Genomic DNA, 45,041 nt, shown 5'->3' on the forward strand with positions numbered 1-45,041 from the left:
CCCAATCAATCGGAATGCGGAGTATCAGGCACTCCTCAGCGGCTGGTTCTGGGGCCGCTTCGCAGCCCAACGCGGGGCAAGCCCGCTCGCCACAGGGGGGATTTGTCTGGGGCTGAAAAGTGGGGCAGATACCCATGGTCATCGGGGCACGCGCCCTCCCACATTTGATCTCTGGCGCCTGATAGACTCTCCACACTTTCCCCGCCCACGAGCCGCTCCCATGCTCCACGTGCTATTCAGCGTTTACCTGAAGATGCTGGTGCTCTACAGCCCGTTCTTCGTACTGTCCTGCTTTATCAGCCTGACCCGTGGCTACTCCAGCAAGGAGCGGCGGCGCCTGGCCTGGAAAGTGGCGCTGGCGACCCTGATCTCAAGCGTGCTGCTCTACCTGTTCGGCCGGGTGATTTTCAGTGTGTTCGGCATCACCGTGGATGCGTTCCGCATCGGCGCCGGCAGTGTGCTGTTTATCTCCGCCCTGGGGATGGCCCAGGGCAAGTCGGCGGTACAGACCGACAACGTGCAACAGGACGTCACCATTGTGCCGCTGACGATCCCGCTCACGGTCGGCCCCGGCACTATCGGTGCGCTGCTGGTGATGGGCGTCAGTCAGCCCCATTGGGATGACAAGATCTCCGCCATCCTCAGCATCGCCCTGGCCAGCCTCACAGTGGGCGTGGTGCTGTACCTGTCCAACCGTATCGAACGCATTCTCGGCGACCAGGGCTTACAGATTGTCAGCCGGTTGATGGGGTTGTTCGTGTGCGCCCTCGCTGCGCAAATCATCTTTACCGGCGTGCGCGGTTACCTGGTGCCCTAGATCCGGTACTTGGCGATTGCCAGCTGGACCTTGTCGCCCGCACTCTCACGCATCAATTGGATGGTTTTTTCGTTGACCACCGAGGTATTCAGCACCAGGCAGGTTTGCCCGCTGAAAGCCTCGAACGACGAGCTGTCCCACTCCAGAAACGGCAAGCCCACCTGCTTGCTCACGCCCTGGCTGCTGTAGGTCACCAGTACCATCATCACTTCGCCGTCGCGCTCGGCGCAGGATGCCAGGCCAAAATCACCGCCCTGGCGTACGGTGCTGTTGCGCTTGAACAGCTCGAAAGAAGCCGGCTGTTGCTTCAAGGCTTCCAACGCATCGGCCGCCAACTTCGGCAGCGCCTCCAGCCAGGGTCCGCTCAGGGATGTCGACGCCAGCATGGCAGCAATGATATTCAACGCCGCCAGTTGCACCGTCAGGCCCTTGCCAGAGCTTGAGACCCGCTCGAAGCGACTGCGCACCGGCAGCCAGCCCAGGCTGACCATGACCTTGATGAATTCGTCGTACCACTGCTCGGTACCCCGGTGGACCTTCAACACATCGCTCACGTAGCTGCTGGCCAGCAGATAGCTTTTGCGAATGTACTCGCGGTTCAGGCCGCTCAGGCCATCGGCAAATGAAATCACGCCGTTGTTCACCACCGCCGCATTGCAGTCATCCTCGACGTCGATCTTGACCGGCTGCGCCCCAGGCGCCCCAGGCAGTTTGTACGCGGCGATCAACTTGCGCCGTTTGGTGTGATTGATCCTTCTGTGATGTCGCTCCATTTTCCAGTTCTCCACAAGCACCCCACATAGGGCGTGTGACCACACTAGTCCAGGGGCTGGCGGGTTTTCCAGACGACAAACATCGCTTGCGAACACACCGCGAAAAACGCCTCCCAGCGATCGTTGGGCGTATCCCCCGGCCTTCCGGCTTTCATCGACAAAAAAAGAAAAAGCCCCGCATAACGGCAGGTGTTCACCCATCGTCACTCGGAGCTTTCGGGCCACTGCGGGGCCGTTTTCAGGCGACGGGCTTGGCCCCGTACCAGCGCGGCGTGTACACCCACTCACCGCCACCGGCACGTGGGAACGTGCAGGTGGTGGATGAGCCGACCAGCACCATGGTGCGCATGTCCACCTGGTCGGGCGTGAGTTGCCCCAGCGTGGTGACCCGCAGGGTCTGGCCGGGGCGCCCGATATCGCGGCCCAGTACCACCGGCGTGTCGGCCGTGCGGTGCTGCGCGACGATTTCCAGGGCACGCCCCAATTGCCATGGCCGCGCCCGCGAGATCGGGTTGTAGAACGCCAGGGCCAGGTCGGCCTGGGAAGCGAGGTCCAGGCGCTTTTCGATAATCGCCCAAGGCTTGAGGTTATCCGACAGCGACATCACACAGAAATCATGTCCCAACGGTGCGCCTGCCTGGGCAGCCGTGGCCAGGCTGGCGGACACCCCCGGCAGGATTTCCAGGTCGACCTGATGCCACGCCGGGTCACTGGACTCGTGCAACGCCTCGATCACCGCCGCAGCCATGGCGAATACACCAGGGTCGCCGGACGACACCACCACCACCGAACGGCCTTGGGCTGCCAGCTCGAACGCGTGGCGTGCACGCTGCATTTCTTCACGGTTATCAGTGCAGTGCTGCACCTGGTCGTCACGGAAAGGCCCGGCCATGCGCACATAGGTTTCATAGCCCAGCACATCGGTGCAACGCGCCAGCTCGGCCTTCACCGCCGGAACCATCAGTTCGGCCGCGCCAGGGCCCAGGCCGATCACGGCGAGGCGCCCACGCGCGCGGCCAATTTGCGACACATCCAGGGGCTGCTCGGCGACAGTGAGCGTGATCTCTGCGTCTTGCTCCACCTTGGCGAAGCGCAGCGGCACACCCAACTCCAGCGCGGCATCCTGCAACGATGCTTGCGCCATCTGCGTCTCACTGGCCAACAGGCAGGCCAGGGATTGCACGGCGATCCCCGCGTCATGCAACGCCGTGCGCACACGCGCCGCCAACTGCGCACCGGGCTTGCACGTAGCGCAGACGTTCTTCGGATAGATCAGCAATTCATTGGCCGCAGGCGCACGCTCGGTATTGCCCACATGAATCGCCAGGCGCGCCTGCTGATCCTGCGGCAGGTTGGCCTGGTCCAGCCACGGCGCGGCACCTTCGATGCGCACGCTTTCGCCGGCCAGCAGGTCCGAGACAAAGCGCTTGCCCAGCTCCAGGTCACCCAGTTGATAGCCCGCCGGCGGGTTGAGCAGGCAGGTGCCGAAACGCAACTCGCCGCTGGTGGTGATCGCAGCGTGCGCGCCCAGGGCCGCGGCGATATCCCGCGCCATGACGTTTACGCCTCCCAGGCCGCCCAGCAGCGGCACAACGGCACTGCCGTCTTCAGCCACGGCCAACACGGCGGGTTCTTCGCCTTTTTCCAGCAGCAGCGGCGCCAGGGTGCGGATCACGATACCGGCCGCGCACAACGCAATCAGCGGCGTGCCTTGCTGGTACAGCTGGCGCAGGGTCGCACCGAACTCACTGTAGGCTTGGTCCGCGCCGTCGACCCGCCCGGCCAGGCCATGGATCAGCGCGCCAGGGTAAACCTGTTGAATCTTGCGCGCAGTGGCCAGGCTGCCCTGGCCCAGGATGACAATCGCCGGCTTCATCAACCTTGCCACCGTTCACCGGGCACGATGATCAATGAGAAATACGGTGACGACATCGGCTCCACCTGATCCAGCGGCACGATCTTCTGGTTGGCCATGGTGGCGCGCTCCACATACAGCGCACGCTCGGCCAGGCCGAGTTCTTCCAGCACCTGGCGCACCTTGGGGAAATTGCGCCCCAGTTTCATGATCACCGCCGCATCGGCATCCGCCAGGCGGCGCTTGAGGTCGTCATGGGGCAACACACCCGAGAGCACTGACAGGCTCTGGTTGCGATACACCAATGGCGCGCCAAGTACCGAGGCACCACCGAGCATCGAGCACACGCCCGGGATGACCTGGGCTTCGTAGCGCTCGGCGAGGCGGTCGTGCAAGTACATGTAGGAGCCGTAGAAGAACGGGTCGCCTTCGCAGATCACCGCCACGTCGCGGCCGGCGTCCAGATGCGCGGCGATGTCGAGGCTGGCGCCGTCGTAGAAGTCGCTGATCACTTGCTCATAGGACAGCGGCGCCGGCAGCGCTTCGGTGGTCACGGGGTACACCAACGGCATCAGGGTCTGTTGCGGCACCAGATGGTCTTCGATGATGCCGAAGGCGTTACCCTTCTTACCCTTGGCCACGAAGTACGCCACCACGGGCGACTCGCGCAGCAGGCGCAGGGCCTTGAGGGTGATCAGCTCCGGGTCACCGGGACCGACGCCCAGGCCGATCAAACGTCCGCGTGCCGGCATTATTCGACCTCCGTGGCGAGGGCATTGACTGCGGCGGCGGCCATGGCACTGCCGCCCAGGCGGCCTTGCATGATCACGAAGGGCACGCCACGGCTATCGGCGGCCAGCATGGCCTTGGACTCGGCGGCGCCGACAAAACCGACCGGGAACCCCAGGATCAGCGCCGGCTTCGGCGCACCGGCGTCGAGCATCTCCAGCAGGTAGAACAAAGCCGTCGGCGCGTTGCCGATCACCACCACGCTGCCTGCCAGGTGCGGGCGCCACAGCTCCAGTGCGGCGGCGGAACGGGTGTTGCCCAGCTCCCGCGCCAACGCCGGCACGCTGTCGTCGCGCAGGGTGCAGATCACTTCGTTGTTGGCCGGCAGGCGCGCGCGGGTCACGCCTTCGGAGACCATCCGCGCATCACACAGAATCGGCGCGCCAGCAGCCAGCGCATCACGCCCGGCCTTGCCTGCGCCTTCGGAAAACTGCAGGCCGTCGATGGCCTCGACCATGCCGCAGGCATGAATCACCCGCACCGCGAGTTTCTCCAAATCAGCCGGGATACGCTCCAACTTGGCTTCCGCGCGAATAATGGCGAAGGAGTTGCGATAGATCTCCTGACCGTCGCGGATGTAATCAATCATCGGTGTTGCTCCGTGGGCGAGCGCGCAGCAGGGCGCCCGCCGCTTCAATGGAAAGAGTGCGCGCGTGCAGCCGGCCGAAGCCTGGGTGGGCGGCATCGCGAAAATAGAGGTCGTAGTGGCCGGGACTCACCGCCAGCAGGGTGACCGGCGCGGTATGTGCCGCAGCGCAGGAGCGTGGGCAGCCGGACAGGTGAACCTCGTGCTCGGTCTGTAATGAGGCCAGTCGCATGGCGTCGACCTTGGTATCGGCCAGCGCCTTTACGCAGCCACTGGAACCGGTGCAGGCGGTCATGCGCGCCAGGGGTTGGTCGGGCGTGCAGAGGAAGCCCAGCTGCCCCAGGCGTTGGGTCACGGCGTGAGGTTTTTCGACGTTGGGCAGCAGCACACCTTGCCAAGGGGTGAAGCGCAATGTGCCGTCGCCATGTTCGTTGGCGAGTTGCGCGACGCCCCTGAGCATCGTCGAATCCAGGCGCCCCAAGGGTACGATGGCAGCGACGTAGAATTGATTTTTTTGAGACTGTGGATAACTCCCGAGGTGCAGCAAAGCACCGCTGGGGGGGCGCTGGAAGCCGTCGGCTGGCAGCAGCGGCAGGCTGAGGCGGCTCAGCAACTTATCCACAGCCAGATGGCGCATGCGCGTTTGCTCTGGGGTGGCGAGGTCAAGAAACGCCTCCAACACCGCCACCACCAATGCATGACCCTGCTCCAACGGCACGGCAGCCAACGGCGCATCCAGCCCCGGACAACCTGCCAGGCCGAACGCGAGGAGCGTCTGGCCATTGCGTACGAACGCCGACAGCCACAGATCGTGATGATGCTCGAGCATCGCCAGGGCCTCGCCGCCGTCCAGTTGCACGGCGAACTTGGCCGACAACTCATGGAAACGCGGATGATTTTGCAGGGTGGCGAGGATCTGCTCGGCCAGCGAGCGGGTGTCGAACAGCATCTGTGGATCAATACCGGCACTGGGGCTGAGCATCAGGTTGCGTACGTCATCCCCGGCGGCGTTGCTCGGGCCCAGGTCGGCGGCCAGCAGCCTGGCGATCAAGGCGTCTTGCTCGACGCCAATCCCGCGAATCTGCAGGTTCGCGCGGTTGGTCGCCTCGATCACGCCCCCCGCGTACGCCTGGGCCGCATCCGCCACGGCATGGGCCTGGGCGGCGCTGATCGAGCCACCGGCCAATTTGATCCGGCAAATGCCGCCATCCAGCGCCTGGACGATACGCAGCAACCCCGGACAAGCCGAGGGGCGCAAGGTGTTCAGAGCGGGCGTTGGGTTCACAGGGCTACCGGTTCACGGGTAAAGGCGCGGTATTATGCCTGCTTTGTCCGGCGGCATGAAAAGCCTGCCCGTCGGATGTCGTTCAAGGAATTGATATGTCGCCCTGGCTGACGGTTGTAGGCATCGGTGAAGACGGCTTCAAGGGGCTGGGCAGGAATGCCCGGCATGCCCTGTTGCGCGCCTCGCGGATTATAGGTGGTCAGCGCCAGTTGGACCTGTTGCCGGTGTGTATTCGTGGTGAGCGCCAGGTGTGGCCGAGCCCGTTTTCCCTGGAACCGGTACTGGCGCGGCGCGGCGAGCCTGTGTGCGTGCTGGCCAGCGGCGACCCGATGTTCTATGGCGTGGGCGCCAGTTTGGCGCGCCAGGTGGCGGCTGAAGAACTGCTGATCTTGCCGGCGCCGTCGTCGGTGTCGTTGGCGGCGGCGCGGTTGGGCTGGCCGTTGCAGGAGGTGGTGACGCTGTCCGTGGTGGCCCGGCCGGTGGCGGCGCTCAACGCGCATCTGGCCACGGGTGTGCGGTTATTGGTGCTGAGTAATGACGGCGGCAGTCCCGCGTTGATTGCTTCGTTGTTGGCCGAATCCGGGTTTGGGCCCAGCCGATTGACAGTGTTTGAACACCTGGACGGCGCGGATGAGCGGCGCATCGACGGCTTGGCCGAGGATTGGCAACACGCCTCGGTCGCCGACTTGAACCTGGTCGCCATCGACTGCCTGGCCTCCAGCGACACACCCCGTCTATCGCGCCTCGCTGGCTTGCCCGATTCCGCCTTCCGGCACGACGGCCAACTGACCAAGCGCGACGTCCGCGCCATGACCCTCGCCCGCCTCGCCCCGATGCCCGGCGAGCTGCTGTGGGACGTGGGTGCGGGCAGCGGCTCCATCGGCATCGAATGGATGCGTGCGCACCCCAACTGCCGCGCACTGGCGATTGAAGCGGACGAAGGCCGCCAGGGCCTTATTGAACACAACCGCGACGCCCTCGGCGTGCCCGGTTTGCAGTTGATTCGTGGCAAAGCCCCGGAAGCCTTGCACGGCCTTACAGCACCCGACGCCATCTTCATCGGCGGCGGTGTCACCCGCGAGGGCGTGCTCGACACCTGCTGGCAACACCTGCGCCCCGGCGGCCGGCTCGTCGCCAACGCCGTGACCCTGCAAAGTGAGATGACCTTGATGAACTGGCGCGCTCAACATGGCGGTGAACTGACGCGCATCCACGTCGCTCAGGCCCAGCCGCTGGGTGAATTCGATACGTGGCGGCAGGCGCTTCCGATCACCCTGCTGGAAGTGGTCAAGCCGCGATGAAACGCATCCTGCTGCTGGGCGGTGTGACCGAAGCGCTGGCTATCGCTCGTACGTTGGGGCCGGAGCATATCTACAGCCTGGCCGGTGTGGGCCGTGTGCCGACCGATCTCGCCTGCCAAGTGCGTGTCGGCGGTTATGGCGGCGCCGAAGGGCTGGCGCAGTTTGTGCGCGACGAACACATCAGCCTGATCCTCGACGCCACCCACCCGTACGCGGCGCAGATCAGCCGCAATGCTGCCGAAGCTGCAAGGGTTTGCGGTGTGCCGTGTTGGGCGTTGCGGCGTCCGGCGTGGCAGCCGCAGGCGGGGGATGATTGGCGGGAAGTCAGCGATTGGGCCGAGTTGATTGACGCGTTGAAACCGTTCAAGCGCCCGCTGTTCACGTTGGGACGCGAGCCGTTGCAGCACCTTGATGAGATCCCGCCGGAGCAGTTCTGGACGTTGCGCGCGCTGGATGTGTATCCCGGCAATGAGCGCTGTGAAGTGATTGGCGCACGCGGTCCGTTCCTGATCGAAGATGAACGCGCGTTGTTTGAACGGCGTGGGATTGATGTGCTGATCAGCAAGAACAGTGGCAGTACCGCCACCGAACCGAAGCTGGAAGTGGCGCGGGAACGGGGGGTGCCGGTGTTGGTGTTGAAGCGGCCGGTGTTGGCTGTGGTGGATCGGGAGTTCGCCACAGTGGCGGCGGTCTTACAGGCAATCCAATCTCCCTGAACAACTCAGTTCAAATCTGGGAGGGGGCTTGCTCCCTCCCACATTTGAACTGAGTTGTTAGCTGCTCGCGGCGGACACCTGCCCAACGCCGCTGTGTACCCGATCAGCCAACAACTGCGCCAGTTCGATCAACTGAGCAACGCCCAGCAATTCCTCGCGTTTCGGACCTTCCAGGTCAAACGCCAGATCGCAGCTCAGCGCATTGGCCGAGGCAAGTGTTTCGCTGAGGTTGACCAGCAGGTCTTCGGTGCTGATGCCATCGGCCACGGTGAAGAGCCGAACGGGGGGATTTGGGGTGGGTTTGATCATTGTGAAGCTCCTTAGAAAGGTGGAGCTGCCACTGATTCGCCGCGACGCGATAGGGTGGCAGCTGTACGCAGGTTCGCGGACCGGTCTAAGGCATCCCGGCATACCCGAAGGTATCCCGCGCACAGCCACCATTTAGCCGCACAGTAGACGATAAAAAAGCATCAACTGAAAGCAGGCGATAGCGCTTTTGCTCTTAGAAAACCCGGGCCGCGACGCCCGTCCGCTGCGTTTACAGCGGTGTACGGAGACTAGAGACCGAGTGTCCTAGGGACAACCTCAAATCCCTGTCGGAAATTTCTGCTTGTACGAATAACCAGCCAAACGACTAGCTATTTGGCCTCCCTCCAAAAAGTCGGTTCTCCCTACAAACACTTCCGAACCAGCTGGCTGGCTCAGCCAAAAGCCCCCGCCCTAACCTCCTCCCTCGCGGTTTTACGTCAGCGCCCGCGAGGGGGATGCACTGCTTTTGCAGCGCGTCGCATCTTGCCACTTTGTATCCCAAGGAATACGATCCAAGATGATTCAGTTTAAGAAGTCAAAACACTTTCTAGAATGGCTTGATTCGTTACGCAGTAAACCCGCGCGAGCACGCGTACTGGCAAGGTTGGATCACGCGCAATGGGGCAACTTTGGAGACTGCGAAGCACTCGGAAATGGCGTTTTTGAAATGCGCATCCACTATGGCCCTGGCTACAGGGTTTATTTCACTCGCAGAGGCGAGGTGGTTTACCTGCTGTTGATCGGAGGCGACAAATCAACGCAGAAACGTGACATTCAGCGCGCTAAACAAATTGCAGAAGACTTTGAAAAAAAGGAGTAACTCATGAATGAATTCACTGACTTCGACGTGGCGGAGCACCTAAAAAACCCCGAGGATATGGCCCAATATCTTGAAGCGTGCTTCGAAGAAGATACGGGTGACGGTCTGCTGATCCGTTCAGCGCTAAACAACATCGCCCGCGCCCAAGGCATGACCCAAGTAGCCCGCGATGCCGGCCTCGGAAGAGAAAGTCTATACAAAGCCCTCTCCAGCAATGGCAATCCCGAGTTCGCGACTATCATGAAAGTCATGAAGGCTTTGGGCCTCAAGCTTCACGCTACAGCGATCTGATAGTACTGCGACACCAAACCACACCGCCCCTTTTTACTTATCCCCCTCGATCAGGCTAAATACCCACCTGATCGTTTAACCCTACGGATTGTCCGCCATGGCCCGTCAACGCTTTGCAATTGCCTGGATCGCCTGCCTTGCAGTGCTGTTCAATGCGTTTGCCATGCCGATGGCCAGTGCAATGCAGCAATCCAAGGACCCCGTGCAGCAATTGCTGTGGGGCGGTTTCTGTTCGTCCAATGGCGCCAGCCTGAAGACGATTGCCCTGGGCAAGCTGGAAATTCCGGCGCCGCAGCAGGACGAGCATTCCGCCATGCAGCATTGCTGGTGTTGCTCGGGCTCCCCGTCGCTGGTGGCGTTGCCGGGGCATGTGCCGCAGTTGTACGTCACGCGGTTCGAGGCGGTGCAGAGCCTGCCGCCGCCCTCGTTGCAAAATCCCACACCGCGCCAGCAATGGCCGAGCCTTAATCCCCGCGCCTCTCCAACGGTCTGATTGCCTTCGCAAGTGAACTGCGTTTAGAACCGTTCTGGAGAACTGCCATGCTTAAATCTTCCCTGCTTCTGGCTGCGTTGTTGCTGCCGGTGTTCAGTGCCGCCAATGCCGCCGACTACAAGGCCGGCGACCTGCTGGTCAGCGATCCCTGGTCCCAGGAATTGCCGCCCAATGCGCCGACCGTCGCGGCGTATTTCGTGATTCATAACACCGGCGAGAAACCAGACCGCCTGCTCAGCGTCGAGACGCCGGTGGCGGACAAGGCCGAGCTGCATGAGCATGTGATGCAGGGCGATTTGATGAAGATGCAACAAGTGCCCAGCGTTGCAGTGCCGGCCAAGGGTGACTTGACCTTCGCGCCCATGGCCTATCACGTGATGTTGCTGGGCCTCAAGGACCGCAGCCTGTTGGCCGACGGCAAACAGTTCCCGCTGACCCTGACCTTCGAAAAAGCCGGCAAGGTTGAAGTGGAAGTCTCGGTTCAGAAAGCGCCGCCGATGACGGGCCACGAGCATATGCACGCCCAGTAGGCCGTCACTCGATGGGCGCCCCTCGCGCCAGGTTATCTCCACATCGCCGCGTGATGCGCGGCAGTTGGATCAGCCTGTTCGCCATGCTGATGATCTTTATCGGTCCGCTGATTTCCCAAGCGATGCCGACGGATCAGCACGCCGGTATGTCCATGGCCATGTCGATGGACATGCCCAACTGCCATGGCGAGTCCAAGCCAACCAAGACGCCCGACGAGCATCACGTCCTCTGGGAAAAGTGCGGCTATTGCAGCCTGCTCTTCAGTTGCCCGGCCCTGCCTGGCAGCGTGTCATTCATGGCCCTCGGCGCCCCACCGCCGGCCAATGCCCTCACCCCCTCCCCGCGCCTGGGCCATGCCCGGCAGAGCATTTTCCCCGGCGCTCGCAGCCGCGCGCCCCCCATCGCCTCGTAAACCCTTAACACCGTTACTTCACCCCGGCCGACTTTAGACAGACAGCCGCAGGCTGCTGGCCGTGTTGTTTACGATTGATAGATGGAATGTGTATGTCCAGGTTTACTGCTGACTCCCGTTTGGGAAACGCCCCCGTGTTCGCCGTTCTGTGCGGCGCACTCTTGGCGCCACAGGTCCATGCCGACGAGCACGCCGAGCATGAGCTGACGCCCACCGTGATCACCGCGATCGCTCCCAGTTCGCCACTGACCGTGGTCACCAACCCCAAGGACCCGCGCCAACCGGTGCCCGCCAGCGACGGCGGCGACTACCTCAAGACCATCCCCGGCTTTGCCCTGGTGCGCAACGGCGGCACCAATGGCGACCCGGTGCTGCGCGGCATGTTCGGTTCGCGCCTGAACATCCTCACCAATGGCAGCATGATGCTCGGCGCCTGCCCAGGGCGGATGGATGCGCCTACCTCGTATATTTCCCCGGAAACCTACGACAAGCTCACCGTGATCAAAGGCCCGCAGACCGTGCTCTGGGGACCCGGCGCCTCGGCGGGCACGATTCTCTTCGAGCGCGAGCCGGAGCAGTTCGGCGAACTCGGCACGCGGCTCAATGCCAGTGTGCTGGCCGGCTCCAACGGCCGCTTCGACAAAGTCATCGATGCCGCCGCTGGGGGGCCATTGGGCTATGTGCGGGTGATCGGCAACCAGGCGCATGCCGACGACTACAAGGACGGCAACAACGACACCGTCGCCTCGCGCTATGACAAGTGGAACGGCGACGTCGCGGTCGGCTTCACCCCCGACGCCGATACCCTGCTCGAACTCACCGCCGGCCGTGGCGATGGCGAGGCGCGCTACGCCGGGCGCGGCATGGATGGCTCGCAGTTCCTGCGCGAAAGCCTGGGCCTGCGTTTCGAGAAATCCAATCTCGGCGAAGTGCTGGATAAGGTCGAAGCCCAGGTCTACTACAACTACGCCGACCACGTGATGGACAACTACAGCCTGCGCGTCCCGTCGGGCACCGGGATGATGGCCGGGCCCATGGCCTCCAACGTTGACCGCCGTACCCTCGGCGCGCGCATCAAGGCCACCTGGCGCTGGGCCGATGTGCAGCTCATCAGCGGCCTGGACGCGCAGACCAACGAACACCGCCAGCGCAGCAGCATGGGCATCGATACCTACAAGGACCTGCCACGCAACAAGGACGCCAACTTCCACAACTACGGCGTGTTTGGCGAACTGACCTGGTACGCCGCCGACCGCGATCGCCTGGTCACCGGCGCACGCCTGGACCGCGCCTCGGCCAAGGACTTCCGCCAGACTACCGGCTCGGGAATGATGGCCCGCCCCAACCCGACCGCCAACGACACCCGCGCCGACACCCTGCCTTCGGGCTTTGTGCGGTATGAGCATGACCTGGCCGACACCCCCACGACCCTCTATGCGGGCCTGGGCCACTCGGAGCGCTTCCCGGATTACTGGGAGCTGTTTTCCCCCAACACCGGGGCGGTCGGATCAGTCAACGCGTTCGATGGCGTGAAGCCGGAGAAAACCACCCAGCTCGACTTCGGTGCGCAATACAAGACTGCCGACCTTGAAGCCTGGGCCTCGGGCTACATCGGCCAGGTGCGCGATTTCATCCTGTTCGACTACCAGCCCGGGATGATGGGTACCACGTCCCAGGCACGTAATGTCGATGCGCGCATCATGGGCGGCGAACTGGGTGCGGCCTACAAGCTGACCCCAAACTGGAAGGCCGACGCCACCCTCGCCTACGCCTGGGGCAAGAACAGCAGCGACGGCAAGGCCCTGCCGCAAATGCCGCCCCTGGACGCACGCCTGGGCCTGACCTACAGCGAGGACGACTGGAGTGCCGGCGCCCTGTGGCGCGTGGTCGCCGCACAAAACCGCATCGACCAGAACGCGGGCAACGTGGTCGGCAAGGACTACGACAAGAGCGGTGGCTTTGGTGTGTTCTCGCTGAACGGCGCGTACCGCATCAATAAAAACTTCAAGGTCAGCACCGGCGTCGACAACCTGTTCGGCAAGGCCTACGCCGAGCACTTGAACCTGGCCGGCAACGCGGGGTTCGGCTACCCGGCCAGCGACCCGCAAGCCATCAAGGAACCGGGGCGCACGCTCTGGACCAAGGTGGACATGAGCTTCTAAAAGCATCGGGGGCAAGCCCCCTCCCACAGTTGGAATGCATTCCACATGTGGGAGGGGGCTTGCCCCCGATGGCGGCCTGACCAACGACAACAATTCAAGCTTTGCGGAGCATCCCCAATGACCACTCAAAAAGTCTCCTTCTACAACCTGGCCTGGCGCTGGCACTTCTACGCCGGGCTCTTCGTCGCCCCTTTCATGGTGCTGCTGGCCCTGACCGGCATCATCTACCTGTTCAAGCCCCAGCTCGACCCGCTGATGTATGGCGACCTGCTCAAGGTGCAAACCGCCGAGCACACGTTGAGTGCCGATGAGCAACTGCAACGGGCCCAGGCGGCCTTTCCCCACGGCAAGCTCAGCAAGTACTTGCCACCGGCCGACGCCACCAGCAGCGCACAGTTCGTCATGCACGCTGGCGGCCGCGAAGTGACGGTCTTTGTCGACCCCTATCGCGGTACGGTACTGGGTGAGCAAGATGCCAAGTACAACCTGCAGGCCATCGCCCGCGCCCTGCATGGCGAGCTGATGATCGGCACCGTCGGCGATCGCCTGGTGGAGCTTGCCGCCGGTTGGGGCGTGATGCTGGTGGTGTCCGGCCTGTACCTGTGGTGGCCGCGCGGCAAGTCCTCGGCCGGGGTGCTGTGGCCACGGTTCAGCAGTCGTGGCCGTGTGTTCTGGCGCGATCTGCACGCGGTCGCCGGTTTCTGGGGCGCGGCCTTCTTGCTGGTGATGCTGCTCAGCGGCATGACCTGGACGGGCTTCTGGGGCAAGCAATACGCTGACCTGTGGAACACCTTCCCGGCGGCGATGTGGAACAACGTGCCGCAGTCAGACCAGCAGGCGCGGGTGCTCAACACGGCGACTCAGCAGACCGTGCCCTGGGCCATGGAAAACACGCCGATGCCGATGTCCGGCGACCATGCCGAGCACATGCAGCACGGTGCCATGCACGCCGCTCCCGCCGCGCCCACGGTCAGCCTGCAACAGGTGGTCGAGCTGGCCAACGCACGCCAGGTCGAACCCGGCTACAGCATCACGTTCCCCACCACGGCCGACGGTGTGTTCACCATCGCGGTATTCGCCGACGACCCGCGCAACGACGCCACCCTGCATGTGGATCAATACACCGGCAAGGTGCTGGCCGACGTGCGCTGGGAACACTACGGCATCGTCGCACGCGCCACCGAGACCGGTGTGATGCTGCATGAGGGCAAGATGTTCGGCTGGGTCAACCAACTGATCGTGCTGCTGATCTGCCTGATGATCCTGCTCAGTGCGGTCAGTGGCGTGGTGATCTGGTGGAAACGCCGACCACAAGGTGGCCTGGGCGTTCCGCCGCTGCGCCATGACCTGCCGAAGTGGAAAACCGCCCTGGTGATCATGCTCGGGTTGGCGATCATTTTTCCCTTGGTGGGCGCGTCGTTGATAACCGTATGGGCCTTGGATCGCCTGGTGTTGACGCGTTTTTTCAACCCCGACAAATCTGCTTCCCGCTCCGCATGAAACAGGCGCCGCGCCCAGGCCACCGGCAACACGGCCTGGGCAGCGGCGGTTCGTTGATCCTGGCCCTTTCACCGCCCCTCGGGGGCGCCGTCATGGCCCTGTTCCAGCGTTGCCAAAGGATTTCTTTTCATCCTTCAGGCTCTTTGTCACCGGGGGTCAAAGTTCATCTCTGTCTCGACCGTACTGGACGTCTTCAGGCTCAGGTTGGGCGCCTACATCCTTGATTTGCCATTCATCCCCCAACTCCCCCAGACGCGTCCAGAAAGCATCGGTCTCCAGCACCGACAGCTTTCCGTTTGCCCTCAGCGTTCCGATCAATTGAGTCGCAGAACGTTGGGGCCCCGTGGCGGCCAGTGTGTGTTCTGTCGCCGGGTTGGTCGGCAAGTACTTGAGCAATGCGCCGCCTCGGCTGATGAAATAGCATCCCTCGGCTGACGGCTCGTTCATCCGCACAGTGTCCAGCACCGCCTTCAAATCCGCCTCGGCGATGAAGTTGGCCCTGAGAGTGCTTTCGAAAACCTCGGCACCCGCTGAAACCGCCATTGCCTTATAGAACGACTGCACGGCCACGACCTGGTAGTAACCGGCTCGATGGGCCGACGCCAGCGCCAGGCCGCCGCCACTTGCAAACAGCGCCGGCACCGTCAATGCCGTGCTTTGGTCTTCCTCTATCGGCGTCACCGCGCACACATCGTTGGTGCCGGCGACCTTGAGCACACCGCCCAGGAGCGTCTTGCCGGCAAATCCGGCAGACAACCCCTGAGCGTGCCGTGCGGCGTCATCAGGATGGGCACACACCGGTCCGCACACCAGTAGAGGCGCTGGAAAACCATAGACATACACAGCGGCGGCACCCGGTTGCCAGGTGGTGTCAATGCGACCTCGGCCGTTCCAGACCGGGCTCGTTTCCACAACATCCAGCGTGCCCTTGACCGCCAGGCTGTGCACATAGTCGACCAGTTGCAGCGCCCCGCTCCGCAAGTAACTGTGCAGCTTGGTCGTTTCACTGGAAAACATCACCGACCGGTCGAGGCCATCAAATTGAAACTTGAGCAAAGCATCGTCAGCGCAGCGCAAATACAACGGCCAATAACCTTCATCTGCGGTTTTCTTGACGAAACTCAGCCCATCGGCAATGTCGCGCGGCCAAAAAAAGCTGCGCCCCATGGGGTCACCAGCCTTGCCGATAGCTGCGCTGGAGGCACACAGATACAACCCCACAATGGCATAGCCCTGAGGCAACTGCGCGTAGGGGAACACCTGCTCGAGCCGGGAGAAGTCCTGCCGTTGCAACGGCAGCGTGACCCTGTAGTGCTCTTTCCGGGTTGACTTGAGCAGATAGCCAAACGTCAGCCATTCTCTCGCGTCAGACGGTGGCAGCACTGAACTCACGGCGTCGTCGGCCTGGGTGAACACCGGGCTGAACGCGGGGTCAGCCAAGGAGCCCCGAATCAAGAGCCCTGGCCATTGATAAACGAATGCGGAAAATTCGCCGAGCAAGCGCCTGGGCGGTCCCCAGTACCGGCTCCCTTCAACCACCCTCAACTCGCCCGCCTTCGCCACCCGCGACACAAACTGCGTGGGCAGCAGTTCGCCACTGCGAATCCGCCGCTCGATGAGGTTATCCCCAACGTCGCCCTTGACCAGGTCGAGCGCAGCCAGATCCGCTTTGAGCGTCTGTTCCTCGGGGGAGTCCGTCAGGTTGTAGCTCAACAAGACGCCATCGGAGCCGATCAGGTACTCACGCTTGACATGCACTTCACGCCGCAACAGGTTCGACAGCACGCTGGTGGGTACCATGCTGGTGTAGATGGCCTTCTCGGTCGCAGACAATAGGATCGGCACCTCACGCGCAAGCGTGGAGCGGTAACGCCCGACAACGGTCGCCCCCTCGGGGTACAAGCCTTTCGAAACCGCCTGGTCAGGGAAGATCCAATTGAGCACAAAACCTTGAGGCGGTATCGCCAAGGGCGCCGTGGCGACGAACAGCCCATTGCCGAGGCGCAGCACTACACCACCATAGGCGCGTTGACGATTGTCACCAATCAACGTGCGCACATGCCGCACGGCATCGTCCGGTTCGGCAAATGCGGGGCTCAGGCGTCGTCGCATGAGCGTTGCATACCCTTGCCAATGCTCATTGACCGCACCCCGCTCGTCCCAACACTGGCTGGTGCGTACCACGTGCAACTGACCGCGCTTGGCCCATTCCCGGACAAAGTCCAACGGGGTCTTGGCACCACTGGCCAGCGTCACTTGAGTGGCCTCCAGTTCTTTTTCAAGCGCGCCGCCGCTGCCGATCGCGAACGGCCCCGGCAGGCGATAGCGCAGCAACGCGCCCTCCTCGGTGGAGAAATAGACAGGCAAGTTGTCCCCGGCGTTGTACAGCTCGCCAAAGCGCTTCGCGTCGTAAAGGCACGAATACAGCACCGCTGGCAATACGAAAAAACGCGTCAACCAGGCCTTCGAAGTGGTCAGCCCGGTGGGTTGCCATTGTTGGGAGCGGAACAGCGCCTGGGGCATAAAACCTGGCGGGAATACATAGCCCTTATCCGTCGTCGCAAACAATGCACGGCGTGAAAACAGCTTGATAGACGTCGTCACATCCATCACCTGAGTCGCGATGTACTGCTCGTTTTGCGTGTGTTTGAGAATGAACGCGTAACAGGACTCGGCGGCCCGGTTGCGCCCATGAACCCGGGCATGCAGGTCCCGGGCGGCCTCCTCTGCCGTGGAGAAAATCGCGCCATAGGTGATGAAGTCGGGCGGACCTGCGCGGTCTGCGTAGGTGAAGTTCGGTGTCCAGTCTGAATACACGGGAGAACGCGGCCCCCACAGCGCATTCCCCTGGATAACCTGTAAACCTCCGGTCTCGGCCACCCGGCCAACCCATTGCGCAGGTTTGATCAGCCCTTTGTCCAGGCGCTGTTGAGCCCTGCTGCCACCAGGCTCCGGCACGACACCGTTCAACAGCACGGTTTCATTTGCCGAACCGCTTGGCGTATACGCCAAGAGACATGTCTCGCTTGCCGATAGATACGCCGGACGACCTTGTTGGATCACCCCATGGAGCTCTTCGGCGGAAAACACCTGCAGGTTGATCTCGGCCTCTTCCCGCGTCCAACGGCGCTGCTCGATCCAGTCGGGATGCACCATGGACAACGCCACGTGGGAACCATAGCGCCCATGAATCACATAGGGTTCAGGAGGAACCAGCGGGCCCTGGTCGCCCGCGGGGAAAAACAGCGCCGAGGCAAAAGGGTTGACCTGGCTTTCCATCGGCTCAGTGATAATGAAGCGGCCATCTTCGCCCTTGAGAATGTAGCCACCATAGGATCGGTCCCGCCGCCCACCCACTTTCTCGTGGGCATACACCGCAGCGTCCGTGGCCGAGAGAAACGTCGGGCTGAGTACCGCTTGATAAAACGGCGTGAGTAACGACGAGCGATTGTCCACCTCCCCTACGCGTCGCCAGAGTTCACCGGGCCGGACCACCGACAGGCTGCACGTATTGATCACCCGCCGGACAAAACCACGCGGGGTCAGCGTGCCGGCGATCATCTCGGCCTGGGCGCCCTTGTCGCTGAACACCCCGCCGGGGCCTTCGTCCACTAACTCTTCAGCCTCTACGGCACCGGGCAACTGGAGTTTCAGCACGGCCCCGTCGCTGGCCTCCATGTAAAGCGCCAGGCCACGGGTGTCGGCCTGGATATCGGCGGTGTTGCGGGCCTGGGTAATGCCCGCAACAAGTTGCGCCGGCGTAAAGAACGCCGAGTACATCCAGGGTTCTTTCGACGGAAAATCACTTGGCCGCGGCCAGGACCGGTAGTAGATGGCCTCCAGCCGGAACTGCGAGGGTAACCGGGGTTTACCGTCGGGACGCTTGGAGAACAGGCTCGCCGGCGAGAACAGCACCGGGCCCGGCGCCTGCGGCCGAGTGGCGACGTAGGTGTCCTTCTGGACATGCTTGAGCACAAACCCCACTGTGCGCCCCGTGACGGTCGCCGGGGTGCTCTCCAACGCGGCGAGCACGGCCAACTCGGGGCGCTTGAATATCCGGGTAAAAAACGGTTGTTCCTGTACCGTCTCCAGCGGCCCGACCGGCGACTTGATTCTCCAACCGCGCTTTACCCGGCCACGCACTTGCCCCCACAAGGCATCGGCCACCACCACCCGAAGATCGCCGCCCTCGGCGACCTGCCAGATAAAGCTCTCAAAATCCGCACTGGCTGGCAGCGGCACCTGACCTTTCAAGCCTTGCAGCAGCGTCTTTTCCAGGGCACTGCCACTGGTGGTGTATTTCAACAGCGTGCCGGTCGGCCCACACAAATAGTGGGCCGGTACCGACTGGCGATGCTCAATGATAAACACCATATCGGCCGGCGAAAAAAAGCTTGTAAAGACGGCGGCCTGATCGTCGGTAAAGGTGGGGTTATGCTGTTTGATCTTGTCGGCGTGCGCAGGGTGGGAGTGGTACAACGCCGCGCAGGTGTAGCCAGCCGGGGCGATGAAATGATCGCGCTCATCCACGGCCATTATCTCGCGATGGTCAAACGTGACCTCCCCACCCTCCACGGGACGCGTGGCGAAAAAGTGATTGTCCTTCTTGAAAATCGCACCCCCGAACTCTTTGTCGCCGACACTCCTGCCCACGTGTTGCTGAGCCCAGCGGGCGGCGTCGTCCGCCGTGATGAAAGGAGGGCTAAGCGGCGGTAATACGGCAACATGGGTGCCCTGCGCTGAACGCACATCTCTGAATAATGGGTTGTCCAACTCCTGTACTCCTGACGGCTGGTAGACGGATGTGGGCGCTTGACGGATGTCGCACCCCGTCCAGCGATTTTGAACACCCCCGCCAGGCGCCAGGCACTACATGTGTAGACCTGGCTTAGCCCCTCCTCACACACGACGCAGCGCAAAGCACCAGAACGGTGCCGATTCAGGCCCCACGCTGACATTTCAGCCCCACATTGGAACAACCGCCTTTGCAAATGCCCCGTAAAGAGGCCGCTTTCATACCGGGCGCTGACCGGGCACAGCCTTTGCAATCACCGAAACAGCCACGTTGGCGGGCGGTTCGTGCGCCCCAGAAAAATAATCACTCACTCTCGGAGATCGCACCATGCAGCGTCGCAGCTTGATCAAGGCGTTAACGTTGTCGGCATCCATTGCCGCCATGGGTCTGACCTGGACCGTACAGGCCGCAGAAACCATCAAGGTCGGCATCCTGCACTCGCTGTCAGGGACCATGGCGATCTCCGAAACCTCGCTGAAAGACATGGCCTTGATGACGATCGACGAGATCAACGCCAAAGGCGGTGTGAACGGCAAAATGCTCGAACCCGTGGTGGTGGACCCGGCGTCCAACTGGCCGTTGTTCGCTGAAAAGGGTCGGCAGTTGCTGACCCAGGACAAGGTCGCCGTGGTGTTCGGCTGCTGGACCTCGGTGTCGCGCAAATCGGTGCTGCCGGTGTTCGAAGAGCTCAACGGCTTGCTGTTCTACCCGGTGCAATACGAAGGTGAAGAGATGTCGCCTAACGTGTTCTATACCGGTGCGGCGCCGAACCAGCAGGCGATCCCGGCGGTGGAGTACCTGATGAGCGAAGAAGGCGGCAGCGCCAAGCGCTTCTTCCTGCTGGGCACCGACTACGTGTACCCACGTACCACCAACAAGATCCTGCGTTCGTTCCTGCATTCCAAGGGCGTGGCGGATAAAGATATCGAAGAGGTCTACACCCCGTTCGGCCACGCCGATTACCAGACCATTGTCGCCAACATCAAGAAGTTCTCCGCTGGCGGCAAGACGGCAGTGATCTCCACCGTGAATGGCGACTCCAACGTGCCGTTCTACAAAGAGCTGGCCAACCAGGGCCTGAAGGCCACCGACGTACCGGTGGTGGCGTTCTCGGTAGGTGAAGAGGAACTGCGCGGCATCGATACCAAACCGTTGGTGGGCAACCTCGCGGCCTGGAACTACTTCCAGTCGGTAGAGAACCCGGTCAACCAGAAATTCGTCGCCGACTGGAAAGCCTACGCCAAGAAACACAACCTGCCGGGCGCGGACAAAGCCGTGACCAACGACCCGATGGAAGCCACCTACGTGGGCATCCATATGTGGGCCCAGGCCGCCGAGAAAGCCAAGTCCACCGACGTCGACAAAGTGCGTGAAGCCCTGGCCGGCCAGACCTTCGCGGCACCGTCGGGCTTTACCCTGACCATGGACAAGACCAACCACCACCTGCACAAGCCGGTGATGATCGGCGAGATCCAGGCCGACGGTCAGTTCTCCGTGGTGTGGCAGACCCAGGAGCCGATCCGGGCGCAGCCGTGGAGCCCGTACATCCCTGGCAATGACAAGAAGCCGGACTATGCGGTGAAGAGCAACTAAGCCCCACCACAGGTCAACTGTGGGAGGGGGCTTGCCCCTGATAGCGGCGTTTCAGGCAATGCACTTGTCACTGACCCACTGCTATCGGGGGCAAGCCCCCTCCCGCACTGTCCGCGCATGACTAGGACATTTGTTTATGCCCGCTGCCCTCAATCGCTATTTCCTGGCATTGCTGCTGTTGCTGCCTTTGGCGGCACATGCAAGCGACGCCGAAGACTTCCTCGCCGCCAACCCCGCGCAACAAGCCAAGCTGCTCCAGGACTGGGCCGCCCAGCCCGACCCGGCGCGCATCGAGTTGGTGGACGCGCTGCAACAAGGCCAGCTCACGCTCAACGGTGAAACCAAGACCGTACGCCTGAACAACCGCCTGCGCGGCCTGATCGACAACGTACAGGCCAGCCAGCAACTGCTCGCCGCCGACCCCAAGGTACGTCTGGCCGCTGCGCGAACCCTGCAAAAAACCGCGCAACCGGCGCAACTGAAATTCCTCGACCAGCAGGTCGCCGCCGAAACCAATGAGGACGTGCACACCGCCCTCAGCCTGGCACTGGCCAACCTGCAACTGGTGGACACCGACCCAGTGGTACGCCTGGCCGCCGTGCGCTTGCTCGGCAGCACCGGCGACCCGCTGGCCCGCACCCGCCTCGAAGCCCTGCTCGCCCCCGGCGTGGAAGCCGACGCCAGCGTGCACACCGCCGCCGAGACCAGCCTGGCGCAGGTCAAACGCAAACTGATGCTGGGTGAAATCCTCGGCCAGGCCTTCAGCGGCATGTCCCTGGGGTCGATCCTGCTGCTGGCGGCCCTGGGCCTGGCGATCACCTTCGGCCTGCTGGGCGTGATCAACATGGCCCACGGCGAAATGCTGATGCTCGGTGCCTACTCCACCTACGTGGTGCAGTTGCTGATGCAGCGCTATGTGCCCCAGGCCATCGAGTTCTACCCGCTGATCGCGCTGCCGGTGGCGTTCTTCGTCACCGCCGCCATCGGCATGGCCCTGGAACGCACGGTGATTCGTCACCTGTATGGGCGCCCGCTGGAAACCCTGCTCGCCACCTGGGGCATCAGCCTGATGCTGATCCAACTGGTGCGCCTGGTGTTCGGTGCGCAGAACGTTGAAGTGGCCAACCCCGCCTGGCTGTCCGGTGGCATCCAGGTGCTGCCCAACCTGGTGTTGCCGTACAACCGCATCGTGATCATCGCCTTCGCACTGTTTGTTGTGGTGCTCACCTGGCTGCTGCTGAACAAGACGCGCCTGGGCCTGAATGTGCGTGCCGTGACCCAGAACCGCAACATGGCCGCCTGCTGCGGCGTGCCCACCGGGCGCGTGGACATGCTCGCCTTTGGCCTCGGCTCCGGCATCGCCGGGTTGGGCGGTGTGGCGCTGAGCCAGATCGGCAACGTCGGCCCGGACCTGGGCCAGAGCTACATCATCGACTCGTTCCTGGTGGTGGTGCTCGGCGGGGTCGGCCAGTTGGCCGGCAGCGTCATGGCGGCGTTCGGGCTGGGCATCGCCAACAAGATCCTGGAACCACAAATCGGCGCCGTACTCGGCAAGATCCTGATCCTCGCGCTGATCATTCTGTTTATCCAGAAACGCCCGCAAGGACTCTTCGCACTGAAAGGACGGGTGATCGACTGATGAACCAGCCATTGATGCTCACCGCCACGCAAAAGGCCGGCCCCAAAGTGACGATTGCCGTCGGCGCCGTGATCCTGGCCCTGCTGCTGGCCCTGCCGTTGTGTTCGCTGCTGGCGCCGGAAAACCCGCTGCATGTATCGGCCTACACGCTGACGCTGGTGGGGAAGATCCTCTGCTACGCCATCGTGGCCCTTGCGCTCGACCTGGTGTGGGGCTACGCCGGCATGCTGTCCCTCGGCCACGGGTTGTTCTTCGCCCTCGGTGGCTACGCCATGGGCATGTACTTGATGCGCCAGGCCTCCGGTGACGGGCTGCCGGCGTTCATGACGTTTTTATCCTGGACCGAATTGCCCTGGTATTGGGTCGGCACCGAGCACTTCCTCTGGGCGCTGTGCCTGGTGGTGCTCGCACCGGGCTTGCTGGCATTGGTGTTCGGCTTCTTCGCCTTCCGCTCGCGGATCAAGGGCGTGTACTTCTCGATCATGACCCAGGCCCTGACCTTCGCCGGGATGCTGTTGTTCTTTCGCAACGAGACCGGGTTCGGCGGCAATAACGGCTTCACCAACTTTCGCAGCATCCTCGGCTTTGGCATTACCGAACCGGGCACGCGCGCGGTGTTGTTCGTGGCCACGGTGCTGTTGCTGGTGGCCAGCCTGTACATCGGCTGGCGCCTGGCGCAAAGCAAGTTCGGCCGGGTGCTGACGGCATTGCGCGATGCGGAAAACCGCCTGATGTTCTGCGGCTACGACCCACGCGGCTTCAAGCTGTTCGTGTGGGTGCTGAGCGCGGTGCTGTGCGGCCTGGCGGGCGCGTTGTATGTGCCGCAGGTGGGCATTATCAACCCCAGCGAAATGTCGCCGACCAACTCCATCGAAGCTGCGGTATGGGTGGCCCTGGGCGGACGCGGCACCTTGATCGGGCCGCTGCTCGGCGCTGGCGTGGTCAACGGCATGAAGAGCTGGTTCACCGTGGCGTTCCCGGAATACTGGCTGTTCTTCCTCGGGGCGCTGTTCATCATCGTCACCTTGTATTTGCCCAAGGGCGTGATCGGCCTGCTGAAGAAACGGGGTGAACCATGAGAATCACTGCGACGGCGGAATTTATGCTCGAACCTATCCTTGATGCCGGCAGCGGTCGCGATGCGATCGGTATCGGCCAGGCGGCCGGGACGGGCCTCGACACGCGCCACGGCACGATCCTGACCCTGGAAGATATCAGCGTCAGCTTCGACGGTTTCAAGGCGCTCAACGACCTCAACCTGTACATCGGTGTCGGTGAATTGCGCTGCATCATCGGCCCCAACGGCGCAGGCAAGACCACGCTGATGGACGTGATCACCGGCAAGACCCGGCCCAGCCACGGCAAGGCCTGGTTTGGCGAAACCCTCGACCTGACCAGCATGAGCGAAGTGCAGATCGCCCAGGCCGGTATCGGCCGCAAGTTCCAGAAGCCCACGGTGTTCGAAGCCTTGAGCGTGTTCGAGAACCTGGAACTGGCACAGAAGACCGATAAATCCGTATGGGCCAGCCTCCGTGCGCGCCTGAGTGGAGAGCAGAAAGACCGCATCGACGAAGTGCTCGACACCATCCGCCTCACCGCCTCGGTGCAGCGCCCGGCGGGGTTGCTGTCCCACGGCCAGAAGCAGTTCCTGGAAATCGGCATGCTGCTGATGCAAGACCCGCAACTGCTACTGCTGGATGAACCGGTGGCCGGCATGACCGACGCGGAAACCGAATTCACCGCCGAACTGTTCAAGCGCCTGGCGGGCAAGCACTCGCTGATGGTGGTGGAGCACGACATGGGCTTTGTCGGTTCGATCGCCGACCATGTGACGGTGCTGCACCAGGGCAGCGTACTGGCCGAAGGCTCGTTGGAGCAGGTGCAGGAAAACGAGCGCGTGATCGAGGTGTACCTCGGGCGCTGAGTTCGCTTTTCTGTAGGAGCGAGCTTGCTCGCGAAAATCGTTAACGATAACGCGGGCAGCCTGAATGCACGCGGCGCCCTCAGGTTTTTCGCGAGCAAGCTCGCTCCTACAGGGAATTGAGGAGGTTTTGAGAATGTTGCAAGTCGACAAGCTGCACCAGTACTACGGCGGTAGCCACATCCTGCGAGGGCTGTCTTTCGACGTGAAGGTCGGCGAAGTCACCTGCCTGCTCGGGCGTAACGGCGTGGGCAAGACCACCCTGCTCAAGTGCCTGATGGGTTTGCTGCCGGCCAAAGAGGGCGCGGTGAATTGGGAAGGCCAGGCCATCACCGGCTTCAAGCCGCACCAGCGTGTACACGCCGGGATCGCCTATGTGCCCCAGGGCCGGGAGATTTTCGGGCGGCTGACCGTGGAAGAAAACCTGTTGATGGGGCTGTCGCGTTTTCCTGGCTCCGAGGCCAAGGAAGTGCCGGCGTTTATCTACGAACTGTTCCCGGTGTTGCTGCAAATGAAGCATCGGCGTGGCGGTGACTTGTCCGGCGGCCAGCAGCAACAGTTGGCCATTGGCCGCGCCCTGGCCAGTCGCCCGCGCCTGTTGATCCTCGATGAGCCCACCGAAGGCATACAGCCGTCAGTGATCAAGGAAATCGGCGCGGTGATCAAGAAGCTTGCCGCGCGGGGCGATATGGCGATCCTGCTGGTGGAGCAGTTCTACGACTTCGCCGCCGAGTTGGCCGACCAGTACCTGGTGATGTCCCGTGGCGAAATCGTGCAGCAAGGCCGCGGTGAAAATATGGAAAGTGAAGGTGTACGCGGTCTCGTAACCATCTAATCTGTAGCGTCCTGACAATAAGCCTGAGCCATGAACCTGCCCGTTTCCCCCGCCCTGTTCACCCCCAGCTGGCATGCCGCGCTGGAACTCGGCTACGCGCGTTTCGGCGATACCACGCGCCCGGTGATGCGTCGCCACCACGGCCCGCTGCGGGTGCAAAAGCACCTGTACGCCGAAGGCCCCGAAGTGTGCCAGCACATCATCGTGCACCCGCCCGGCGGGATTGCCGGCGGCGATCGCCTGGATATCAGCGCCCACGTCGGCGCGGGCGCCTGGGCGCAATTGACCAGCCCCGGCGCTGCCAAGTGGTATCGCGCGAGCGGCCCGGCGTTTCAGCAACTCGATCTCACCGTAGAAGCCGGCGCCACGTTGGAATGGCTGCCCCAGGAAACCATCGTATTCAGCGCCGCCCAGGCCGAGCTCACCACGCGTATCGAGCTGCAAGGCGATGCCCGCCTGTTCTACTGGGACGTGGTCGCCCTCGGCCGCCCGGCCAGTGGTGAGCGTTTCGACCTGGGCCACTTCCAATCGCACCTGGATATCCGCCGCGACGGCCAGTTGCTCTGGCATGAACGCCAGCGCATTGTGGGCGCCGATGGTTTGCTGGACTCGCCCATCGGGCTGGATGGGCAGCCGGTGTTTGCGACGTTGCTGGTGACTGGCGAAATCCCTGGCGAATTGCTTGAACAATGCCGTTCACTGCCCCACGCGGTGCGCGGCGACCTGACCCAACTGCCCGGCCTGCTGGTCGCCCGCTGCCTGGCCAGTGAAGCATTGCTGGCGCGGCAGTGGTTGATCGATTTATGGAAATTGTTACGCCCCGCCCTGTTTGGGCGAGAGGCGGTGGCACCCCGAATCTGGAGCACATGAAGATCAAATGTGGGAGGGAGCTTGCTCCCGATGCCGGCGGATCAGTCAGCACACGTATTGCCTGACCCACTGCTATCGGGAGCAAGCTCCCTCCCACACTTGATCTCTGTTGTATTTAAGAATGCATTCTTTGAAGGACCTTGAACCATGGACCTGACCCCACGGGAAAAAGACAAACTGCTGATTTTCACCGCAGGCTTAGTCGCCGAACGGCGCCTGGCGCGCGGGGTGAAACTCAACTACCCGGAAACCATCGCCTATATCTCCGCTGCCTTGATGGAAGGCGCCCGCGATGGCCGCACCGTGGCCGACCTGATGCACTTCGGCACCACCTTGCTCACCCGCGAACAGGTGATGGAAGGCATCCCGGAAATGATCCCGGATATCCAGGTAGAAGCCACCTTCCCCGACGGGACCAAGCTGGTCACCGTCCACCAGCCCATTGCCTGAGGCCCGGCCATGATTCGTGACGCAACCGAGCACGACCTGCCGGCAATCCGCGACATCTACAATGACGCGGTACTCAACACCACGGCGATCTGGAACGAGCAACAGGTGGACCTGGCGAACCGCCTGGCCTGGTTCAGCGCGCGCCAGGCCCAGCGCTACCCGATCCTGGTCGCGGTGGAACACGATGAAGTGGTTGGCTATGCCTCATTTGGCGACTGGCGCCCCTTCGAAGGCTATCGCTACACCGTCGAACACTCGGTGTACGTCCGTAGCGACCAGCGCGGCAAGGGCCTCGGCCCACGCCTGATGCAAGCCTTGATCGAACGCGCCGGCACCTGCGGCAAGCACGTGATGGTTGCCGCCATTGAAAGCGGCAACCAGGCTTCGATCCGCCTGCATGAGCGCCTGGGCTTCACGACCACCGGGCAGATGCCGCAAGTGGGCATCAAGTTCGGCCGCTGGCTCGACCTGACCTTTATGCAACTGACCTTGAACCCGGGCGCAGAACCGCCCAAGGAGTGAGATCGATGAGCGCCGCGCAATTACGTCGAGTCAATGCTGAAAGTTTTGCCCACTACCGCCTGGGCTTGATTGAGCTGTTGCTGGACGCGGTCAAGCACGGCGCTTCGGTCGGCTTCATGGCCGACTTCGACGAGGCCCAGGCCCGCAGCTATTTGAACGCTGTGCAGGCAAGTATCGAAGACGCCAGCCTGTTGCTATGGGTGGTGGTGCGCGATGAACAGGTGATCGCCAGCGTGCAACTGGCGCTGTGCCAGAAAGCCAACGGCCTGAACCGCGCCGAGGTGCAAAAGCTGCTGGTGCACAGCAGCGCACGCCGTCATGGCCTGGGCCAACAGTTGATGAACACCCTGGAACTCGCCGCGCGCCAGCACAAACGCGGCCTGCTGTACCTGGACACCGAGGCCGGCTCGCCGGCCGAAGCTTTCTACCAGTCGCTGCGCTACACCAAGCTGGGTGAACTGCCCGACTACTGCCAAAGCCCGGACGGGCGCTACAGCCCGACCGCCATCTACTTCAAGACCCTGGGGCAACCTGCATGATTCCTGGTGAATATCAGATCCAGCCTGGCGACATCGAACTCAACGTCGGCCGCCGCACCGTCACCCTCAACGTGGCCAACAGCGGCGACCGGCCGATCCAGGTGGGCTCGCACTACCATTTTTTCGAGACCAATGACGCGCTGACGTTTGACCGCCCATTGAGCCGCGGCATGCGCCTGAATATTCCGGCGGGCACGGCGGTGCGGTTCGAGCCGGGGCAGAGTCGCGAGGTCGAGCTGGTTGATTTGAGCGGCGGGCGGCGGGTGTTCGGGTTTGCCGGACGGATCATGGGCGACCTTTAGGGCCTCATCGGGGGCAAGCCCCCTCCCACATTTGAATGGGTTCACAAATCAAAGGTGGGAGGGGGCTTGCCCCCGATAGCGATTTCACATTCAACACACATCTTCAGGGCACACACATGAAAATCAGTCGCCAAGCCTACGCCGACATGTACGGCCCCACCGTCGGTGACAAGGTCCGCCTGGCCGACACCGAGCTGTTCGTCGAAGTGGAACAGGACTTCACCGTCTATGGCGAAGAAGTGAAATTCGGCGGCGGCAAGGTGATTCGCGACGGCCAGGGCCAGAGCCAGTTGCTCGCTCACGAGGTGGTCGACACCCTGATCACCAACGCGCTGATCATCGATCATTGGGGCATCGTCAAGGCCGACGTCGGCCTCAAGAACGGCCGTATTCATGCCATTGGCAAAGCCGGCAACCCGGATATCCAACCCGGCGTGACCATGGCCATCGGCGCCAGCACCGAAGTGATTGCCGGCGAAGGCATGATCCTCACCGCCGGCGGCATCGACTCCCATGTGCATTTCATCTGCCCGCAGCAGATCGAAGAAGCATTGACCAGTGGCGTCACCACCATGATCGGCGGCGGCACCGGCCCGGCGACCGGCACCAACGCCACCACCTGCACGTCTGGGCCTTGGCACCTGGCGCGCATGCTCCAAGCCAGCGACTCGTTCCCGATGAACATCGGCTTCACCGGCAAGGGTAACGCCAGCCTGCCGGAGCCGTTGATCGAGCAGGTCAAGGCCGGCGCCATCGGCTTGAAGCTGCATGAAGACTGGGGCACCACGCCCGCGAGTATCGACAACTGCCTGAGCGTCGCCGACCAATACGATGTGCAGGTGGCGATCCACAGCGACACCCTCAACGAGTCCGGCTTTGTCGAAACCACCCTCGCCGCGCTCAAGGGCCGCACCATCCACACCTACCACACCGAAGGCGCCGGCGGCGGTCATGCGCCAGACATCATCAAGGCCTGTGGCTTCCCCAACGTGCTGCCCAGCTCGACCAACCCGACGCGGCCGTTCACGCGCAATACCATCGACGAGCACCTGGACATGTTGATGGTCTGCCATCACCTCGACCCGAGCATCGCCGAAGACGTGGCCTTCGCCGAAAGCCGCATCCGCCGCGAGACCATCGCCGCCGAAGACATCCTGCATGACCTCGGCGCGTTCTCGATGATCAGTTCCGACAGCCAGGCCATGGGCCGTGTCGGCGAAGTGATCACGCGCACCTGGCAGACCGCCGACAAGATGAAGAAACAACGTGGCGCGCTGCCCGGCGACGGCCCCGGCAACGACAACTTCCGCGCCAAGCGCTACATCGCCAAGTACACCATCAACCCGGCGATCACCCATGGCATCAGCCATATCGTCGGTTCCATCGAAGTGGGCAAGTGGGCTGACCTGGTGCTGTGGCGCCCGGCGTTCTTCGGCATCAAGCCGACCCTGATCCTCAAGGGCGGCGCGATCGCCTCCAGCCTGATGGGTGATGCCAACGCGTCGATCCCCACCCCGCAGCCGGTGCACTACCGCCCGATGTTCGCCAGCTTCGGCAGCTCGCTGCATGCCACCAGCCTGACGTTTATCAGCCAGGCGGCACTGGAGGCCGGGTTGCCGGAAACCCTGGGCTTGAAAAAACAGATCGCCGTGGTCAAGGGCTGCCGCAACGTGCAGAAGACCGACCTGATCCACAACGATTACCTACCGGACATCGAAGTGGACCCACAGACCTATCAGGTCAAGGCCGACGGCGTGTTGCTGTGGTGTGAACCTGCGGATGTCCTGCCCATGGCGCAGCGGTATTTCCTGTTTTAACGATGGCCCCTCAACCCTGAACACAAGCCGTCATGTTCAGGGTTGAGCCCCAGCTGGGTGACGTCACGCAAACTTGGCCTTGATCATCTCCTCCGTATACTCGTAGTTCAGTCGCAGCTCGACACCCGCCGGAATGTCTTCAGTCGCAAACACGGCATTCAATACGTAGTTGGCTCTGACGCCGGGACGACTGGTCGCGTGCTCGGCTTCGACCGTAAAAGGCACGGACTCGACGTTGTAACCCCCTGCCGCCTGACGGATCGGTTTGCCACTGGCGTCATATTCGAAGTGGGTGTTGATTCTGGAAATGATCGAATCGCCCTCGATAAAGAGCGGTACGGTATGAGAGGTGCCGGCTTCCACTACGTGTGTCGCGCCGACGACCATGCCATAGGTGCCTTCCGAGGCTACAGACAAACTGCGAGGCAAAATCACCCCGCCGTACAGCCCCACGATCTCGCCTTTGGCAATACGCCGATTTGCCGTCACCATGGACTGCCCTATCAGCGCGCGCTCTCCAGGAATGCTCACATCGTCAACGGTGAACGTTCGCCATTGCAGTTTCTCGTCATAAAGCGCCGCTACGTTTTCATACCCTTCGAACTTGATATACGGTTTGATTGGCGTCGAGGTGTAGGTGTGACCCGAAGGCATTCGGACCTGTTTCTCCAGGCTTCGAATGCGGATGGGGCGGCCTTGTAGATCCCTGAGCGGGTATTTGCCATTGTTCACGCGGTTATAGCTGCCCAGTGTGTTCTGCACGGTAGCGAAGTGCACTTCACGCCGCATGTCGCTGAGCTCTCGAGCGCTGTACGGCGTCACCGGCATCGACTCCGAGGCCGATTCGTACTCATCGTCAGACGCGCCCTCCACCCTCCCACCGGCCTGGCCTCTGCGCTTCCAGATCCCCGCGACATCCGGTTTGGCCACAATCCCGCTGCTGACCAATTCGTAGGGATTACGCTCGCTCTGCACCCTCAACAGGTAGTACTGCCCATCCCCCGCATCCGGCATGCTCGCAATAAAATACGGCCTGCCATCGAACTCAATGGCTTTCGCCTCCGACAGGCGCAGCGCAGCCACGCCGCCAGCCACCGGTTCAGTCAGCGCTTGAAGGGGCGCCTGAGAAATCAGGTGCTCAGCGATCTCCTGACGGCTCAGCCGATCAATCAACGCAGCATCATCAATCGTCAACCGAGCCTGCAAATCGCTGGCCTGGCGCTCATACGCGTGGTGCTCCAAGCGACCGTCGGAAAACCTCTCGAACAGAACGGCCAGTTTCTCTTGATAGGGTTTGCTTTGCGCCTCGAACTGCGGCCGGTATTTGTTCGTGACGTAGTCCTGCCAGAACGTTCTGGACAGCAGCGCTTGAAACGCTTCAGGCGAATGATCCAGCGCGACGATTTTTTCGTAGGCCGCATCCAGCATCGCCGGGGTCACCTTCCCCAGGGCCGTAAACCTGGCCTGCTGGGGCTGCCCCGGCAATTGCAACCGGTCCTTGAGGCCATAGCGATAGGCGAGCCTGATTTCGACCTCTTCCAACAGCTCCAACTGACGAGTTTTTTGCGCCGCCGTCAGAGCCGGGTTGCTGTTAATGGCGGTCCGGCGCTGGTCGATATCGATCAAGGCGGCCTTCTCCACCTGGTCCAGACGAAACAGCCCCCGGGACAACGTCGACAGAGTCACGCCCTGCGTCGAGTCCATGGCCTGGAGCCTGGCCCGATGGACCATGGCCATGACCTCCAGATTACTGAAGGACAACGCGGCCCGATCACAACAAGCCGGTCGACCCGCCCACTCGAACATCTGCTCGCGCAGGCTTTCGGCGTCGACCGAGTTTGCAGTGATGGTGTCGATCACCTCCCAAACCCGGCGTTGCAGATCCTCATGCCCGGCGCCTGCCAGCTCCAGGTCGCGAAGCACCTCAAAGAAACCATCGGCCCCCGCCTTGCCACGCAGTTCGTTCCACTGGGCTTTTCGGGCGGCCACCTGTTCTTGAGACAACCCCGCCGTCCAGCGCTGGAAAGGGGCGTCACTCGACACGGGCGTAACCCCACGGTTCGAACGCAGAGCAACCGAGGTAACCAGGCGGTTAGGGTTCTCGGGCGCTGCCAGCCCTGCTCGCTCAAGCCGCTGCGCGTACGCGCTCACCTGTTGCAACGTGGCATCGGACCACGGATTGTCGCTGGCAATCGTCACGTTATTGACCCGAGCCGTCTGCGCCAGACGCTCGTCCGACGGCGAGATGACTGACGCGGGGATTGTCGTCAGCTGATTTCCCGACAGGTCTATGCCGTCCAACAAGGGTTGCTCGGCCAAACCGGCAGGCCACGTTTCGAGGCCTGCGCGCGCCATGCTCAGCGAGCGCATATCGGTTATTTGGCTGAAATCGGGCGAGAGACGCAGATCATTGCCACTGATGATCAAGGCCCTGAGTGACACGCGCTCGGACAATATCCTGGCTGTCTCCGGGCTCAAGCGAATCCTGTTGTTCTGTAAAAACAAACGGGTCAACCCATGCATCTCACCCAAGGCCGGCGGTAATTCGCGAAGTTGGTTACCCGACAGGTCCAGCCAGCGCACACCACGGTAGCGCGAGAGAAAACCTTCCGGGGAAGTGGTCAGGCCCATGTTGCTCAATTTGAGTGAGCCAACGTGGCTGAAGTCCGTGTCCAGATCCGGCAAGCTCGGCAGGGGCAGGTCACTGAGGTCCAGCTCCAGGCCGATCGGCGTGCCGTCGTTGGCCAGCTTCTGTGGGGTTTCTCGTCTCCAGCAGCTCAAGATACGTTGCTGAGCCTCATTCCGAGCCCTGCGCGCCGCCGTATTGACGCCACGCTCGCCCGGCCGGACATAGCGCTGATAGGCGCCGCCGCCCGAGAATGTCCAGGCCTCCAGCTGAGCCTGGAGTAGGTCAAACGCCTGCTCGAGCCGGGCTAACTCCGCTTCTGCCCCGCCACCCAGGTTCCAGATAAATTCCCTGGCCTTTTGCACGCTATAGCTGGGGTACATTTTGCGCACAACGCCCACCTTGGGGTTGCCGCTGTCAAACGCCCCATCAAGCCCGCCAGGAAGCAGATCAGGCTGGGTTTCGCCCAGGTGTTTCCAGTAGCGGTCAAATTGTTGCCAGTAGTTTTCAGGAAACGCGTTATTGCCCAGCAGCGTGACGCGATTGATCCGAGCCATCGCTGCAAGCTGCTCAGGTGGCGGATTCAGGTTTGCCTGCGGGACTTCTCGCAGCCGGTTATTCCTCAGGTCGAGGATTTCCAGCGAGGCTTGGTGCTGCAAGCCTGTTGGCCACTGCTCCATTTGCGTAGAACTCAGGTTCAAACGCTTGAGCCTTGGCAGGGTGCTGAAGTCCAGGGGTGTCCCCAACGGGCAGCCCATCAGGCTGAGTTCATCCAGCGCCGTGAGCGCGCCGAGCGTTGCCGCGCTTTGCGGGGTGAATCGGATGGGGTTCGATTCCAGGCTCAAAGACCTCAGGCCCGGCATGTCGACGACGGCCCGGGGGATCTCGGTCAGCTTGCAGTTGCGCAGACTCAACGCTTTCACCCCACTGAAATTCTCGAGAAGGGCCTGCACATTCCCGCCGTCATTGAAACCGGAGAGTTCAAGCGTTTCGACATGGCCGAAGTCTGCGCTCAAGGCCGGCAGCGTCGTCCCCTTTCCATTGACCAGGCTTAACTTCCCACCCGTCTCCCGACGCCAGCAACGCCTGATTTCATTGGCGGTGTGACCGGCCAGACCACCGGCACGATCAAACTCGGTCCGCGTCGATTGCGGCGCGTTCTCTTTGACCCACACCTTCAAGGCCCGATCCAGGGTTTCGAATTCGGCCTCACGCGCAGCCAGCCTACCCGATACATCGGGCCCCAATGACTGAATGAATTCGCTGACGCGCGCATCACTGAAAGAAGGAAACAACTTACGCACCCGCGCCTCGGAAGAACGCAACGCCTGGCCCGTTCTGGCCAACAGTTGTCGAAAACCGGGCCCCCCGCCAAACAAACGCATGGAGGGATCATAGGCGGGCTTGCGCACGGGATGTTCTAGCAAGACCGTGCGCAGCGCAGCACGCGGCAGGGGGGCGTGTTGAATGGCTTGCTTGAGCTGCGAGGCATCGCTCACCCCCATGGATTGACGCTCCGCCGGCGACATTGCCTCCCAGGCCGCCGTGTAAAAGTCCCCTGGCCCTTGCGCTGAAAACAGCCCGTTCTCGTGCAACACCAGTGTCTTGCCGAGCGCAGCATCTGGAGCGCCGATGGCATCGAGTAGCAAGCCTTGGGCCGAATATTGGCGCAGTTCCACCCGCGTTCCACGGCGCCACCCTGGCAGGGTTTCAAGCGTGCGCAAGGCCAGGCGTTGGCTGTCGATGTCCGCCAACGTGTCCAGATGGAGCCCTTCATACGCACGGGTCACGCGTGTTTCCTGCTCACACCAGCGCATCTGCTCGGCCAACGCCTGCGGCAGACGACCACTGTTGCGAAAGCGCTGCAAATCGCCAGCCTCCAGGTTTTCAAGCATGTGCGCGGCCATCGGTGTCGACAGCTTGGGGTAGTCCGCCAGCAGGCGGTGAACATCCGGGTCAGGCGTGCGGGTCAAGGCGCTGTAGCGCTCGTCCATCATCGGCCCCTTCTGGGCACCGACGGTGCTGCCAATGATGGTGCGCAACAGCCCGGCCCGCGTCTGTAGCGAGTCCTGGGGGCTGCCGGGGATGTCAGGGAGCGCCGGGTCAACGCCTTGCAAGGTGTACAGCACTTCGTTGAGCAGTTCGCCCCTGTCCATGTTCCCCTGACTGAGCGCCACGACGCGCCTCTGCGTAGATGCCGCGCCAGCGCTTTCCCAGAGAATGTTGGCGTTATTGTCCAGGACCCGCAGGGGCGGAGTTTCGGAGAGCAGGCCGCGCCGCTGCATGATATCGAGCTGCAACGCCGGGTCGGCCTTCGCGTAAACGAGGGGATCGACGCTGTTCATCTGTTCGACAAACGTGGTGAGGTGTTGATGGATCTGGAAGCGCTTGATCGTCTCGTCCAGCACCAGGGGAAGAAACTCATGGTCAACGACGGCTTCGCGCAGGACCTGCGGCTCGACCCCACTGATACGCACTTGATCCGACAACTCGACAAGCCCCAGGCGCCTCAACAGCGTCGGCTCGTCCCACGTCAGCGGCTCCTCGACTTCATGGCTCCAGGCGCCCTGGTGGTTGTGCTCCAGTTTCGGTTCATAGGCCCCCCGGCGGCTCGGATGCCGAATGCGGTACTGTCCGGTAGCCGCGTCCTGCCTGACCTCGTAATGCTTGCCCTCCAACGCGAGCAGCGCCTGCCCCTTGTGCCGGTGCAGGCCCAGCCCATCGGGCTTGGAGGCGGGATCCAGTGTGATCGCGGACTCATAGGGGCCCAGGTCAGCCTTCCACAGCATTCGTTCGCCCGACGGCATCGTGACCGGTTTAAGGGAGTCAAGCATGTTCACCGATTTGATCCTGGGTAATACCTTGGCACCCGCGGCAAAGAACGCCACATTGAGTGCCACGGAGGAGACGTGTGCCCACATCCCCTTGATATCGCCCTGCTCGTAGGCCTCGATCCCCTCGAAGGTTTCGTAACACATCTGCGCCGCGCCGACCGCCAACATAATCGGCCCCAACCCCGGTACCACAAACGCGGCCAGGTTGAGGACGCTGACGACCGCGTCGAGGTAGCTCTCTAACCGTTCATTTCGCGCCTTGAGATCCTCGTCACCGGTAGGCACGGCAACGGCGCGGGCATCGCTGTAGACCTTGCGGGAAAACGCCTTGGATAAATGCTCCCACAGGTTGCCGGTAATGGGTTCCTCGCGCAGCAGCACTCTGCCCGGCTCGGGCTTGAGCGGGTAATCGGCGCTCGCGGGGGTGCCGTCAGTGGGCTGGAACAACCGGTTGAACTGCTTGAAGAACACACCCTGCTCACGCTGCGGCACAAACCGACTGAAAAAGCGCCGATAGGATGCACTGTGCAAGCGAGTCCTGAGGTCTGCCATGAAGTCAGCGCTCGACGCATATTCCTTGAGCGGTTGCTGGGGGTCGTTCGGGATATACACCACCAGCCGCTCGACCCTGTCACTGCCCTGGCGGTCCGGGCCTATCAGCAGCGGCCCGACCAACAGGCTCCCAAAGGCTTTCAATGCAGCGAACGTCACTGGCCGCCCGTCCAGGGTGACGCCTGGCTGGTCGGCAAGCACTTGCTTGAGCATCCGGTAGGCATCGTCACTGATACCCGACTCAACCCGACGGTCGCTCTTGGCGAACTGCAGATGAGCAATCTCGACACTCACCGCCAGACGCTGGCGGTGGTGCTCTTGCAGTTGCCGATCCAGGGCCACGCGCTCAACCACGACCTGAGGTTCAAGCACCGTCTTGAGGTGTTGCTGATAAAGCGAGCCCAGGTCCAGCGTACGACAGAGCTTGGCAAAGGCATGCGGGGCGATGGCCAGTGCCTGTTCGCTGATCGCCTCGAACGTCGGAATGATCTCGCCGTCGTACCCGTCGAAGGTGGTGATGATCTGGCAGTCGTCGCAGGAAGGTGGCAGCTCTTCGTCGGGTTCGAAGTTGGCCAGCGCAGCCTCCAGCAAAGACACTGCACGGTACCGATAGTTGAGCGTCGGATCGCTCGGCTGCTCCAACGAGAACGAGCCGTACAAATCCGTGCGACCGCGCGGGTAACCGTATTTTCGGGCGAAGTAGACGTTCCTGACATCCAGGTCCAGGTCGAAGGTTTTCTTGATCGCCTCCTTTAGCGGCTTCTCGGCAAACGTCAGGACATCGGCAATGCTCCCCAGGCTGTTTTCAACCGTGTTCAACGTCTCGCGAAAGAGGCTGTGTTTGTCGGCTAATGCCGACCTCGCTTCAGACGAAGCCGCTCGGTACCAACTGGGCAATTGATGCAGTTCGTGGTTGGCGAATTCTGCCTGCCGTTGGCTGCTCGCCTGGTTGAACCAACTGGGTATGCGATCTTTAAGGAAGTCGTAATGAACACCCCGAAGGTCCGTGGTGAACGTGCCTTCGGGGAGGGTGGAGGATATGACGGGTGTTGACATGGTGGATCGTCCTTGAGGGTTAGCCAAAGCCCTCAGCCTATCGAACGACCCGGTGTGGGTGGACTGTATAGCTACCGCATCTCAGGCGATCGGTGTGCGCACCTGGTCAGTGAACGCACACCGGGCGTACAGGGCGTCGAGCACACTAGGCAACGCTGGCGGCACGCCCCATCGCCTGGTCACAGAGCCTGCGCAGTATGGTTTTCCTTTCCTCATCCAAGATCAGAATGTCTGCATAGTATTGTTCGTCCGTCATCACCTGGCCGGGACGAATTTCACTGGAGGGCTTGCCCAGGGCTCGTCCCGCCATGTCGATGTCTTTACGCAGGACGGCTTTCTGCGTAGCCGTAAGGTGCCCATTGGCCGCCCATGCCTTCTGCGCCTCCAGCAAATCATCCAGGGCCGCAGACTTGTTGATCACCACCTCGAATGCCTCGGGGTTGGCGGCTTCAAGGTAATTTCGCCAGAAGTCCTGTTCGAGCACTTGCTCCCTGAGCAAGTCGCCTTCTTCCAGGCTCAGGACCCGTTCCGCCGCCTTATCAAGCAACTCAGGGGGCACATCCTCATTGTCGGGATACCTCATGCTCCGGGATTGCCAAGGCAAGTCCAGTCGACGCGCAAGGCCGAGGGTATAGCCCAGGTGAATACCCGTTTCATCCACGGGTTTTATCAGTTCCCCATTCTCGTCAAACCGTTGTATCGGCTGGCCCTGGCCATCGTATTCAAGGTAGTGGCGACCGTTCGCGATCAGCTCAGCCACCCGTCCATGGGCAATCCTGCCCACTTCATCCAGCCGTGACTTGCCCTTGGCCAGGTCCAGCAGCTCGACCTTGATCCACTCGGGGCGGTTCGACGCATAGGCTTCCCACTGCATCACCTCCACCCCCATGGCATTGAACAACTGCGCCCCGGCGTCGACGCAGGTGGTCGGCGCCGTGGCCATGAGGAACAATTTGTCTCGCAGTTTGGGCTCGGCGTCGGCGGCCTCCAGCATGCGCCAGACCTTCGCCGTCAACTCAGCCCTGTATTCTGGCGTATAGCTATCGGACGACTCCGACACTTCTCTGATCGCGGCAAAAAACGGCTCCGATCCTTTTGCATGCTCCAAGGCATCCCAGGCAGGTTGTTTGGCCTGCCATTCCTCTGCGGTCAAACCCTCCATCCAGTGCGCGCTGTCCTGCGTGCCCCGTGGCGGAAAACGTCGCTCGGGGTCAAGGCCGACGGATTCGATGTAGCCTTTGAGCGTGCTCCATACTTGCGGCGTCAACAAATCGCGCTCCACCACCGTCCGAGCGAGCACGCCAGCGTGCTCGGAGCCTGGGACCACATCCGGTATGCGATCGAGCCTGTTGGCGCTTAAATCCAGCATGAACGAACGCTCCCTTGGCACTTCGAACAGCCCTTCGGGCCAGCCCGTTTGCCCACTGCTGGCCAGCCATAACAATCGTAGGTTACGCATCTGGCTGATGTCAGGTGCAAGTCCCAGCGGGTTGCCGTTCAACCCGAGCAACCTTAAATGCCGCATCGACTTCAGTCGCCCGACCGCATCGGCGTCCAGAACGATCTCGTTATCCGATAGATCCAGCTCTTGAAGGCTCGACATCTGCGTGATCGCCGAAGGCAGTTGCGTCAACTCGCAGAGCTCAAGATTGAGGCCTAGCAGCTCGGGGAAATTCGACAGGAAGGGCACGCTGGTGTCATTGAAATCGGACCCTGATACATTCAGCCAGGTCACGTGATCGAAGTTGGCGCTCAATGCAGGCAGGCTCTGCAGTTGCTGGCTGATCTGTGTGCTTTCCAGGTCGATACTCTGTCCCAGGTAACGCCCGGTGACGTCCAGATGCCGGGGCCCTATTCGGCGCCAGGCGTCCTTCAGCACGCGCGCAATGGCACTCCTGATCTGTAACTGTTCGCGATAGGCGGGGCTGCCAAACGCCCCGCCCCCGTCAATCGGCGTGGCCATCCAGGTCTGCAATGTCGCATCCAATACTTTGTATTCCCGCTCCAGCGCCTTGAGCCAGGCATCGTTATTGGGATCGTTGGCTGTCCGCAATGCCGTTATCTCGCCATCGGTAAAGTCCGGATACAACGTTTGCAGGCGCTCCTTGACGATCTGATCCCAGGTGCTCAGCCCCACACCCCGACCACTCAAGGGATAGCCACGGCGATTGCCTGGCAAGGCGCTGGGGGGCAGGAAAAACGGTCGGCTGTCGGGAACCATATGCAAGACTTTGCGCAGTTGTGGCCGGGACAAGACATATTGCTGAATCAACCCTTTCAATTGTTGCCCTTGTCCAACATGGGGCAGGCCCAAAGCGGTGCGATGAGCATCCGTCAGGGCATGCTGAATCGACCCATGGAGGTTGTCGATGCTGTGCAGTGAATTGGCTTCCTCATCGAATGCCTGATACCGACCTTGCGAAACCCAAACCAGCACCTTGCGGTTAGCCGCATCAACGGGGCCGACACTGGCCCGCAACAGGCCGTCATAGTTGATTTCGCGCACTTCCAGCCGTAAGTCGTCTTTCCAGCCGGGAAGTTTTTCCAGGGTGTTGAGCACCAACGCCTCGGTATCAGGGTTGGCCAGGGCATCCAGATACAGTCCTTCATAGGCACGTACCAGGCGCATCTGCCGCTGCATATGACGAGCCTGCAAAGCCAGCTTGAACGGCACTTTGCCGCTGCTCTTGAGGGTCGCCAGCTCAGCGGCGGGCGCCGCATTCAGCAACTGGCGGCCCATCGAGCTGGGTAACCCCGTGAAATCACGCAGCAACACCTGGAGGGACTGATCGGCCGGCAGTACCTGATCGGCATAGAGTGTTTTGAACAACCTGGCGCGTTCCCGGACCGAAAAGTCCGCCAGGGCTGATTGAAACAGTTCGGTGCGCCGTACGACGTCTTCAGGAATGTATTGAAAGAAATGGCGCAGTATCTGCGCCATCTGCTCTTTGCTCAGCGCCTGGGCCACCCGCTCGAATAACTTGCCCGCCTTTATCTCCTCAAGACGGAGGGTGAGCACCTGTTCAGGCGACGTGAGTTGAGCGCCATAGCGTACAGGTGTGGCCGCCGTCCCCTCCGGCACCAACTCGATTGCCCAGGACGCCGGCCAGCCAGGCAGTTCGACTATCAACGGCAGCGCATACTGGGCCTTGGGAGTCGACAGTTCGCCGCTGCCTATCAACTCACTCACCTTGACCGCATCGGCATACGCCTGAAATTGCCTGGCCGTGTCCATGAGTATGGCGGGAGCCGCCTCGCTTTCGGTATGCACGCGACGCAAGACATCGTTGTCGATATCGCTGACGGTCCGAATCCTTTCCAACTCACTGTCGTTGAACCCCTCCATGGAAGGGCCCAGGCGCCGCATCAGGCGGGACGGCAGCCAGCTGCGGGGTTGCGCCACTTCATCTACCCACGCGCCGGAACCGTTGTAATTGATCTCAGGTTGATAAGCATCGGGGCGCCGAGGGTGCTGAATGCGATATTTGCCCGGATAGGGGTCCTTTTTCAGCTCCAGGGGCTTACCTTCCAACACCAGGATTTTGTCGCTGCCATAACTGTGCAGGCCCTCAGCGGAAGGCACCGAATCGGGCGAGATCTTGATGTTGCGCACGTAGGGGGTCAGGTCTGGCTTCCATAACCGGGTTTTGCCACTGGGCAACTTAACCAGCTTCAAGCTTTCGACAAACGGCGACACGGTGAAATGGAACACGGGGGCCGCCGCCGTCAGCATCGCCAGGTTTTCCAACACATCCCCCAGGTGCGACCAAGCCGCCTCGCGCTCACCGACACTCAGCTCATGCACCCCTTCAAATACCTCATACAACAACTGACCGGTCGTCACGGCCAGCATCGCGTACCCCAGCGGGGGCACGACCATCGACACGGTATTCACGACCAACATGCCCAGGCTCAAGTAGTGAGAGAGGCGGCGGGCGTGGTTGGCGGCGTCGGCCTGGGCGGTCGGAATCGCTTCGCTGAACCCATCGTCCAGCACACGCGTGCACAGGTTTTCGTAAAGTTCGTCCCAGAGGTCAACCTCCAGCCAGGCGCCCTTGATCGGATCGCTGTGGATATCCAGGTTGGGTTGGTTGGCCGGGACGCGAAGGGAATGGGCCGGGTCGCCCAGGACACCGGTGAAAGGCGACGGAGCCAACACACTCGTCCAGAACTGCCCGCGCTCCGAGCGCATCCACCGTACTGTCCAGGGCTGATTCGGCGCATCCGTCACCAACTCAGTCAGCCTGCGGAAATAGTAGGGTCGGTCTTTTCTGGCCACGAAACGGCTGAAAAACGTCTGGTAGTGCGTGGCCGTGAACCCCTTTGATCGGTCGTCATCTTGCGAGCCGGCGGTCAGGCGAGTGGTCATTTCCTTGCGAAAATCAATGAACGATTCATACCGCTTGATCGGCTGGACCGGGTCATCGGGAATCCAGGCGATAAACCAGGTGCCGTAGCGATGAACCGCGCACGGCTCGATCAGCAGGCAACCCTGTAACCGCAGGTGCATCAGACACGGTGTGTGGTACCACACTGGCTTGCCGTCGACCTGGATGTTCTTTTCGCCAGCCGCGACTTTCAGCAGCAAGGCAAAATCGTCCGCACCAATATCCCCCTTGAGTAACGCAAGGTGCGCCGCCGCCTTGAGGGCACCTTTTTGCCAAGTGATGTAACGATCGCGCAGCAGTGCCTGGGAGACCACATCCGAGGGGCGGACATGGGTTTTGAGGTAGGTCTGGTATTGACCACCCAGGTCCAGGTCACGGCAAATACGGGCAAATGCGTCAATGGCGAGTAACGTAGGCGCCCGCTCAAAATGGCCGAATGTATCGTCGGGCCGGGTGATGAAGCCCGACACATTGTTGAAAAAACCGACCGCGGTTTCCGGTTCTTCGAAGTTGTTGAGCGCCGCTTGCAACACTGAAAACGTCTTGGACCTGAACCCGCCTGTCGGCCTGCCGAAGGCGTCTTCGACCGGCACATACAGGCGCAAGTAGGTTTGCTCGACATCCAGCACGTGGCCGGCACGCTTGAGGGCTGCTTCCAGCAGCGGCTTGGCGAACGCCACAACCGTCTGGATCTTCGCCATCTGTGTTTCCCATTGGACCAATGAGGTCCAACTGGCGTCGACATAGGTCTTGAGCGCGTCTTTTTGCTGCTGGGTAGCGCTGGTGTACCAAGCGGGGAGCTTGGGGTCTATAGCGCGCAACGCCGTACGCTGGGGAGGCGAAGCCTTTACCAGCGCCTGCGGTATGAGGGAAACGAGCGTTGCATAGTGCTGCCCCTGATCTCCCGGAGGAAGCGGGGTTTGAGAATGGGCCATGAACCAGTACCTCTATGAGAAACGAGGAGCTTATTCATGACCCACAAAGACCGGGCCTTAACTATGCAGGGCAGGTGCCGGGTCAGTGACTCCAGGTTTTGCGCGGTTCGAAAGCGGCTTTTTCAGCGAGTGCCTGCCACAACGCCTTGACCTCGTCATTGGCCTCTTTAGGCATCACGACCTTCAGCTGGATAAACAGGTAACCGCGTTGCCCGCTTTTGTTCAGCAAACCATGGCCCTTGGCGCGCATGCGCTGGCCGTTCTGGCTGCCGGCCGGCACCTTGAGGTTGATCTTACCCGTAAGGGTAGGCACCGCCACCTCGGTACCCAGCGCCAGCTCCCAAGGCGCCACCGGCACGGTGATCACCAGGTTTTCGCCTTCCACCTCAAATTTGGGGTGCGGTGCAAACTTGATGATCAGGTACAGGTCACCGTTGGCGCCACCGCCAACACCCGGCGCGCCCTGGCCCTTGAGGCGGATGCGCTCACCGTCGGCCACGCCGGCGGGGATCTTCACGTTCAGGCTCTTGGTGGTGTTGCTGACGTGCCGCCCCGAGGCGTCGTATTGCGGTACCTGGAAGCTGATCTGCTTGGACTCGGTGGACAGCGTTTCCTCAAGAAACACCGACAATTGCATCTCCACGTCCTGGCCCTTACGCCCGGCACTGCGGCGCTGGCCACCGCCGAAGGCATCGCCACGGCCGCCAAAGATCGAGCTGAAGAAGTCGGAGAAGTCCTCGGTGCCCTGGCCACCGCCAAAGCCGCCACGGCTCTGCCAGCCTGGCGGGCCCTGGAACGGCTGGCCATGCTGGCCGTATTTGCGCAACTCGTCGTATTCGGCGCGCTTGTCGGCACTTTTCAGCGCTTCATAGGCCTCGGACGCATCCTTGAACTTGGCTTCAGCGTCCTTTTCCTTGCTCACGTCCGGGTGATATTTGCGCGCCAGCTTGCGATAGGCCGCCTTGATCGCCTTGTCGTCCGCCGTCGGCTCTACGCCAAGAATCTTGTAATAGTCTTTAAAGTCCATCTGGGGGGTCACCCTCCGTGATCGATTTCGCACAGCCAGCGGCACAGCATGCGCCGGATTGCAGCGTTTGAATTGACTGATCTCAATCCCAAGCCGATGGGTGCGTAGAAGTTTATCGGCAGTGCACGAATATCCTTGCACCCACCGACCGTATGCTGGACAAGTTGGGGACGAACCCTGGTCTTTCAAGGCGCAGTGCCCGCTATTTAACAGATAGTCGGCCTACGCATCTGCACGCGGGTGGCATACACTGCGCGGCCGTTTTTCAACCGGAACCCGATAGACATGGAAAACCCATCCCCAGCCCGTGCCTGCGGCATCGACTTTGGCACGTCCAACTCCACCGTCGGCTGGATCCGCCCCGGCGAGGAGACGCTTATCGCGCTGGAGGACGACAAGATCACCTTGCCGTCGGTGGTGTTCTTCAACTTCGAGGAGCGCCGCCCGGTCTACGGGCGCCTGGCCCTGCATGAATACCTGGAAAACTACGAAGGCCGGCTGATGCGCTCGCTCAAGAGCCTGCTGGGTTCCAAGCTGATCAAGCATGACACCAGCGTGCTCGGCACGGCCATGCCGTTCACCGACCTGCTGGCGCTGTTTATCGGCCAGCTCAAGAGCCGCGCGGAAGCTACCGCCGGCCGTGAGTTCGAAGAGGTGGTGCTGGGGCGCCCGGTGTTCTTCGTCGATGACGACCCGATGGCCGACCAGGAAGCGGAAAACACCCTGGTGGACGTGGCACGCAAGATCGGCTTCAAGGACATCTCGTTCCAGTACGAACCGATCGCGGCGGCCTTCGACTACGAGTCCACCATTGAAAAAGAAGAGCTGGTGCTGATTGTCGACATCGGCGGGGGTACCTCTGACTTCTCACTGGTGCGCCTGTCGCCCGATCGCCGTCACAATGACAACCGCCACGATGACATCCTCGCCACCGGCGGCGTACACATCGGCGGTACCGACTTCGACAAGCAACTCTCGCTCGCCGGCATGATGCCGTTGTTCGGCTATGGCAGCCGGATGAAGAGCGGGGCCTACATGCCCACCAGCCACCACATGAACCTGGCCACCTGGCACACCATCAACTCGGTGTACTCGCAAAAATCCCAGCTGGCCCTGGGCAGCATGCGCTACGACATCGAAGACACCGGCGGCATCGACCGCCTGTTCAAGCTGATCGAACAGCGCGCCGGGCATTGGCTGGCGATGGAAGTGGAAGAAACCAAGATCCAACTGACCCACGAAGACAGCCGCCATGTGCTGCTCGACCGGGTTGAGCCAGGACTGAGCGTGGACCTGAGCCGCAGCTTGTTCGAATCGGCCATCGATGGCTTGCTGGAACGCGTGCGTAACAGCGTCACCCAATTGCTCAATGACGCTTCGGTGGCGGTGGCCCAGGTGGACACGGTGTTCTTTACCGGTGGTTCCAGCGGCATTCCGGCGCTACGCCACAGCATCTCGGCGATGCTGCCGAATGCGCGGCATGTGGAAGGGAATATCTTTGGCAGCATCGGCAGTGGATTGGCGATCGAGGCCAGCAAGCGTTACGGCTGCTGACAGCCACCGATCTCACCAACAATCTGGGAGGCCCCACTCCCTCTTCGACGCAGCGTTGTGGCGCAGCAAACCGCCCCCCCTGTGGCGAGCAGGCTTGTTGTGGCGAGCGGGCTTGCCCCGCGTTGGGCTGCGAAGCGGCCCCAAAA

At 61.9% G+C, this 45,041-nt stretch carries 32 protein-coding genes and 1 pseudogene; 23 read left to right on the plus strand and 10 right to left on the minus strand.

Annotation, left to right across the window (positions count from 1 at the left end):
- The first annotated feature begins 220 nt into the window (after nucleotides 1-220).
- On the plus strand, nucleotides 221-817 hold the full coding sequence (locus ACODSV_RS25080; RefSeq protein ID WP_024073162.1) for a MarC family protein: 597 nt from the start codon (nucleotides 221-223) through the stop codon (nucleotides 815-817).
- Here the strand turns inward: ACODSV_RS25080 and ACODSV_RS25085 are convergent.
- The 5 genes from ACODSV_RS25085 to cobG form a co-directional block, all read right to left on the minus strand.
- Nucleotides 814-1,590, minus strand: a complete 777-nt coding sequence (locus ACODSV_RS25085; protein ID WP_150054744.1) for a hypothetical protein — start codon at nucleotides 1,588-1,590, stop codon at nucleotides 814-816. The two genes, ACODSV_RS25080 and ACODSV_RS25085, sit on opposite strands and share 4 nt — an antisense overlap.
- Nucleotides 1,591-1,828: 238 nt before the next feature.
- Nucleotides 1,829-3,466, minus strand: coding sequence for a precorrin-3B C(17)-methyltransferase (gene cobJ / locus ACODSV_RS25090; protein ID WP_150054745.1), 1,638 nt, complete (start codon nucleotides 3,464-3,466; stop codon nucleotides 1,829-1,831).
- The gene (locus ACODSV_RS25095; protein WP_150054746.1) at nucleotides 3,466-4,197 is read right to left on the minus strand and encodes a precorrin-2 C(20)-methyltransferase; all 732 of its coding nucleotides are present in this window, start codon (nucleotides 4,195-4,197) and stop codon (nucleotides 3,466-3,468) included. The genes cobJ and ACODSV_RS25095 overlap by 1 nt, the downstream gene beginning before the upstream one ends.
- Nucleotides 4,197-4,823, minus strand: a complete 627-nt coding sequence (locus ACODSV_RS25100) for a precorrin-8X methylmutase (protein ID WP_069075170.1) — start codon at nucleotides 4,821-4,823, stop codon at nucleotides 4,197-4,199. The genes ACODSV_RS25095 and ACODSV_RS25100 overlap by 1 nt, the downstream gene beginning before the upstream one ends.
- Nucleotides 4,816-6,105: a precorrin-3B synthase gene (gene cobG, locus ACODSV_RS25105; RefSeq protein ID WP_223817844.1), complete on the minus strand. Its 1,290-nt coding sequence runs from the start codon at nucleotides 6,103-6,105 to the stop codon at nucleotides 4,816-4,818. Before cobG ends, ACODSV_RS25100 begins: the two co-directional genes overlap by 8 nt.
- A 95-nt stretch (nucleotides 6,106-6,200) precedes the next feature.
- On the opposite strand from cobG, the gene cbiE reads away from it, so the two are divergent.
- On the plus strand, nucleotides 6,201-7,406 hold the full coding sequence (gene cbiE / locus ACODSV_RS25110) for a precorrin-6y C5,15-methyltransferase (decarboxylating) subunit CbiE (RefSeq protein ID WP_150054747.1): 1,206 nt from the start codon (nucleotides 6,201-6,203) through the stop codon (nucleotides 7,404-7,406).
- Nucleotides 7,403-8,122, plus strand: coding sequence for a cobalt-precorrin-6A reductase (locus ACODSV_RS25115; protein ID WP_150054748.1), 720 nt, complete (start codon nucleotides 7,403-7,405; stop codon nucleotides 8,120-8,122). The genes cbiE and ACODSV_RS25115 overlap by 4 nt, the downstream gene beginning before the upstream one ends.
- Before the next feature lie 57 nt (nucleotides 8,123-8,179).
- On the opposite strand, the gene ACODSV_RS25120 is transcribed toward ACODSV_RS25115, so the two are convergent.
- Nucleotides 8,180-8,431 carry a DUF6124 family protein gene (locus ACODSV_RS25120; protein ID WP_150056059.1) on the minus strand — a complete coding sequence of 84 codons (252 nt, stop codon included), beginning with the start codon at nucleotides 8,429-8,431 and terminating at the stop codon, nucleotides 8,180-8,182.
- Between the two features lie 517 nt (nucleotides 8,432-8,948).
- Here ACODSV_RS25120 and ACODSV_RS25125 point away from each other — a divergent pair.
- The 7 genes from ACODSV_RS25125 to ACODSV_RS25155 all read left to right on the plus strand — a co-directional run bounded on the left by ACODSV_RS25125 (nucleotide 8,949) and on the right by ACODSV_RS25155 (nucleotide 14,640).
- Nucleotides 8,949-9,251: a type II toxin-antitoxin system RelE/ParE family toxin gene (locus ACODSV_RS25125; protein WP_024073151.1), complete on the plus strand. Its 303-nt coding sequence runs from the start codon at nucleotides 8,949-8,951 to the stop codon at nucleotides 9,249-9,251.
- 3 nt (nucleotides 9,252-9,254) lie between these two features.
- A complete protein-coding gene (locus tag ACODSV_RS25130) occupies nucleotides 9,255-9,542 on the plus strand; it encodes an addiction module antidote protein (protein ID WP_150056060.1) in 288 nt (95 codons plus the stop codon).
- Nucleotides 9,543-9,639: 97 nt separating this feature from the next.
- Complete coding sequence (locus ACODSV_RS25135; protein ID WP_150056061.1) at nucleotides 9,640-10,035, plus strand: DUF2946 domain-containing protein; 396 nt, start codon at nucleotides 9,640-9,642, stop codon at nucleotides 10,033-10,035.
- Between the two features lie 47 nt (nucleotides 10,036-10,082).
- Nucleotides 10,083-10,565 carry a copper chaperone PCu(A)C gene (locus tag ACODSV_RS25140; protein ID WP_150056062.1) on the plus strand — a complete coding sequence of 161 codons (483 nt, stop codon included), beginning with the start codon at nucleotides 10,083-10,085 and terminating at the stop codon, nucleotides 10,563-10,565.
- Nucleotides 10,566-10,576: 11 nt separating this feature from the next.
- Nucleotides 10,577-10,978: a DUF2946 domain-containing protein gene (locus ACODSV_RS25145; RefSeq protein WP_102642576.1), complete on the plus strand. Its 402-nt coding sequence runs from the start codon at nucleotides 10,577-10,579 to the stop codon at nucleotides 10,976-10,978.
- A 92-nt stretch (nucleotides 10,979-11,070) separates the two neighbouring features.
- Nucleotides 11,071-13,140: a TonB-dependent copper receptor gene (locus tag ACODSV_RS25150; protein WP_150056063.1), complete on the plus strand. Its 2,070-nt coding sequence runs from the start codon at nucleotides 11,071-11,073 to the stop codon at nucleotides 13,138-13,140.
- A gap of 117 nt (nucleotides 13,141-13,257) precedes the next feature.
- Nucleotides 13,258-14,640, plus strand: coding sequence for a PepSY-associated TM helix domain-containing protein (locus ACODSV_RS25155; protein WP_150054714.1), 1,383 nt, complete (start codon nucleotides 13,258-13,260; stop codon nucleotides 14,638-14,640).
- A 156-nt stretch (nucleotides 14,641-14,796) separates the two neighbouring features.
- Here the strand turns inward: ACODSV_RS25155 and ACODSV_RS25160 are convergent, their stop codons facing one another.
- Nucleotides 14,797-19,413 (minus strand): DUF4329 domain-containing protein, encoded by a 4,617-nt coding sequence (locus ACODSV_RS25160; RefSeq protein ID WP_223817842.1) that lies wholly within the window; start codon nucleotides 19,411-19,413, stop codon nucleotides 14,797-14,799.
- A 349-nt stretch (nucleotides 19,414-19,762) separates the two neighbouring features.
- On the opposite strand from ACODSV_RS25160, the gene urtA reads away from it, so the two are divergent.
- The 12 genes and pseudogenes from urtA to ureC all read left to right on the plus strand — a co-directional run bounded on the left by urtA (nucleotide 19,763) and on the right by ureC (nucleotide 29,923).
- On the plus strand, nucleotides 19,763-21,028 hold the full coding sequence (gene urtA / locus ACODSV_RS25165) for an urea ABC transporter substrate-binding protein (protein WP_150054715.1): 1,266 nt from the start codon (nucleotides 19,763-19,765) through the stop codon (nucleotides 21,026-21,028).
- A 136-nt stretch (nucleotides 21,029-21,164) separates the two neighbouring features.
- Entirely contained in the window at nucleotides 21,165-22,667 is a 1,503-nt protein-coding gene (urtB, locus tag ACODSV_RS25170; RefSeq protein ID WP_150056251.1) for an urea ABC transporter permease subunit UrtB, read from the plus strand.
- Nucleotides 22,667-23,746, plus strand: coding sequence for an urea ABC transporter permease subunit UrtC (gene urtC, locus ACODSV_RS25175; RefSeq protein ID WP_024073141.1), 1,080 nt, complete (start codon nucleotides 22,667-22,669; stop codon nucleotides 23,744-23,746). Before urtB ends, urtC begins: the two co-directional genes overlap by 1 nt.
- On the plus strand, nucleotides 23,743-24,591 hold the full coding sequence (urtD, locus tag ACODSV_RS25180) for an urea ABC transporter ATP-binding protein UrtD (protein WP_024073140.1): 849 nt from the start codon (nucleotides 23,743-23,745) through the stop codon (nucleotides 24,589-24,591). The genes urtC and urtD overlap by 4 nt, the downstream gene beginning before the upstream one ends.
- 24 nt (nucleotides 24,592-24,615) lie before the next feature.
- Nucleotides 24,616-24,702, plus strand: a pseudogene (locus ACODSV_RS25185) (outer membrane lipoprotein carrier protein LolA); the annotation flags it as partial.
- A 22-nt stretch (nucleotides 24,703-24,724) separates the two neighbouring features.
- Nucleotides 24,725-25,423, plus strand: coding sequence for an urea ABC transporter ATP-binding subunit UrtE (urtE, locus tag ACODSV_RS25190; protein WP_454843096.1), 699 nt, complete (start codon nucleotides 24,725-24,727; stop codon nucleotides 25,421-25,423).
- Between the two features lie 30 nt (nucleotides 25,424-25,453).
- Nucleotides 25,454-26,293 (plus strand): urease accessory protein UreD, encoded by an 840-nt coding sequence (locus ACODSV_RS25195; RefSeq protein WP_150056188.1) that lies wholly within the window; start codon nucleotides 25,454-25,456, stop codon nucleotides 26,291-26,293.
- Between the two features lie 147 nt (nucleotides 26,294-26,440).
- Nucleotides 26,441-26,743, plus strand: coding sequence for an urease subunit gamma (locus ACODSV_RS25200; RefSeq protein WP_069075162.1), 303 nt, complete (start codon nucleotides 26,441-26,443; stop codon nucleotides 26,741-26,743).
- 9 nt (nucleotides 26,744-26,752) lie between these two features.
- On the plus strand, nucleotides 26,753-27,265 hold the full coding sequence (locus tag ACODSV_RS25205) for a GNAT family N-acetyltransferase (RefSeq protein ID WP_069075161.1): 513 nt from the start codon (nucleotides 26,753-26,755) through the stop codon (nucleotides 27,263-27,265).
- Nucleotides 27,266-27,270: 5 nt separating this feature from the next.
- Nucleotides 27,271-27,804 (plus strand): GNAT family N-acetyltransferase, encoded by a 534-nt coding sequence (locus ACODSV_RS25210; RefSeq protein WP_024073135.1) that lies wholly within the window; start codon nucleotides 27,271-27,273, stop codon nucleotides 27,802-27,804.
- A complete protein-coding gene (locus ACODSV_RS25215) occupies nucleotides 27,801-28,106 on the plus strand; it encodes an urease subunit beta (protein ID WP_024073134.1) in 306 nt (101 codons plus the stop codon). The genes ACODSV_RS25210 and ACODSV_RS25215 overlap by 4 nt, the downstream gene beginning before the upstream one ends.
- A 116-nt stretch (nucleotides 28,107-28,222) precedes the next feature.
- Nucleotides 28,223-29,923 (plus strand): urease subunit alpha, encoded by a 1,701-nt coding sequence (ureC, locus tag ACODSV_RS25220; RefSeq protein ID WP_150054412.1) that lies wholly within the window; start codon nucleotides 28,223-28,225, stop codon nucleotides 29,921-29,923.
- Between the two features lie 63 nt (nucleotides 29,924-29,986).
- Here the strand turns inward: ureC and ACODSV_RS25225 are convergent, their stop codons facing one another.
- The 3 genes from ACODSV_RS25225 to ACODSV_RS25235 all read right to left on the minus strand — a co-directional run bounded on the left by ACODSV_RS25225 (nucleotide 29,987) and on the right by ACODSV_RS25235 (nucleotide 43,341).
- A complete protein-coding gene (locus tag ACODSV_RS25225; protein ID WP_150095306.1) occupies nucleotides 29,987-36,991 on the minus strand; it encodes an NEL-type E3 ubiquitin ligase domain-containing protein in 7,005 nt (2,334 codons plus the stop codon).
- A gap of 145 nt (nucleotides 36,992-37,136) precedes the next feature.
- Nucleotides 37,137-42,314 (minus strand): NEL-type E3 ubiquitin ligase domain-containing protein, encoded by a 5,178-nt coding sequence (locus tag ACODSV_RS25230; RefSeq protein ID WP_150054411.1) that lies wholly within the window; start codon nucleotides 42,312-42,314, stop codon nucleotides 37,137-37,139.
- Nucleotides 42,315-42,396: 82 nt separating this feature from the next.
- On the minus strand, nucleotides 42,397-43,341 hold the full coding sequence (locus tag ACODSV_RS25235) for a DnaJ C-terminal domain-containing protein (protein WP_150054410.1): 945 nt from the start codon (nucleotides 43,339-43,341) through the stop codon (nucleotides 42,397-42,399).
- A gap of 285 nt (nucleotides 43,342-43,626) precedes the next feature.
- On the opposite strand from ACODSV_RS25235, the gene ACODSV_RS25240 reads away from it, so the two are divergent.
- A complete protein-coding gene (locus ACODSV_RS25240; protein WP_150054409.1) occupies nucleotides 43,627-44,895 on the plus strand; it encodes an Hsp70 family protein in 1,269 nt (422 codons plus the stop codon).
- Nucleotides 44,896-45,041 lie beyond the last annotated feature (146 nt).

Source organism: Pseudomonas sp. FG86 (genome assembly GCF_057808775.1).

Coding starts and splice junctions, on each gene's coding strand:
- ureC (WP_150054412.1), top strand. CDS start 28,223: ATGAAAATCAGTCGCCAAGCCTACGCCGACATGTACGGCCCCACCGTC.
- ACODSV_RS25195 (WP_150056188.1), top strand. CDS start 25,454: ATGAACCTGCCCGTTTCCCCCGCCCTGTTCACCCCCAGCTGGCATGCC.
- ACODSV_RS25085 (WP_150054744.1), bottom strand. CDS start 1,590: ATGGAGCGACATCACAGAAGGATCAATCACACCAAACGGCGCAAGTTG.
- urtB (WP_150056251.1), top strand. CDS start 21,165: ATGCCCGCTGCCCTCAATCGCTATTTCCTGGCATTGCTGCTGTTGCTG.
- ACODSV_RS25225 (WP_150095306.1), bottom strand. CDS start 36,991: ATGTCAACACCCGTCATATCCTCCACCCTCCCCGAAGGCACGTTCACC.
- ACODSV_RS25135 (WP_150056061.1), top strand. CDS start 9,640: ATGGCCCGTCAACGCTTTGCAATTGCCTGGATCGCCTGCCTTGCAGTG.
- ACODSV_RS25115 (WP_150054748.1), top strand. CDS start 7,403: ATGAAACGCATCCTGCTGCTGGGCGGTGTGACCGAAGCGCTGGCTATC.
- ACODSV_RS25230 (WP_150054411.1), bottom strand. CDS start 42,314: ATGGCCCATTCTCAAACCCCGCTTCCTCCGGGAGATCAGGGGCAGCAC.
- ACODSV_RS25215 (WP_024073134.1), top strand. CDS start 27,801: ATGATTCCTGGTGAATATCAGATCCAGCCTGGCGACATCGAACTCAAC.
- urtE (WP_454843096.1), top strand. CDS start 24,725: ATGTTGCAAGTCGACAAGCTGCACCAGTACTACGGCGGTAGCCACATC.
- urtD (WP_024073140.1), top strand. CDS start 23,743: ATGAGAATCACTGCGACGGCGGAATTTATGCTCGAACCTATCCTTGAT.
- ACODSV_RS25140 (WP_150056062.1), top strand. CDS start 10,083: ATGCTTAAATCTTCCCTGCTTCTGGCTGCGTTGTTGCTGCCGGTGTTC.
- ACODSV_RS25205 (WP_069075161.1), top strand. CDS start 26,753: ATGATTCGTGACGCAACCGAGCACGACCTGCCGGCAATCCGCGACATC.
- ACODSV_RS25240 (WP_150054409.1), top strand. CDS start 43,627: ATGGAAAACCCATCCCCAGCCCGTGCCTGCGGCATCGACTTTGGCACG.
- ACODSV_RS25155 (WP_150054714.1), top strand. CDS start 13,258: ATGACCACTCAAAAAGTCTCCTTCTACAACCTGGCCTGGCGCTGGCAC.
- cobJ (WP_150054745.1), bottom strand. CDS start 3,466: ATGAAGCCGGCGATTGTCATCCTGGGCCAGGGCAGCCTGGCCACTGCG.
- urtA (WP_150054715.1), top strand. CDS start 19,763: ATGCAGCGTCGCAGCTTGATCAAGGCGTTAACGTTGTCGGCATCCATT.
- ACODSV_RS25150 (WP_150056063.1), top strand. CDS start 11,071: ATGTCCAGGTTTACTGCTGACTCCCGTTTGGGAAACGCCCCCGTGTTC.
- ACODSV_RS25130 (WP_150056060.1), top strand. CDS start 9,255: ATGAATGAATTCACTGACTTCGACGTGGCGGAGCACCTAAAAAACCCC.
- ACODSV_RS25100 (WP_069075170.1), bottom strand. CDS start 4,823: ATGATTGATTACATCCGCGACGGTCAGGAGATCTATCGCAACTCCTTC.
- ACODSV_RS25095 (WP_150054746.1), bottom strand. CDS start 4,197: ATGCCGGCACGCGGACGTTTGATCGGCCTGGGCGTCGGTCCCGGTGAC.
- ACODSV_RS25200 (WP_069075162.1), top strand. CDS start 26,441: ATGGACCTGACCCCACGGGAAAAAGACAAACTGCTGATTTTCACCGCA.
- ACODSV_RS25145 (WP_102642576.1), top strand. CDS start 10,577: ATGGGCGCCCCTCGCGCCAGGTTATCTCCACATCGCCGCGTGATGCGC.
- ACODSV_RS25210 (WP_024073135.1), top strand. CDS start 27,271: ATGAGCGCCGCGCAATTACGTCGAGTCAATGCTGAAAGTTTTGCCCAC.
- cbiE (WP_150054747.1), top strand. CDS start 6,201: ATGTCGCCCTGGCTGACGGTTGTAGGCATCGGTGAAGACGGCTTCAAG.
- ACODSV_RS25120 (WP_150056059.1), bottom strand. CDS start 8,431: ATGATCAAACCCACCCCAAATCCCCCCGTTCGGCTCTTCACCGTGGCC.
- ACODSV_RS25235 (WP_150054410.1), bottom strand. CDS start 43,341: ATGGACTTTAAAGACTATTACAAGATTCTTGGCGTAGAGCCGACGGCG.
- ACODSV_RS25125 (WP_024073151.1), top strand. CDS start 8,949: ATGATTCAGTTTAAGAAGTCAAAACACTTTCTAGAATGGCTTGATTCG.
- ACODSV_RS25080 (WP_024073162.1), top strand. CDS start 221: ATGCTCCACGTGCTATTCAGCGTTTACCTGAAGATGCTGGTGCTCTAC.
- urtC (WP_024073141.1), top strand. CDS start 22,667: ATGAACCAGCCATTGATGCTCACCGCCACGCAAAAGGCCGGCCCCAAA.